At 68.2% G+C, this 57671-nt stretch carries 47 protein-coding genes and 2 pseudogenes (1 of these 49 running past the window's edge); 24 read left to right on the forward strand and 25 right to left on the reverse strand.

Annotated features, from left to right (window positions below; genetic code table 11):
• The first annotated feature begins 498 nt into the window (after nt 1-498).
• From ACGFI9_RS33340 to ACGFI9_RS33350, 3 genes and pseudogenes are all read left to right on the forward strand, one after another.
• Complete coding sequence (locus tag ACGFI9_RS33340; protein ID WP_393184406.1) at nt 499-1098, forward strand: restriction endonuclease; 600 nt, start codon at nt 499-501, stop codon at nt 1096-1098.
• Between the two features lie 275 nt (nt 1099-1373).
• A complete protein-coding gene (locus tag ACGFI9_RS33345; protein WP_030271453.1) occupies nt 1374-1571 on the forward strand; it encodes a hypothetical protein in 198 nt (65 codons plus the stop codon).
• Nucleotides 1572-1625: 54 nt separating this feature from the next.
• Nucleotides 1626-1885 (forward strand): annotated as a pseudogene (locus ACGFI9_RS33350) (hypothetical protein).
• A gap of 194 nt (nt 1886-2079) precedes the next feature.
• On the opposite strand, the gene ACGFI9_RS33355 reads toward ACGFI9_RS33350, so the two are convergent.
• Both ACGFI9_RS33355 and ACGFI9_RS33360 read right to left on the reverse strand, forming a co-directional pair.
• Nucleotides 2080-2688 (reverse strand): hypothetical protein, encoded by a 609-nt coding sequence (locus tag ACGFI9_RS33355; RefSeq protein ID WP_393184408.1) that lies wholly within the window; start codon nt 2686-2688, stop codon nt 2080-2082.
• Nucleotides 2689-3515: 827 nt separating this feature from the next.
• Nucleotides 3516-4349, reverse strand: a complete 834-nt coding sequence (locus ACGFI9_RS33360; protein ID WP_393184410.1) for an SAM-dependent methyltransferase — start codon at nt 4347-4349, stop codon at nt 3516-3518.
• A 185-nt stretch (nt 4350-4534) separates the two neighbouring features.
• Here ACGFI9_RS33360 and ACGFI9_RS33365 point away from each other — a divergent pair, with 185 nt between their 5' ends.
• Nucleotides 4535-5560: a DUF6545 domain-containing protein gene (locus tag ACGFI9_RS33365; RefSeq protein WP_393184412.1), complete on the forward strand. Its 1026-nt coding sequence runs from the start codon at nt 4535-4537 to the stop codon at nt 5558-5560.
• Here ACGFI9_RS33365 and ACGFI9_RS33370 read toward each other — a convergent pair.
• Nucleotides 5498-7618: an EAL domain-containing protein gene (locus ACGFI9_RS33370; RefSeq protein WP_393184414.1), complete on the reverse strand. Its 2121-nt coding sequence runs from the start codon at nt 7616-7618 to the stop codon at nt 5498-5500. The genes ACGFI9_RS33365 and ACGFI9_RS33370 overlap by 63 nt on opposite strands.
• A gap of 822 nt (nt 7619-8440) precedes the next feature.
• Here ACGFI9_RS33370 and ACGFI9_RS33375 point away from each other — a divergent pair.
• The gene (locus ACGFI9_RS33375) at nt 8441-9334 is read left to right on the forward strand and encodes a transposase family protein (RefSeq protein ID WP_393184416.1); all 894 of its coding nucleotides are present in this window, start codon (nt 8441-8443) and stop codon (nt 9332-9334) included.
• A gap of 62 nt (nt 9335-9396) precedes the next feature.
• On the opposite strand, the gene ACGFI9_RS33380 is transcribed toward ACGFI9_RS33375, so the two are convergent.
• Nucleotides 9397-10187 (reverse strand): IS5 family transposase gene (locus ACGFI9_RS33380; RefSeq protein ID WP_393184537.1). Its coding sequence is split into 2 segments (ribosomal slippage): nt 9397-9870 and nt 9873-10187, totalling 789 coding nucleotides; the frame shifts between segments, so codons are not numbered across the junction.
• Between the two features lie 497 nt (nt 10188-10684).
• Nucleotides 10685-11269: an AAA family ATPase gene (locus tag ACGFI9_RS33385; protein WP_393184539.1), complete on the reverse strand. Its 585-nt coding sequence runs from the start codon at nt 11267-11269 to the stop codon at nt 10685-10687.
• Between the two features lie 445 nt (nt 11270-11714).
• On the opposite strand from ACGFI9_RS33385, the gene ACGFI9_RS33390 reads away from it, so the two are divergent.
• The 3 genes from ACGFI9_RS33390 (at nt 11715) to gltX (ending at nt 15495) form a co-directional block, all read left to right on the forward strand.
• Nucleotides 11715-13088, forward strand: coding sequence for a hypothetical protein (locus ACGFI9_RS33390; RefSeq protein WP_393184417.1), 1374 nt, complete (start codon nt 11715-11717; stop codon nt 13086-13088).
• A gap of 7 nt (nt 13089-13095) precedes the next feature.
• Complete coding sequence (locus tag ACGFI9_RS33395) at nt 13096-13977, forward strand: phosphotransferase family protein (RefSeq protein WP_393184542.1); 882 nt, start codon at nt 13096-13098, stop codon at nt 13975-13977.
• 108 nt (nt 13978-14085) lie between these two features.
• A complete protein-coding gene (gene gltX / locus ACGFI9_RS33400; protein WP_393184419.1) occupies nt 14086-15495 on the forward strand; it encodes a glutamate--tRNA ligase in 1410 nt (469 codons plus the stop codon).
• A 9-nt stretch (nt 15496-15504) separates the two neighbouring features.
• Here gltX and ACGFI9_RS33405 read toward each other — a convergent pair whose 3' ends face one another.
• From ACGFI9_RS33405 to ACGFI9_RS33430, 6 genes are read right to left on the reverse strand one after another with little or no spacing between them, the layout of a single operon-like run.
• On the reverse strand, nt 15505-16878 hold the full coding sequence (locus ACGFI9_RS33405) for a hypothetical protein (RefSeq protein ID WP_393184421.1): 1374 nt from the start codon (nt 16876-16878) through the stop codon (nt 15505-15507).
• A complete protein-coding gene (locus ACGFI9_RS33410; protein WP_393184423.1) occupies nt 16868-17569 on the reverse strand; it encodes an FkbM family methyltransferase in 702 nt (233 codons plus the stop codon). The genes ACGFI9_RS33405 and ACGFI9_RS33410 overlap by 11 nt, the downstream gene beginning before the upstream one ends.
• Nucleotides 17569-18300 carry a phytanoyl-CoA dioxygenase family protein gene (locus ACGFI9_RS33415; RefSeq protein ID WP_393184425.1) on the reverse strand — a complete coding sequence of 244 codons (732 nt, stop codon included), beginning with the start codon at nt 18298-18300 and terminating at the stop codon, nt 17569-17571. Before ACGFI9_RS33415 ends, ACGFI9_RS33410 begins: the two co-directional genes overlap by 1 nt.
• Nucleotides 18300-18953, reverse strand: coding sequence for a class I SAM-dependent methyltransferase (locus ACGFI9_RS33420; RefSeq protein WP_393184427.1), 654 nt, complete (start codon nt 18951-18953; stop codon nt 18300-18302). Before ACGFI9_RS33420 ends, ACGFI9_RS33415 begins: the two co-directional genes overlap by 1 nt.
• Nucleotides 18953-20182, reverse strand: a complete 1230-nt coding sequence (locus ACGFI9_RS33425) for a methionine adenosyltransferase (RefSeq protein WP_393184429.1) — start codon at nt 20180-20182, stop codon at nt 18953-18955. The genes ACGFI9_RS33420 and ACGFI9_RS33425 overlap by 1 nt, the downstream gene beginning before the upstream one ends.
• A gap of 20 nt (nt 20183-20202) precedes the next feature.
• Entirely contained in the window at nt 20203-21102 is a 900-nt protein-coding gene (locus tag ACGFI9_RS33430) for a radical SAM protein (protein WP_393184544.1), read from the reverse strand.
• A gap of 309 nt (nt 21103-21411) precedes the next feature.
• Here ACGFI9_RS33430 and ACGFI9_RS33435 point away from each other — a divergent pair, with 309 nt between their 5' ends.
• The 15 genes from ACGFI9_RS33435 (at nt 21412) to ACGFI9_RS33505 (ending at nt 37530) form a co-directional block, all read left to right on the forward strand.
• A complete protein-coding gene (locus ACGFI9_RS33435; RefSeq protein ID WP_393184431.1) occupies nt 21412-22818 on the forward strand; it encodes an APC family permease in 1407 nt (468 codons plus the stop codon).
• The gene (locus ACGFI9_RS33440) at nt 22815-23828 is read left to right on the forward strand and encodes an acetamidase/formamidase family protein (RefSeq protein ID WP_393184432.1); all 1014 of its coding nucleotides are present in this window, start codon (nt 22815-22817) and stop codon (nt 23826-23828) included. The genes ACGFI9_RS33435 and ACGFI9_RS33440 overlap by 4 nt, the downstream gene beginning before the upstream one ends.
• A 12-nt stretch (nt 23829-23840) precedes the next feature.
• Nucleotides 23841-24515, forward strand: a complete 675-nt coding sequence (locus ACGFI9_RS33445) for a GPP34 family phosphoprotein (RefSeq protein ID WP_393184434.1) — start codon at nt 23841-23843, stop codon at nt 24513-24515.
• Nucleotides 24516-24554: 39 nt separating this feature from the next.
• Entirely contained in the window at nt 24555-25193 is a 639-nt protein-coding gene (locus tag ACGFI9_RS33450) for an N-acetyltransferase (RefSeq protein WP_393184435.1), read from the forward strand.
• Between the two features lie 83 nt (nt 25194-25276).
• Entirely contained in the window at nt 25277-26398 is a 1122-nt protein-coding gene (locus ACGFI9_RS33455) for a hypothetical protein (RefSeq protein WP_393184436.1), read from the forward strand.
• A 182-nt stretch (nt 26399-26580) separates the two neighbouring features.
• Entirely contained in the window at nt 26581-27189 is a 609-nt protein-coding gene (locus tag ACGFI9_RS33460) for a LuxR C-terminal-related transcriptional regulator (RefSeq protein WP_393184437.1), read from the forward strand.
• Between the two features lie 383 nt (nt 27190-27572).
• Nucleotides 27573-28097, forward strand: a complete 525-nt coding sequence (locus ACGFI9_RS33465) for a hypothetical protein (RefSeq protein ID WP_393184438.1) — start codon at nt 27573-27575, stop codon at nt 28095-28097.
• Nucleotides 28098-28686: 589 nt separating this feature from the next.
• On the forward strand, nt 28687-29826 hold the full coding sequence (locus ACGFI9_RS33470; RefSeq protein WP_393184439.1) for a DUF932 domain-containing protein: 1140 nt from the start codon (nt 28687-28689) through the stop codon (nt 29824-29826).
• Between the two features lie 200 nt (nt 29827-30026).
• The gene (locus tag ACGFI9_RS33475) at nt 30027-30563 is read left to right on the forward strand and encodes a hypothetical protein (RefSeq protein ID WP_393184441.1); all 537 of its coding nucleotides are present in this window, start codon (nt 30027-30029) and stop codon (nt 30561-30563) included.
• The gene (locus ACGFI9_RS33480) at nt 30479-32416 is read left to right on the forward strand and encodes a ParB N-terminal domain-containing protein (RefSeq protein WP_393184442.1); all 1938 of its coding nucleotides are present in this window, start codon (nt 30479-30481) and stop codon (nt 32414-32416) included. Before ACGFI9_RS33475 ends, ACGFI9_RS33480 begins: the two co-directional genes overlap by 85 nt.
• Nucleotides 32417-32693: 277 nt before the next feature.
• The gene (locus ACGFI9_RS33485) at nt 32694-33113 is read left to right on the forward strand and encodes a hypothetical protein (RefSeq protein WP_393184444.1); all 420 of its coding nucleotides are present in this window, start codon (nt 32694-32696) and stop codon (nt 33111-33113) included.
• Nucleotides 33114-33274: 161 nt separating this feature from the next.
• A complete protein-coding gene (locus ACGFI9_RS33490; RefSeq protein ID WP_393184445.1) occupies nt 33275-34048 on the forward strand; it encodes a hypothetical protein in 774 nt (257 codons plus the stop codon).
• Nucleotides 34049-34556: 508 nt separating this feature from the next.
• Nucleotides 34557-36083, forward strand: coding sequence for a hypothetical protein (locus tag ACGFI9_RS33495; protein ID WP_393184447.1), 1527 nt, complete (start codon nt 34557-34559; stop codon nt 36081-36083).
• A gap of 238 nt (nt 36084-36321) precedes the next feature.
• Nucleotides 36322-36963: a GGDEF domain-containing protein gene (locus ACGFI9_RS33500; protein WP_052744849.1), complete on the forward strand. Its 642-nt coding sequence runs from the start codon at nt 36322-36324 to the stop codon at nt 36961-36963.
• A gap of 198 nt (nt 36964-37161) precedes the next feature.
• Nucleotides 37162-37530: a hypothetical protein gene (locus ACGFI9_RS33505; protein WP_393184448.1), complete on the forward strand. Its 369-nt coding sequence runs from the start codon at nt 37162-37164 to the stop codon at nt 37528-37530.
• A gap of 128 nt (nt 37531-37658) precedes the next feature.
• Here the strand turns inward: ACGFI9_RS33505 and ACGFI9_RS33510 are convergent, their stop codons facing one another.
• Nucleotides 37659-38084 carry a hypothetical protein gene (locus ACGFI9_RS33510; protein ID WP_393184450.1) on the reverse strand — a complete coding sequence of 142 codons (426 nt, stop codon included), beginning with the start codon at nt 38082-38084 and terminating at the stop codon, nt 37659-37661.
• Nucleotides 38085-38318: 234 nt separating this feature from the next.
• Here ACGFI9_RS33510 and mobF point away from each other — a divergent pair, with 234 nt between their 5' ends.
• Nucleotides 38319-42575 (forward strand): MobF family relaxase, encoded by a 4257-nt coding sequence (gene mobF / locus ACGFI9_RS33515; protein WP_393184452.1) that lies wholly within the window; start codon nt 38319-38321, stop codon nt 42573-42575.
• A 204-nt stretch (nt 42576-42779) separates the two neighbouring features.
• Here mobF and ACGFI9_RS33520 read toward each other — a convergent pair whose 3' ends face one another.
• The 13 genes and pseudogenes from ACGFI9_RS33520 to ACGFI9_RS33580 form a co-directional block, all read right to left on the reverse strand.
• Nucleotides 42780-43676 carry an HNH endonuclease gene (locus ACGFI9_RS33520; RefSeq protein WP_393184454.1) on the reverse strand — a complete coding sequence of 299 codons (897 nt, stop codon included), beginning with the start codon at nt 43674-43676 and terminating at the stop codon, nt 42780-42782.
• A 39-nt stretch (nt 43677-43715) separates the two neighbouring features.
• Nucleotides 43716-44681, reverse strand: coding sequence for a hypothetical protein (locus ACGFI9_RS33525; protein ID WP_393184455.1), 966 nt, complete (start codon nt 44679-44681; stop codon nt 43716-43718).
• Between the two features lie 434 nt (nt 44682-45115).
• Entirely contained in the window at nt 45116-49582 is a 4467-nt protein-coding gene (locus ACGFI9_RS33530) for a sacsin N-terminal ATP-binding-like domain-containing protein (RefSeq protein WP_393184457.1), read from the reverse strand.
• A gap of 560 nt (nt 49583-50142) precedes the next feature.
• A pseudogene (locus tag ACGFI9_RS33535) lies at nt 50143-50232 on the reverse strand (IS5/IS1182 family transposase); the annotation flags it as partial.
• Nucleotides 50233-50635: 403 nt separating this feature from the next.
• On the reverse strand, nt 50636-51973 hold the full coding sequence (locus tag ACGFI9_RS33540) for an MFS transporter (protein WP_393184459.1): 1338 nt from the start codon (nt 51971-51973) through the stop codon (nt 50636-50638).
• A gap of 160 nt (nt 51974-52133) precedes the next feature.
• Complete coding sequence (locus tag ACGFI9_RS33545; RefSeq protein ID WP_393184461.1) at nt 52134-52496, reverse strand: MarR family transcriptional regulator; 363 nt, start codon at nt 52494-52496, stop codon at nt 52134-52136.
• Nucleotides 52497-52847: 351 nt separating this feature from the next.
• A complete protein-coding gene (locus ACGFI9_RS33550) occupies nt 52848-53927 on the reverse strand; it encodes a M23 family metallopeptidase (RefSeq protein ID WP_393184463.1) in 1080 nt (359 codons plus the stop codon).
• Complete coding sequence (locus ACGFI9_RS33555) at nt 53924-54373, reverse strand: hypothetical protein (RefSeq protein WP_393184465.1); 450 nt, start codon at nt 54371-54373, stop codon at nt 53924-53926. Before ACGFI9_RS33555 ends, ACGFI9_RS33550 begins: the two co-directional genes overlap by 4 nt.
• A gap of 38 nt (nt 54374-54411) precedes the next feature.
• Nucleotides 54412-54651, reverse strand: a complete 240-nt coding sequence (locus ACGFI9_RS33560) for a hypothetical protein (protein ID WP_393184466.1) — start codon at nt 54649-54651, stop codon at nt 54412-54414.
• Nucleotides 54648-54908: a hypothetical protein gene (locus tag ACGFI9_RS33565; protein WP_393184468.1), complete on the reverse strand. Its 261-nt coding sequence runs from the start codon at nt 54906-54908 to the stop codon at nt 54648-54650. Before ACGFI9_RS33565 ends, ACGFI9_RS33560 begins: the two co-directional genes overlap by 4 nt.
• A complete protein-coding gene (locus tag ACGFI9_RS33570; protein WP_393184470.1) occupies nt 54905-55507 on the reverse strand; it encodes a hypothetical protein in 603 nt (200 codons plus the stop codon). Before ACGFI9_RS33570 ends, ACGFI9_RS33565 begins: the two co-directional genes overlap by 4 nt.
• Complete coding sequence (locus ACGFI9_RS33575; protein ID WP_393184472.1) at nt 55507-57309, reverse strand: type IV secretory system conjugative DNA transfer family protein; 1803 nt, start codon at nt 57307-57309, stop codon at nt 55507-55509. The genes ACGFI9_RS33570 and ACGFI9_RS33575 overlap by 1 nt, the downstream gene beginning before the upstream one ends.
• Before the next feature lie 47 nt (nt 57310-57356).
• Nucleotides 57357-57671: the final stretch of a hypothetical protein gene (locus ACGFI9_RS33580; RefSeq protein ID WP_393184474.1), read on the reverse strand. 1266 nt of this gene lie beyond the right edge of the window; the window shows 315 of its 1581 coding nt (coding positions 1267-1581); the start codon falls outside the window, past its right edge; it ends in the stop codon at nt 57357-57359.

A 57671-nucleotide genomic window follows, 5' to 3' on the forward strand; every position in this document is an offset into this window, starting at 1 on the left:
CCGCACAGCCGACCACTTCCTCGCGTTCGCCGACATCGGCTGCCTGCTCATCTGCTACCGCAGGCTGACCAAGGCCACCAACTGAGACGCGCCCTAAGGGACGTCTCGTCACCCCGGCGGGTGTCTCGCCTGTCGAGCAACCCGTCAGCACAGCGACGCGCCTTGATCAGCAACGGCGACTTCGATGCCCACTGGACCTACCGCCTTGACCAGGAGAAACGGCGCGTCCACGCCACCGCTACGCGGGCAACGTCACCTCGACTTGATCATCTCTCCGGAAGAGCCATCCCGTTGAGTTCGAGTGCGACTTCCAAAGGGGGTGCTCGCGCGTCCGACGCGTGGACATGGGCGGAGTAAACTGTTCTCCGATGTTTAACTATAGCTTGCCGATTAGGATGGCTGAAGGCAGTGAGTGCGAAATCGAGCGGGAAGAGCTATGAACGTCAAGTAATGCTTCACCTTACCGACCGCGACCCGAGAGTCACGTTCGAACTTGACGTGAAACTGCTTGACTCGGAAAAGCGCCACTACCGTCAGGTAGATATCTGGCTGCCTCGAACCCGTGAGATTGTTGAATGCAAGCACCATGCTCGACCGGTCGACGTTGGAGTGGTTGATCGCCTGATCGGAATGGTCGATGACCTGGGGGCCTCTGGTGGAAGAATCTTCAGCCACAGCGGCTTTACGCAAACTGCCCGCAGGAGGGCAGAGAAGGCTGCCATCGAATGCTCGACCTTACTTTTCGACAACCAGCCAACAACCTTCATTAGGAGAAGCGGCGGCGGCCACTACTGGGGCAACTATGTCGACCTTTGCATGGCCGCAACACGAGAATGTGACAGCTATGGTCGCGTGACCTACGATGACGGCTCCGGCTGCGATGCGCCCTTGTGCGTCGGCAGCAGTGTCGACTGGGGCAACAGGCAAATGCATGCGTTCGTCGCTCACATAATTCTCTCTCACCTCCTTGGAGTCCCCCCGAGCGACGTCATGATCCATGACTTTCTTTACGAGTTCGCCGATCGATTCGATGCGGGGATGGAATGGTATCTGTGGGAGCGGGAGATAAGCCACGTGGTCGGTAGCTTCTACGAGTAAGATCAGCAACGGGAAGCTTTTCTCGCGCCCCACTTGGGCGCACGCGTCGTGGCGTAGTCGAAACCCTGCTGCGCTCCTCACCCGAGGGCCCCGGGGGGCCGCGTCCCTCCGATTACGAGCCCGATCCGCCGCTCGAGACCCATGCCGCGCAACTCCGCGCGCAGGGCATTGTCGGCTCCGAACCGGGGGTTCCGCCAGCCAGCGCCTCCTGACCTGCGCCGGTTACCCAAGGAATCGGTCGCCGCTTGCCGGTGGCCTACGTACCGTCGGGTGGCATGAGGGTGCTGCTGCGCGGCGGACCTGGCGACGGCCAGGTGGTGTCTGCCGTCGGGCAGGCTGTCGTGTGGCGGGCCTGCCTGTACGAGGCGACGCCCGACTTCGCCCGGCGACAGGGATGCGATCTGCGGGTCTACCGGCACCGCCCCGACTGCTGCGAGGCGCGCGGCCGGGGTGCCGAGGATCGCTGCGAATGACCCGTTCGCGGGGAGGCCACACAACACCCATTCGAACATGCGTACGATCATGTCGTGGATGAGGTAGCACGGCGATGGTGGAACGGAACGTGGGGTCGCCTCGCGCGCCGTGACGTCTGGCTCATCCGACAGACTCGCTGGAAGGTGGTTGCCCGAGCCGGCGACAGCGAGACGGGCAAGGTGTTGCGCTGGGAGTTCGACTCCCCGGAGGAAGCCCTGGAAATGGTCGACCGCCTCCTGCGCGCACCCTCGCCGGGCACATGGCGCGAGCAGACCGCCGGCCGCCAGCAAGATGGCACTGCGCAGTGGGGTGAGTCGTCCCGGTGACGGGCAGCCGTGTTGGGAAGCGCGCCCAACACCGGGAAGCGCCGGCAGTCGATTGTTGGCGGTCATTGAAACTTCCGGCTCGGCGGACACGACCCTCCCGCTCTTGGACAGCCGAGCGCCGGATGGGCGGACATGTCGTGACGCTGCGTGTTGCTGGCTGGGTGCCTCAGGTTGGGGTTGGTCACTCGGCCGCAGGCAGGTAGCGCACCTGGCCGTCGCTGGGGATCAGGTACCCGATCCTGCGGTGCGTGGGTGGGTTGGCGGCGATCGTGGCGGCGTCAGTCTGACCGGACACCTCGTTGCCGATCAGGCCCAGCCGGAAGTCGACTGCGGTGTACACCCGAGCGCCCAGGTCAGCCAGCCAATCGTCGATCGGCCTGCGCCAGGCTAGGGAGACCGAGCTGCTGCCGGGATCGCCGACCATGTGCTCGTTGGAGCGTGGCTCGGCCCGGCCCAGGGCACCCAGCGGCAGGTAGAAGTCGAGCCAGTCAGGGCCGTTGTCCTCGCGGACGGCCACGACGCCGCAGACCATCGGTGCCCCGTTGGGCAGCCGTACCACGCCGTACAGGTGGCTGGACCGCTCTAGCGACGCCAGGGTGCATGGCACAGCCTGTTGGTCGGACAGCGGGATCCGGTGACTGCCGTAGCAGCCCTCGACTCCGGCGGCCGACCACAGGACGTCCAGCGCGGTCTCTAGCCGTGCGTCGCTGGTGTCGCCGAGTTCGAGCGCCAACTCGTAGAAGCCGCCGTACCAGTTGTCGGCGAGCGTGAAGTCTGCGGACTCGATCACCTGACGATCATCCATCCGTTCCAGCAGTTGGGCGCCCATATTCGCCAGCGAAACCGGTCACCGCGGGTAGTCGCGGTCCACGCATGCCTTCCTGTCCGCCCACCCGGAATTCCCGCTGTCCGCTGTCATCGATCTTGGCAGCTTCCCGCTCGGGCCTCCGCCGCGGCTGAGTTGGACAGCTTCTACGTTGCCAGCCGCGGTGCCCCACCGGCATCCACTCGCGCGAGGTCGTGAACCGCTTGGTACGCGTGCTCCGCGCTCACGATGACCCTGCGGCCGGCACCGGGGACCGGCAGGGCCACGTGGTGACAGCTTCCACACCACGTCCCTGAACGCCGCACCCACATCGCCCGCTCCGTCACCGCCCGCGATCCCTGAGCACGGTGCCGGCGGACAGCCGCGAGCAGCCCAGCGGCACCGCCCACAGCGGCCAAAACCGCCGCTGCGAACATACCCGCAGCAGAGTCCTGCGCGGAGGGCGATGGTGCGGCCAGCAGCCCGTAGCTGATGAAGACCACGATTCCCGCACATGCTGCTGCTACTGCCGCTGGCCGCGACGCCAAACGGGGGGCGCGCAGGGGGCCGTAGTTGCACAGCCAGAAGGCTCGACGACGCTATGGCGCTGCGGCTGCGTACGGCGAGCATTCCCCTGCCAGGGTCATGGTGGACGTACGCGCCACTCGCGCCCCCGTTGCGCGCGCCGCGGGCAGAGCGCGCGTTCCAGCGGAGCCGCAGTGCGGGCAGGTCGCTGCGGTTGCCATAGCCGCCAGTATCGCGAACGCCTACGACATCGGCTCCCGATCTCGCGCCCGTCTTGGTCGCGGCGGTCAGTTGGTGGCCACGGCGCCCCGCATCGGTGAACGGGCCGGCGTCGCGGCGTAGGGGTCCGACTCGCTCAACTCGGGTCGCCATTCGCCGAGCGGCACGAGGCCTGGCGGCATTAGCGTGTAGTCGCCGAATAGCGCGGTGAGCTGCGCGTCGGTGCGGAGGGTGATCTCGGTGGCCGCTTGGGTGCGAAACACACTCTTCGCCGTTGACACGCTCGACTCTTCATATGTGTCCGTAACAGCCGCCGCACTCAGGTGCGAGAGCACCATCGCGCTGCCGGGGACAAGCCGGTCACGGATTGGTGCCACGACTTCATCGATTCGATCGTCGGGCACCTGCTGCAGCACCGCGCAGTAGAGCAGCGCAGTGGGCTGGTAGAGGTCGATCACGCTGGCGAGGTCACCCTCGTGGAGGGCATCGATAACAAGGTCGGGGCGGGTGAAATCGCCTTCGATGGCCCGGCAGCCCGGGATGCCCATCAGAAGCTCGTTGGACGCGACAACCGCGACGGGGTCGATGTCCACGTACAGCACTCTGCTGGTGGGGTCGACCGCCTGGGCGATCTCGTGCACGTTGCCCTGGGTGGGGATGCCGGAGCCGAGGTCGAGGAACTGTCGAATGCCCGCTTCGGCCAGCACTCGGACCGCGCGCCGCAGAAACAGGCGGTTGGACCAGGCGATGTCCGCCGCGTCGGGAACAGCCTGCAAGAGCTGTCGTGCGGCTTCGCGGTCTGCGGGGAAGTTCTGGTCGCCGCCGAGGAGGTAGTCATAGATTCGTGCGACGGTGGCGCGGCCACCGCCGGCGCCGCGCGCATCCTTGTGCGTTTCGACCACTGTTCTCTCCCCGTCCCTGCGCACCTGTGATGCCATGCCGTTAGCGCCGTCCGTTGTGGAGGCGGAGCCTAGTCGAACAGGCTCATCCCGGTGGGCCCTCATGATCAGGGGTCCTGCAGGTAACCCGCTCGGGCGTTACACTCTGACCTTTGGCCCGGCACTGATCGTAGTGTCAGGAGGTGTGGATGCTCTGGGCTCGGGCGCGTCTCGCACGGCGTCTGCGCAAGGCTGGCGTGCCGCCGCCGCCCGCTCCGTACACTGTGGACGCCTGGTGCGAGGCCATCGGGCGTGTTCGGGGCCGGCCCCTACACATACGCGGTGAACGACTGGGAGCCGAGCATCCGCCCGGTCTACTCGTTCGGCTCGACGGAGCCGACTACATCATCATCGACGCGGCGCTGCCCACGCTCGCACGGGCGCAGACGGTTCTGCACGAGGTCGCACATCTGGTCCTCGATCACGACGGCGATGCCCTACACGCAGACGTCGATGCTGCGCTGGAGGCTGAAGCCGAGTTGGCCGCTGACCTGCTGTACCAGCAGATGGCCCAGGCCGCCGGCAGCACCGCCGAACCTTGTACGCGGCAGGTAGCAGCTCTCTCGCGGGTGCCCTTGAGGCTTTGGTCATCGCGGAGATGGACGGACCTTCGTGCGGACTGGCATGTCACCCAGTTGTGGATGACGCTGCGGGCGGGTATGCCTGACGCAAAGATCATCAGCACCAGCACGGGTGAACAGGTCCCAGTAGAGGTAGGTGGTAGACACCACCGCCATCGACGGGTGATCGAGGTCCACGACGCGTTGCGGCTGCTGAGACCGTGGTGCAGTGGGCAGGTTCACGACAGCGCGGAGCGGCGAGCCCTGCGATACCGGCTCGATTCTGCTGCTGTAGCTGCAGTCGCCGAAGCAGCGACGGTAGCGGTCGCGCTGCGTCGGCGCCAGGCCGCGCTGCCGCTCGCTGACGATTCGCCCTTCGTCGCCGCGCCCTTGGACGTGACTGACGTGCGGGCTGAGGCCCGCCGCCTGGCCAGGATGTCTCGCGCTCTGCATGACTCGCCCCTCGTCGCCGCCGAGGTGGACTGCTGGGTGCCGGTGATCGCGTCCGCCGATACCAGCGAGGCGTCTCCCCCTGCGACGTTGGCGCGTGGTCTACCCGTCATGCCGCTGCCAGACAGCGCGACGCGGCCTGGTCGTCCAGCGCGTGCGGTGTAAGCGCACGATCTGCGCCCCGTCGTGCAAGGCCGTCGGCTGCCACAGCGAGGCGTGATTCCGAACCTGACTCGGAAACATCTCGCCCCCGAACAATGGCCCACCGCCAAGTGCGCAGCCGAGCCTCGCCAACTCGTGTCGCTCCTCTTCGACGGTTATCCCGGGCGCGATGACCGCGAGGTCCAGGTCGATGGCGAGGTCGGCTGCCGCGCGGATGACAGCCTGCGCCGGCCGCCAACCGGCGTCGAGTGCGTAGGCCGGGTCGAGCCGGAGGAAGCTCCAAGTGGCGGCGTTGAGCGCCTGAATGCTGCCCTGAATGCCGCCATAGTTGCCCAGCAACAGCCGCACCCCGTACTGCCGAAGCAGGTCGGTCACGTCGCGGCTGGGCAGGCCAGTGGGTTGCGCCAACTCCAGCACCAGAGATGATCCCGCCACAGCGTGGTTGCGCAGGAGCTCACGGAGCCCATCGACGAATCTGGACGTGAGGGCACGTGCGGGCACCGGCACCACCAACGCAGCTTGCGGCAGCGCCTCCCGCCAGGTCGCCGCGGCGGACAGGGACCGCGTGATCACCTTCCGCGCGAGGGCTTCCAGGCCGTCCTGATTCAGGACGAGCTGGTAGATGTACTCGTCGGCGACGAGCACAACATGCCGTGAGTAGAGGATTCGCGGCACGGACTGCATCATCGCAATCCTGCCGGTGGTGAGGTCGACAATCGGCTCGTACGCGATCGACATCCGTGCGTCGACCAGGTCCCGATCCAGGGCACGGCCGTGCGCGGGACCAGTCTGATATGACACCAGCCGGTCTTGCTCCCGGCGGATGGCCCGCCACATCACCTGTTCTGCGGCGTCGAGCAGCTCCGCGACATCGGCGGCGGCGCCAGATGCCATTCCTGCGCTCGCCCGGACGTTGAGCATGCCCTGATCGGTGGTGACCGGGCGGCGTAGTGCCGCAACGGTCCAGCACGCCCGCTGGTACGCGGCGTCCTGCGGCACGTCCCACATGATGAGGGCGAACTCGGCATCGCCGATACGTCCAACGACGGAGCCTGAATCCCCCGGGGCATGGCACAACCTTCCGGCGAGTTCGTTCAGCAGCGTCAGTGCCGCATCCCTGCCGATCTGGTCCGCGAGAAAGTCGTAGTTCTCTAGGCGAACCGCGACCACATGGCACGTCCCGGTGGCGATCTCGGCGACGCGGGACAGCAGCGTTCTGCGATTCAACAGGCCGGTGTCCGGATCCTGGGTGGCTGCCACCTCATGCCTGCGCGCTTCCTGCGCCAGCAGGTCGTACGCGTGCGCGTTGTCCAGACTCGTTGCCAGGGTGGCAGTGAATGTTCGTAGGGTGACACGCTCTCGCGCTGACAGTTCGTCACCGGCCCCGCCGAGATACAACCGCACCACACCGTGCAGCCCGGTCGCGTAGTCCCCGAACTCGGACCGCACTGTTGGCCGCGACTCGACGATGTCGGGAGCATCGGAGGCCGGCCCGTCATACACCACCCGAGCATCGCCAGCGTCGCCACCAGCACGCAGCAGCCGTTTGCCGCCATCGACCTCGATGTCTGCGGCCCGAGCACCGAACAGCCTTACCGCTCCGGCGGCGGCGGTGCGAAGAACGAACTCGAGATCCCGGGCGGACAACGCGTCGCTCAGCACCGCCAGGTCCTCCCAAGCACGCCGCTCCTCGCGGATCCGAAGTCGGTAAGTCAACGCGAGGTGCACGATAAGCATCACCGCCGGCAGTGCCATCAGCGCTCGCAGGTCGAGCCCAGTAACGACCGCAACGATGCCTGCAGTGACGGTTTCTCCGACGGCAACGATCAGGCGGGTCCGCCATAGGTGGCGCAGGACCGCCAGAAAGGGCCTTCTGGTCGCCAATGCGACCGTGGTCATCGTGACCAGCTCTTCCAGAGCCAGCACCGCCACCGCCGCGATAGGGAAAGCGGCCACCTGCCGGAGCAGGTCCGGGCTGCCGAGAGCATGCTCAGTGAAGCCGGGCTGGGCGCCGAAGGCATACATCACCGACCCCGCCGCTGCTGCGGTGACGACGTCCATACTGCTGTTGTGGAGCACTTTGTGTAGGCCGGAGGACCGGGAACGGCTCATTACGAGTCGCGCCACAGTAACCCCGACCGCCGTGCACAGGACGACCCACGGAACCGGCAGAGCCGAGGCACAGACCAGACACGCCGTAGGCGTCAAGGTGATCCGGATCGGAACCCGTTGTGGAACTGGCGCTGAGCAAATCGCGCCGACCGCCATGAGCGCTGCGCCCATCAAGAGGTAGACGGAATAGTAAGGCACCGGCCGCCCCGCGTGTTTAACAGCCCACACAAGGCACGCCAGCGCCGAAACGAAAACGATGGATGTCAACAGGCCCAGCGCCCATTTTCCACGCTGGATCGGCATCAATCAATCCCCCGTGATCATCAGCCCCAGCCCTTCCAAGCAGATCGTCCACAGTAGCAGGTATGCGACGGGTGCTCAGCCCCATTCGACGCCCTTACGCATTGCAGCACCCCCTTTCTCCGCTGTATCGACACCAGTCGGAACGTATGACCGCGCAAGGGTGCCTTTCAACACCAAAGAGTCGTTTTGGTCATCCATTGCGCACTGAGACGCTGCCACGTGACAGAACGTAGGTGAGTCGAAGTAAGGGATTAGCCGTGAGTGCCGAAGGCTTCGGTCAACTCCATTAGGCCCAAAACCCGAGCAACGGAGTGCGATGCAATGGCCGCCACCTGTAACCACCTTCCCGACAGTTACGGTCGCGGGCGCTGGACCCTGACCTGGCGGCTAACGATCTTGTGCGCAATAGGACGGTCGGGGGAGCCCATCCTTGGTAGGTGATGATCTTCGGGTCGGTGGGCGCGTCGCGTGTTCAGCCATCCCGCGTTCACCGGGATCTCTCGCCGTCATCTGCATCTGCTACGAACCGAGCTGCGTGTGGTGTGGCTGGCCGGGAGAGAGGGCCGGCTGTATGCCCGTCGGGGTGGCGACCGGCGGCGGGCGGCTGGAGCCGGCCGGCGTTTGACGCTGCGGTTCACTGATCGGCTTGTCGTCACCCTCGCTCATCTGCGTCTGGGGGTGCCGCACGAGGCCCTGGCGGTGGCGTTCGGGGTGGACCGCTCAACCGTGACTCGAGCGATCGGGCAGGTACGGCCCTTGCTGGCCCGTCGCGGGTTCGCCCGCCCGAGCGGCATCCGGCTGCACACCCTGGCGGACGTGTTCGCCTACGCCGCCGCGGAGGGTGTGACACTGCGGCTGGACGCCACCGAGATCCGGGTCCGCCGACCACGCGTCGGCCGGCCAGGCCGCAAGGCGTTCGTGTCGGGTAAGGCGAAGCAGAACACGATCAAGGCGACCGTGGTGGCCGACGAGTACGGGGCGACCCTGTGGTGCGGCGGACACCGGCCAGGCCGGATGCACGACACCACCGCGATCCGCGTCGAGGGCATCGACGCCCTGCTGGACACCTACCCGCAGGTGAAAGTTCTGGTCGACGCCGGCTACCAAGGACTGGCCAAGGACCACCCCGACCAGGTCACCGCTCCGCCGCTGAAGCTACGCCCTGGCGCACCACCGGCACGTCAGCACGCGTGGGAAGCAGAGCGTAAACACCAGTCCTCACAACGCATCCCGGTCGAGCACGCCATCGCGGAGCTGAAGTGGTGGCGGCAGCTTCAACGCTTCACCGGCCGCCGTGAGCTTCTACCCGAGACCATCGACGCGGTCGCCGGCTTGGTATCCGACCGCATGATCACCTGGTAACCGATCCACATCACGGCAGCCCACAAGCCCTGTAATTGCGCACAAGATCGTAAGAGCGTGTCTCAGGTGGTGAGTTTGAGGTAGCGCTTGTGGCAGGTAAGGGCGGCGGCGAGGGTCAGGAATGCGCAGTACAGGCGGGCAGAGCGTTCGTAGCGGATGGTCAGCCGGCGGTAGCCGGTGAACCAGGCGAACGTCCTTTCGATCACCCATCGGTGTCGCCCGAGTCGGTGTGAGGATTCGATGCCGCGGCGGGCGATGCGGGGGCGGATGCCGCGGGCGCGGAGCATGCGGCGCAGGTGGGGGTAGTCGTAGCCCTTGTCGGCGTGCAGCTTGTCGGGCCGCCGGCGGCGAGGTCCGCGCCGGGAGCGCACGGCGGGGATGGCTTGGATGAGGGATTCCAGGCAGAGGCTGTCGTGGGTGTTCGCTGCGGACACCCCGACGGACAGGGGCAGGCCGTTGCGGTCGGACAGGGCGTGGATCTTGCTGCCGGGCTTGCCGCGGTCGACCGGGCTGGGGCCGGTCAGGTCGCCCCTCTTTTCGCCCGCACCGACGCCGCGTCGGCGGTGGCTCGGGACCAGTCGATAAACGCCTTGGCACCGAGCTGGTCCATAGCGGCCACGTGCAGGCGCCGCCACAGGCCGGCCCGGGTCCAGGCGACGAACCGGCGGTGCGCGGTGGCCTTGGACACCCCGAACCCGGGTGGCAGGTGCCGCCACGCGCAGCCGGTCGTCAGCACGTACACGATCGCGGCGAACACGGCCCGCGCCTCGATCGGCGGCGTACCTCCACCCTGCGGACGTCGAGGCGGCGGCGGGATCAACGGGGCAGCAAGGCCCCACAACTCGTCCGGCATCCACTGCGAGATCAACCGCTCGTCCACAGTAGAAGTGATCTACCACCAAGGTCAGCTGACCGCCACCTGAGACGCCCTCTAACCAGGTGCACCGGAGCCGGAGTAGCGGTTCGTGCGGACGGTGACATGGCCGAACCGGTCGACACGGCCGTCAGCGAGCGCTGCCTGTTCCGGCTCGACTCGCCAGCTGAGCTGCCCGAGATGGTGCGCAAGCACAACGAGTCGGCGGCTTAGCTGCCCGGTAGGGCGGCTCGGCTAGCGGCGAGGGCGCAGATCCGTTCGTCGAGCTGCCTACCCTGCCTGCTGTCGCCGAGTAAGGGCCGGACGTGCCGCCACAATCTCGCTCGCCCCGGTGCGCCGGCCCAGAAGTGCATCCCGAATGGTCCAACCGACGGGCGAGGGGCCGCCGTCGGCCACGATGAGGTCAAAGGGCCGGTGTTCGTAGGACGGCGGCGGTGGTAACCCCACGCCTCAGAACTCCGGCGCCGCACTGGCGCTCATTGGGCTTTCGCAGCGCAGTGGGGGCACCGGTTCGGGCATGGCGTCAAGGGTGGGCTGCCTGCCAGGCCACTGGTCGTGAGGATGGTGGTGACGGTCTGCTCGAACGTGGAGGTCTCGGGGATGATGCGCTCGCCGGGCACGTCGAGCAAGTCCCGAGCGCTGTACCACTCGCGCATCTGCTCGGGTGTGACGTTGATCGGTTCGGCGCGTGTCTGGTGGCGGCGGATGGTCTCCTCGAAGCACACGTCGAGGTAGTAGACGTGCGTCGGGCCGGTGTGCTCGGCGATGAGTTGACGCAGGACGGCCCCGTAGCGGCCGGTGTGCATGATGCCCTCCAGGACCACGTGGTAGCCCAGATCGAGCGCTGTCTTGGCGGTGGCGGCGATGAACGTGGGAGCGACCGGATTGGTGCGGCTACTGTCGTGCTCGCGCAGCATGACCCGGCGCAGGTAGTCTTGCTCGAGCAGCGCGCAGCCGCGGCCGCAGCGGCGGCGGACCTCACGGGCAGCGGTCGTCTTGCCGCTGCCCGAGTTGCCGCGGACGATCACCAGGGTCGGCGACCCCGAGGAGCTGCTCCCGATGCAAGACAGCTCGGTTTCGTCTTCCGCCACGTTCTGGGCATCTCCCGTCTCGTCCAACGGCTGCTACCGCCGGGCCTAACGGCGCGGATCGGGCAGGACACTGCCTGATAGAGGATGCGTCGTCAGGCGTGGCTGGTGGGAGTTTCCTTTGCCGGTCCGACGCGCTGCGCCTTGAGCACGCCGACCCTACGCCTGAGCCTTCCGCGCCGCGCGGGCTCTGCACCGGCCATCCGGTCCTGCTGGCCACTCGGCGAGGGCGGGAGAGCGCTCGGACCTAGACAAATTTCCGGTTGGGTATCGAAAGAAGCCGTACAGGCGACAGCTAACGAGCTGACTCTATGGAGTCTTTAGGCAGCAGGCGGTAGCTTGGTCGGTCTATTGATGTGTCCGTGGCAGATGCTGGCCGCGCTGGGTTCCCGCTCCCTATCGGCTGCTGGAGGTGATCATGGCCGCCCGGATCGATCCGTCATGGTGGACGTCGGGCAAGTGGGAAGGGCGGCCGATCCGGGAGTTTCTGGAGCAGCGCGACGTTGCAGCGGTCTTCCGGTTCCTGCATGCACGCGGCGTCTCCTATGGGACGATCGCTGCTCTCGTAGGCGTCTCTGCCAACCGCGCCGCCGAGATCGCCAAGGGGACGCGGCAGGTTACGGCCTATGAGGTGCTGGAGAGAATTGCGCTCGGCCTCGGTATCCCGAGGGCCGCGATGGGACTCGGCCGCGAGAAAGATCTCGCAGCCGGTACGGGCGGTTCGCTTGCCACCAGACACGAGATGGCGAGTGACCAGCCGGCATCGCTGCAAGCCGAAGAAGAAGCAGCCGCCCGGGCAGTCCCTGCTCTCGCCCGCCTGCGTGCCGAGCTGGATGAGGCACTGTCGTCTTCGAGCGTGTCACCGCGGCACCTAGAGTTGGTCGAGGAATCGGCCAGCGAGCACATGCGGATCTATCCCTCGGCGCCGCCGAGCGTGATGCTGTCGAGACTTGCTACCGAGTGTTCCGAGATTCAGGTTCTGTCGCGTCGTCGGCAGCCGGCAGCGGTCCAAGCTCGTCTGTCGGGCGCTGCGGCCTTGCTGGCGACAATGTGTGCCGACGCCTTGATGCGGCTGGGCGACGCCGGCGAGGCGCGACTGTGGTACCGGACTGCGATCCATGCAGCGGATGACAGCGCGGATACGAGACTTCGGGTGTTGGTGCGTGCTCAAGCAGCGATGCTTCCGTACTACTTCGGCGACCCGCAGCAGACGGTGGCGATGGCGGACACGGCCCTGGCTATCACCACGGCCGCATCACCGTCTGGAGCGTTGGCTGCGGCTGGACGTGCGCGGGCATTCGCCCGTCTCGGTGCTGCTGAGCAGGCGCGAGCGGCAATCGAGCAGGCGCACCGAATGTTCGACCAAGCAGGTGACGACGACAGCGATGCAGCGTTTCGCTTCCCCGCAAAGCGGCTGATGTTCTACCTGTCCGGGGCGATGACGTGGCTCGGTGACACGAAGGAGGCATACCGGGTCCAAGACGAGGCCCTCCGGCTGTACGGTCCCGCTCCGACAGTGCCAATCGATCCTGCTCTGATCATGTTGGACCGCGCCCTGTGCTTGGTCCACGACCTTCGATTCGCCGACGCGGCCGCAGCGGCCCGCGAAGCCATCGCGAACCTGCCCGATCTGCAGCGCACGGAGATCATCTTGACGAAGGCCGTTCAGGTCATCTCGGCCATTCCGCGGCATGCTCACACCAGGGAAGTGACCGAGCTGACGGAGTACGTGCGGTCGTGCCGAGAGCGGAGCCGTACCCTTGCTGCCGGAACTGCTGCGCTCGAAACCTAGGGGCCATATGTTCGTCGAGGCGCGAACACGTCCAGTACTCACCGAGGTGTGTCGGATGCTGGGCCATTCCGACGCTGACGCGCTGCTGCTCCGACACCACACTAACGCTGTGTATGCCGTTGGTGACGTGGTGGTCAAGATCGCGCCGACAGAGTACGGCTTCGACCGTACGCGGGCTGTCGTCGCGGTCGTCGAGTGGCTGTCGGCGAAGGGGTTCCCAACCGTCGGACTGTGCGACCAGGTGCCGCAACCGCTCTTCGTCGACGGACACGCCGTGACGGTATGGCAGCGGTTGGATCCGGCGCTCAGTAACCCAATCACCACCGCCGAACTCGGGCTGCTGCTGCGGGAGCTGCATGGCCTTCCGGCACCGCCAATGGAGTTGCCGGCGCTTCGGCCGATCGAGAGCGTACGGCGATCTGTGGAGAGCGCCGAGATGATTGACGCCCGAGACCGCGACCTGCTGTTGGACCGCCTTGAGGATCTGAGCAAGGCATGGTCGTCGATGGCCTTCCCGTTGGGCGCCAGCCTGATCCAGTCCGACCCGCAAACCCGTAATGCCCTTCGGCGGTTCAACGGCACACCAGTACTGGCTGACTGGGACGGCGTTGCACTCGGACCGAGGGAGTGGGACATCGCCACCGTCGCCGTGCACTGCCGCCGGTTCGGTGGTGGCCGGACGGCCTTTGCTGACTTCACGCGCAACTACGGCTGGAATGCCACCTCTTGGCAGGGCTTCGAACAGCTGTGCCAGCTGCGCGAACTCCAGATGATTGCCACCAATGCGCGCAAGTCCCGGCCAGGCACAGAGGCCGCGGCTGAGGTACATCGGCGACTCGACGGTCTCCGCAGCGAAGGCACCGAGTTGCGCCGGTGGCGCATCCTGTAGCCGCTGCGGCGGTCGCTCACGTTCGTCCAGCCATTACTGCCCGGCTGCAGGTGAACCTGAGCGGGGATATGCGATCAAGCTACTGGCATGTATCGGTACGCTGCGTGCATGGCATCGGCAAACTCGGTAGTTCGCGTTCGATTCGCCCCGTCGCCGACCGGGATGTTCCACGTCGGCAACGCGCGCTCGCTGCTTTACAACTGGGTGCTGGCGAAGCAGTCCGGTGGCGTGATGGTGCTGCGGATCGAGGACACGGACGCCGAACGCAGCCGGCCGGAGTGGGTGCAGGGCATCATCGACGCGATGGCGTGGCTCGGCGTCGGCCCAGACGAGTATGAGGGGCCGCTGTTCCAGTCCGCCTATGTTCAGCACCATCGCGATGCCATCGCCAAGCTCCTCGCGGCAGGCCAGGCCTACTACTGCGACTGTGTGAGAGCCCAGGTGGTGGAGCGCACCGGCAGCGAGCACAAGGGCTACGACGGCTACTGCCGGGACCGCGGCCTGGTCGCCGCCCCGGGCAGCGCGGTGCGATTCCGGACGCCGGACGAGGGCCAGACGGTCGTGCGGGACATGGTGCGCGGCGAGCCCACGTTCGACAACGCGACGATCGAGGACTTCGTCATCGCACGTGGCGACGGCTCGCCAGTGTTCCTGCTGGCGAACGTCGTCGATGACATGGTCATGGGGATCACTCATGTGATCCGGGCAGAGGAGCACCTGCCCAACACCCCGAAGCAGCAGTTGCTGTGGGAGGCGCTCGGGCAGGAGCCGCCGGTGTGGGCGCACGCGCCGATCCTGGTCAACGAGAAGCGGCAGAAGCTGTCCAAGCGCCGGGACCGGGTCGCGTTGGAGGACTTCCGGGCCGAGGGATACCTGGCCGAGGCGATGCGCAACTACCTGATGCTGCTCGGTTGGGCACCCTCCGGTGACCGGGAGATCGTCCCCTGGGACGACATCGTGGCCGAGTTCCGGATGGCCGATGTCAACCCCTCCCCGGCCTTCTTCGACGTGAAGAAGCTGCGGGCCTTCAACGGCGACTACATCCGGGCCCTGAGCACGGAGCAGTTCATCTCGGCCTGTCAGCCATGGCTGCGCGGCGAGTACGCCCCGTGGCGGGCGGAGGACTACGACGAGGTGGTGTTCGCCGACGTCGCGCCGCTGGCGCAGACCCGGGTGGCGGTGCTCAGCGAGATCGTCGCGATGGTCGACTTCCTGTTCCTGTCAGATCCGGCCATTGACGACGCGGCCTGGGCCAAGGCTATGACCGGTGATGCCTTGTCGCTGCTCGGCGAGGCGGCAGTCGCCTTTCAGACGGTGGAATGGCACGCCGAGTCGCTCAAGCGCACGGTCGAGGAGTTGGGAGCGGCGCGGGGGTTGAAGCTGGGCAAGGCGCAGGCGCCGATTCGGGTCGCGGTTACCGGCCGCACGGTGGGGCTGCCCCTCTTCGAGTCGTTAGAGGTGCTCGGCCGGGACCGCACTGTCGGCAGGATCCGGGCCGCCATCGATCGGCTCTCGTAGAGCGAGTGCTCACCTCGGGCCGCTCCGCTGAGTGGGAGCGGCACTGCGGGCACTCGGTGGTGGTTGCAGATCACCGAGTCCCGCGCCGAGCAGTTCGTCGGCCACGCGGAACGCCAGCACTGCTGCCTCCTGCGGTGAAATGTCCGCCGGCAGGTGCTGTCTTCGCAGCCGAATGCGCAGCACGGTTCCCCGCGGTGCAGCAATGATGCCGATCGTGCCGTGCGCCTCTTCGACGGCGCACGGCACGAGGGTGGAGCCGTTCCAGCGGACTCGCCGCATCGCGGCCGTTGCGTGCCTATCGACGACGGCGAGCAAGGTGAGATCGGCCGGGTTGTTCAGGACGTAATGGGACTGCTTCTCCAGCCCTACGGCATCGGCTCCCGGGAGACCTGCTTGGGCGAGAAGCGCGCTCGCGTACACGGCGACTCGCAGCGGCGGCGGAGCGGACTCGAAGGCTGATGTCACCCTTGTGTTGAGGTCGGTGGGCCGGAAGCCGTCTCGGGTGAGGATCCCGTCGACGGAGAACCCCCCACGGTAGTCCAGGCGGTCGCGCAGCGCCTCGCCGATTGACCGGGTCAACTTGAGCAGCGAGGGCTGTTCGAGTTCGGGCATCGGCGCTGTGCCGGCGCAAAGGAAGGCGCCGTCGGCAGGCCGACGTGGCACGAGGATCTCCAACGGGGTGAAGGCCATGGTCGACCCCACGAGGACCACGCCGTGTAGGCGGCAGGGGGCGCCTGCGAGCATGGGCATGACCCGCACTCGCCGTCGCCGTACCGTGTCGTCTTCCCGTCTGGGGGAGTCGGCGCTCGACCAACGGATGTTTTCGCCGCCCGCGGAGGGTTCCTCACCGTGCTGCTGGGCGGCGTAGACGAGATCGGACCCGCGGGGGGAAAGCTCTCGCCAGAGCGCTGTCGGTTCGTCGTACACCGCCGACTCGGCGCGTGCTAGACCGATGGAGTCCCACAGCACGTCCACCACGCTCTTGTGCTCGAAGAAGCTCCAGCTCGGGTGCTTACCGCCGAGGCGCGGCCGGCCACCGGTTACCGGCGGGTTGAGCGGGTCAGTGATGAGGAGGACTGCTTGCCGGCCGGGATCGAATTGGTCAACGAGAGTACTCAGGGGCGAGTCGGTCGCCAGGGTAGCGAGCAGTGCGTGCCGGTCTGCGAGTAGCTGAGCAGCGGTCCGGTTGCCCGAGGGGCTCAGCAAAGCGGCGAGGCTGTCGTCGAAGGCCAGGACCAGGACGTCGTCCGTCTGCGCGGCAGCAAGAAGGTGGCGCCAATGGGGCGCGTCGGCGCCGTGGGAGCAGAACACGACCGTCTTCTCGCCGGCCACCTTGGGTCGCATCGCGCGGCCGATCGCATCGAGGAGATCTTCATCCCGCATGGCGCCACCGTCGCTGGCTCTCGGCATCCAACCCGCGAAGGATCAGATTGGCTGGAGTTCGGTGTAGGGCCTCAAAGCGGTGCGGCCCGAGGGCCCGAAGGATGTGGTCTTCGCTGCGGGTTAGGTGGTTGTTGTCGTACTCGATGATGACGATCCCTGGGCGGTGACGGTCGGGATCGAAGGACGACCAGACATCCAGTTCCGTACCTTCGACATCAATGCTCAGCAGGTCGATCCGGTCGATCCCGACCTCGGCGAGCAGGTCTTCGAGGCGACGGCAGTCGACCGTGGTGATGGTGTAGCCGTGACCTCGGTCACCGAGGCCAGACCACGAGGGCTTTGGGTCGTACATGCTGAAGGTCTGCTCACCGGACGCGCTTGAGACGGCGCAGTAGTGGATGGCGCATTCGCGATTGCCCAGAGGCGCCTGATTCCGCGGATCAGGGTCGACGCAGAGCCCCGTCCATCCCAGCGTCTCGAAGTAGAGGCTGTTACTTCCGCGGATCCCGTCGCCCGCCCCGACATCGACGAAGACTCCGTCCGCGGGAATGACGAGGTGTTCGACAAGCCAGCGATCCTCACCCCACTGCCCGAAGTACGGGTACGGCTGCGTGTAGGGCTGACCGACCACCTCGCCGGATAGCTGTCTTCTCCCGAGGACCGCCCGATCCTGCGGTTCCGACCCGGCCATCACGCGCTGCTGGCCGTGTAGCCGAGAACGAGCAGCCGGCGTGGTTTGCCGGTGCTGTTCGGGCCGCTGGCGTGAACGAGCGCGGCATCCCATGCCAGCAGCGTTCCCGCAGCTGCCTCGAGAGTCACCGCCTGTTTCTCGGGCGCATCCTCGTCCACGACGACCGGTCCCTGGTTCCGCGTCGGCTCGTGTCGTATGGGGCGCTCATGGCTGCCCGGCCACACCCGCAGGGCACCGGCGGCTGCCGGGCAGTCGTCGAGGCACAGGGCTACCGTGACCACACGTCCGAACCCTCGCGCGGTGAAGTACGCGGCGTCGGAGTGCTTGCGGACGTCCTCGCCGAGAACCGGCAGGTCGGCCCACCTGGCCTCATCGGTTAGCGCTGTCTTGTAGGTGACCTTGTCCTCCATCAGCACGGCGTCGACGCCGAGAATCGCCGAGGCGAGACTGCGGAGGGCGTCACTCAATGTCGCCTCCGTGAAAGCGGCCGCGAGATCCAGCACCGGCTTGATCTTGAAGACGTACGGCCGTCCGTCCGGCAGGCGCCACCAGGTGAGGCGGGGATGCGCGGCTCGCGCGGCGAGGGTGCCATCTACTACCTGCTGAAACGCCAGATCGGCGGCGGCGCGGAGGCGCGCCAGCATGTCATGATCGACAAATTCGTCAATCACAAGGTAGCCGTCTCGCTGGAAACGAGATCGCGTGAAGCTGCTGATCGAGAGCGACTGCATCAACGATGTCCCTTCTGCGCGAGCGGAACGAGGAAGTCCCCCGTCGGCTTGGTCCAGCCGGCGGGTAGTTGGCCCGGGGGCACGGTGAACCTGGTGGTGCTCCAGCCGGGGAAGTGCTCGTCCAGCACACGCGCGCGTGCCTCAGACAACTCAATACCGCTGTGGAAGAAGCTGAACCGACCGCTGGGCCGCAACGCCGGTAACGCGACGTGCTCGACAAAGGCGGCGAAGTCGGCGTCAGCGTGGCCGTCGGGGGGCCATGTGTCGTACATGATCGCGTCGACGCTGCCAGGGGCAAGGTCGAGCACCTGCCAGGGGTCGACGACAACGCTGACGGGACACGGCAGTTGCGCGGTGATCCTCGGCGCGACGAGGTCGACGACCGCCGGATGCGGTTCGACGGCTGCGTAGCTCGCCGGTCGCAACGGCGCGAGCTGTTGGGCGAACACGCCGAGGCCGAGACCGACCTCCAACACGTCGGCCCTGGGTCGGTCTCCGATCAGCCTGTAGGCGTGCTCGGCCATCAACTCGGACTCGGCGAAGAACATCACGTACGTATCCCCAAGCCGGAGCCCGTCCTGGTCGATAATGGCTGGGCGGCAGCGCAGCTGGTGGAGGTGATGAAGGTGGATCTCATCCAGCAGGGGCGCCATCAGGACTGCCTCGCCTCGCGGAAGCGGCTTACCGGATCGGTCGTCAAGAACCGCTCGTAGTAGCTCGTGGCAGTCTTGACCGCTTCCCGAGCCAGTGCGTCGCCAGCGGTGCCAACCGGTGCCTCGGATCGGATGAGAACGTACGCCGGTTCGTCGAGCTGATCGCCGTTGCGTGCGGCGATGACGACTTCCGCGTAGATGCCGAGTTCGGTCAGAATGCGTCGGGCGAGGTCGTCGGCCACCGCCGTGTAGATCTTGCCGACATGGTGAAGGGGATTCTTGCCCGCGGGTGCTTCACCGCTGCACGGTCGGAGCGGCTCGATCGCCCCGTTGTACCGGTTGCCCCGGCCGACTGCGCCGCAGTCGCCCTTGCCCAGGGACGTGCCGAAAGGAGCGAGATAGCCGCGGCCCGGCACGTCCTTGGTGTTCAGCGATAGCCGTCCCAGGGACAACGCGGCTGGTGCCTCGTCGAGGAACCGTTTGAGTTCCCCCGCGATCTCATCGTGGATCGCGTCGAGCGCCGTCCGGTACGCCGACCAACTCTCGGTGCTCCCCGGGTGAAATGGCACGGCGGCCGTCACCTCGACCTCGCTGCCGTTCCTGACCACCATGACCTTGACGTCGGTGCCGGTCATGTATCGACTGCGGAAAGCGGCGCTGGTCAACAGCGTTTCCAGCCATACCGCGGCCTTTGCCGCGAGGCCCTGGGCGCTCGTGCCGGCGCACAGAACGGTGTCGTTGGCGACCGACTCACTCACGAGGACCTGGCTGATGGCAGCGGCCGTACGAGGCTGATAGAACTGCGTGTCGTGGTCCACAGCGGTGCCGGCGGTGTTGTTGACGTGCAACCGCAGGTGATCAAGGACTGCCCGGTCGTCCAGCACGTCCGCGAGCACGGCTCGAACCGTGTCCTCGAACAGCTCGGCAATAGGCACCTCGGTGCCGTCGATCCGATCCGTGAGCTTGCCGAACAGGTAGCAGTCGACCGGCTTGCGAATGTCGTAGCCGCCAAAGCGGACATCAGCAGCCGCTCCCACCAGCGTCACCTTGTCCACCCAATGGTTCGGCACCGCGCCAAACCGCTTACGGCAAGTCGTGGAGTAGCGACGGGAGAAGCTGTCGGCCACGAGGTCCGCGAGGCTGTCGGGGTGCCCGATGCCCTTGCGCTCCGCTGCATCGAATGGCGCGCGGTCGGGATGGTCCGCTCCGAGACTGGTGATGATTCGCATTGCGCTTCCTCCTCTCCTATTCATGGACGCGCGGCGGTGACGGAGGCCGCAGGCTGCGGCGGGTCGACGAGGTACGCCATGCACTGCGACAGAACGAGGACACGTCTCGCGGGACAGGGCTCCGGTACGGCGGCCGGTTGGAAGGTGCCGTCGTAGAGGTTTCCGTAGCTCGTCGGCACCGACGCACATCGCCGTACCTCGCCGGTCACCGTCACCTTGAAGGAGGTCGTGCCTGCGGTGCAGGGCTGGCCGCGGAAGGCAAGCATCCCGTCGAGGTACGGCCGGTTGAAGTGGTACTCGCCGGAGTTCGCCAGGATCAGCTGCCGTTCCGCGTCGGTGTACGACTCTGGGTACCGGCGGCCTTCGTAGACGCCCTTGAACACCTTGGCGCGCAACGGCTCCACGCCCAACGCGGCCAGCGCGGCGAGGTCCTCACGAAGTCTGGGCAGCAGCGGCGGGAACAGCACATACAGCGCCACCACATCGAACCCGCCACCGCGCAGGATCCGGAACGACTCGGCGTACTCAGCCAGCGGCAACCCTAGCCGCTCACGTTCCGGTACGTGCAGGGCGGCGACGATCTTGGCCACGCGCGAGGGGTCCACCTCGGCGGCGAATCGGGCGACCAGCTCAGGCGATGCCAGGTTGGTGTTGATGCTGATCCAGTTACGGCGGGTCAGCCCGGCGCAGAGCTCCACGAAACCGGGGAAAAGGAACGGTTCCCCGCCCGACATGTGCACGAGACATGTGTGGTTGAGGTCCTCGAACCGCTCGACGACCAGCGCAGGATCCGGTTCGTTCAGGTGCTTCTTGTTCAGCACATAGCGAATCTGCGGATGGCAGTACTCGCAGAAGAAGTTGCAGCGGTTCGTCAGGTGCCAGTCGAACTCCCACTCCCACGGCGCTGGGTCAGACGTCATCGCTGAGACGCGCAAGGTCCACCTCCCCAAGGCAAACCGACGAAACTATTTCGACGGTGACCGATATCCACCTTCACGCCGGCGATGCGGCTTGGACAGCTCACCGTGGGGTGCCACGGTGAGCCCCCACCATGGGCTGTGCTGACCGTCCTGATCACGCAATCGTCTATGCCCAGCCGGCCTGCTCTGGGGCAGGCCGGGCGGCCAAGTCGGCCGAAGGCAGTCCCTACGTAGGCGGCATGGAGTTCCGAGACGCGTTCCCGGTATCGCGAGTTCGCTCCGGGCTCGCCTTGAACAGGAGGCTTGTGGATGTACGAGCAGTATGAATTAGCCCAATACGGATATCAGCAGGAGCTGAGCCGGCAGCTGCGGTTCCGGGACCTGGTGGCCTATGGGCTCGTGTACATGGTGCCGATCGCCCCGATGGCGATCTTCGGCAGCGTGTACGCAGGGTCGGGCGGGATGGTCGCTCTGGCGTACGTGATCGGTGTGGTGGCGCTGGTGTTCACCGCGTTCTCGTACGCCCAGATGGTCCGGGCGTTCCCCATGTCGGGCAGCGTCTACAACTACGCAGGCCGGGGCATCAGCCCACCGGTCGGCTTCCTCGCCGGCTGGGTGATCCTCCTCGACTACGTCCTGGTGCCGGGGCTGTTGTATCTGGTGGCGTCGGTGGCGATGCACGCCACAGTGCCTGCCGTGCCGGTGTGGGCGTGGCTGCTGGGCTTCGTCGCCGTCAACACGATCGTCAACTCGGTTGGCATCCGCATGACCGCAGTCGTTACTCGGGTGATGTTGGTCGGCGAGTTGATCGTCCTGGCGATCTTCCTCGTCGTCGCTGGCTGGGCGATCGCCTCGGGGAAGGGACGGTTCAGTTGGGAGGCGTTCTATAACTCGGGCACCTTCACGTCGTCGGTGGTGGCGGGGGCGGTGTCGATCGCCGTGCTGTCCTTCCTGGGTTTCGACGGCATCAGCATGCTGGCTGAGGAGGCCAAGGGCGGGGCTCGGCAGATTGGCCGGGCCATGGCTGCGGTGCTCGTGCTGGCGGGAGTGTTGTTCATCGCGCAGACATGGCTGGCCGCGATGCTCGTCCCCAACCCGTCGGGGCTGCTGGCCGACGGGGATCCGAACGGCACCGCGTTCTACGACGCCGCCCAGATCGCCGGCGGGAGCTGGCTGGCGACGTTGTGCGCGGTGGCCACCGCGATCGCGTGGGGCCTGCCGAACTCGATGGTCGCCCAGGTCGCCACCTCCCGGCTGCTGTACGCGATGGCCCGGGACCGGCAGCTCCCCGCGTTTCTGGCGAAGGTGTCGATCCGCCGCAGCGTGCCGATCAACGCCACTCTGCTCACCGGCGCCGTGTCCCTCGCCCTCGGCCTGTACATGGCCACCCGGTCCGACGGAATCACGCTGCTGTCGTCGCTGATCAACTTCGGGGCGATGGTCGCCTTCCTCGTCCTGCACGTCTCCGTGGTCGTGCACCACCTCATCCGCAGCCGCAGCCGCAACTGGTGGGCGCACCTGGTCATGCCGGCGATCGGGTTCACGATCCTCGCCTACGTGGTGGTCAACGCCAACATCGCCGCCCAGCGCCTCGGCCTGGCGTGGCTCGCCCTCGGCGTGATCGTCCTCGCCGGCCTGTACCTGTCGGGTCGGCGGCCGGTGCTGTCCGGGCTGGCGCCCGCCGCGCCGCAGCGGCGTGACGTGGAGCGGGTGTGACCGCCATGGAGAAGATCGCCTACCGTCCGGCGCGGGACGAGCTGGCCTACACCTTCGGCGGGCGGATGCCGGTCGCCCACCTGCGCTCCGGCGACGTGCTGGAAGTCTCCACCGAGGATTGCTTCGGCGGCCTCGTGCGGGGGCCGGCGAATCTGCCGTCGCAGGTGTGCCGCATGCCCTACCTCAACCCGGTGTCGGGGCCGTTCTTCGTCGAGGACGCCGAGCCCGGCGACACCCTCGCCATCCACCTCGCCTCCATCACACCGGCGCGTGACTGGGGTGTGTCATCGACATTTCCGCACTTCGGCGCCCTCACATCCACCTCCCACACGGCCACCCTGCAGCCACCCCTCGAAGAGCGGGTGTGGGTGTACGACATCGACCAGCAGACCGGCACGGTGCGGTTCCACGCCACCGAAACCGACCACACCGTGGACCTGCCCCTGGAGGCGATGATCGGCACCATCGGGGTCGCCCCCGGCGGGTTCGAAGCCCGCTCCACGATCGTTCCCGACACTCACGGCGGGAACCTCGACACCCCGCAACTCCGGGCCGGGACCACCCTCTACCTCGGGGTGAACGTGCATGGGGCGATGCTCGCCCTTGGCGACGGCCACGCCCGCCAGGGCGAAGGCGAGGCCTGCGGGGTCGGCATCGAGATCGCCACCACCACAACCCTCACCGTCGAGGTCATCAAAGGCGTGCCGACGGTGTGGCCGCGACTGGAAACCGACACGGCGATCATGGCGATCGGATGCGCCCGCCCGCTCGAGGACGCATACCGGATCGCCCACCACGACCTCGTCGGCTGGGTGGGATCCCTGACCGGCCTGGAGACCCTCGACGCCTACCAGCTGGTGTCGCAGGCGGGGCGGGCGCCGATCGGCAACGTGTGCGACCCCAACTACACCGTCCTCGCCGCGGTCGACAAGACCCTGCTCCCCACGTCCGAGCCAGCCTACGGCGGCGTGCACGCCCGGTTGCGGCAGCTCGCCGCCGGGCTCCGGTAGAGGGCGGGGCTGATGACTATCCCCCGCTTGCCGCTGCGCGACGAGCTGTTCCTGCTCGGCCACGACGACGACACTGGCCAGCCACACATTCACCGGCAGGCCTTGGCGTTCGGGCTGGCTGGCGCGGTCCTGATCGACCTGTTCCTCGCCGGGCGGATCGTTCTCGACCCGAACGACGACCGCCAGGCCGGCGACCGGTGGCTACGCCTGCATACCGACCAGCCGGTCGGCGACCTGATCGCCGACACCGCCATCGCCTCCATCCGCTACGGACGCGCCGCACCACCCGTGCGGGTCTTCCTGCGCGGCTTTGCCGACGACCTCTACGAGCGCACCCGCGCTGGACTCGTCGCCGCCGGGATCCTCCGGCAGGTCACTCGCCGACGCCTCGGCGGCCTCGCCCGCACGGATACTTACCTCGCCACCGAGACCAAATGGGCCGTCGTCGCCCGCGCCCGCCTGCGGTACCTCGCGCAAGGCCGGGAGCAGCCCGACAACCACACCGCCGCGCTCGCCGGCCTCGTCGCCACCCTCGGCCTGACCACCCACCTCTACCTCAACGACGACAGCGCTGCCGTGACGGAGCACCTGAAAGCCATTGCCGGCCAGCACCACCGGTCGGTGCGCGACATCACCACCGCCCTCGACGCGGCTGTCGGTGACCTCGCCACTGCCACGTACCGCTGAACCGAGACCACAAGGACATCAAATCCGATGGAGACCGTTGTGCATATCCGCACTGCCCGCTGGGCGGACAAGGACCGGATCGCCGCGCTGATCGCCGACGCCCTGCACCCCAGCCCCCTCGCTGCGTGGCTGGCACCCGATCCCGCGAAGCGGCGCCAGGTGCTGGTCGATGTCGTCGGAATCTGGGTGGAGCACGCGATGTTCTACGGCGACATCCACGTCACCGACGACCTGACCGCCGCCGCCGTCGGCTTCCACCGCTACCGTCCGATCCCACCACCGACCAGCTACGCGACCCGGCTCGCGGACGCCGCCGGCACCCACACCGACCGGTTCGCCGTCCTCAACGCACTCATCGCCGGCAGGCAGCCCACCGAGCCGCACTACCACCTCGCCTTTCTCGCCGTCACCCCGGCCCGTCAACGAACCGGCCTAGGCGCCGCGCTGCTGGCCCACCACCGCAGCCTCATCAGCCGCATCGATCTGCCGTCCTGGACCACCGCGCTGGCAGGCGGGGAGCACCTGCTCGCCCGCTGCGGCTACACACCCCGACCGGAAATCAGCCTGCCCGACGGCCCGACCCTGCACCCGATGCGCCGCGACGCACGCCGCAGCAGCAGCATGCCGGTCAACGCCAGCCGTCCGGTCGACAACCGCTGGCAGGACTCACATGTGTAGCCCGACGCCCCTCGCCATCGAACCGATCCGGCCGACAACAACCACCGCCAGCTGACCACTACCCCAAACGAAATCGCGCAGCCATGGCCTTTCCCAGCAGATACCCGCCAGACGTCATCGACGCCGTCGTCCAGCGTGTCGCGGACGCCCGCGCCGTAAGGGCCTACGGCGCGGTCACCACCGTCGCCCGGCAGATGAACCTCGACCCGCGCCTCGTCCAGAAATGGGTCACCAAAGCCACCACCCCAACCCCACACCGGGCGGGCAGCCTCGCAGCCAACGCCGCCGACCCGTGGGAGACGTACTTGCCGGCAAAGCTGTTGCACTGCCGGTTCTGCCACCAACCCATGACCCAGACCGAGCCACACGATTCCATGCAGGGCTATCAGTGCCAGCGGACCTGCCGACCGCGGCCAATCGACGCCGCGGCCATCGCCGCAACGGTTGGCCGGGCGATCCTGCGATACGCGCCCCGCATCATCCAATCGACCGGCGCGCCGACACCACCACACCTCGCCGCAATCCACGCCCACCGCGTTCTCGCCCGCGTCACCGTCGGCGCCACCCCCACCAGCATCACCCTCACCTGGCGCGCCACCCCGATGCTCGAGTCCAATCGGCTCGACACCGAACGCGTACAGCGTGTCGCCGCCGCCAGAAACCTGACCCTCAGCGACCCACTGCGCGCCCGGCAACTTCTGCACGACAGCCTCGCCGGCGTGGACCCCGCCACCGCGCCCGCTCACCCGCTGCACGCCGAGGCCGCCATCCTCCTAGCCGAACTGCAACTCCGCCTCGGCCACCCCGCAGATGCCATCACCTGGGCCGCCTACGCCCAGCACAGCACCGTCCGCCTCCACGGGCCCACCCACCCGCGCAGCATCCGCGCCCTCTACCTCCACGCCGCCGCCCACGTGCGCGCCGGACATCACCAGCGCGCCTACCACCTCTACCGAGAGCTCGCTGAACATATCGCCACCACTGCTGGCCCTCACGCCCACCTGACCCTCGCCACCCACGCCACCACCGCCCTCGTCCTCCACTCCCTCGGCCACTGCCAAGCTGCCCGCACCCTGCTCGCCGACACCATCACCACCCACCGGCGCGAACACCCCGGCCATCCCGCCACCGCCCGCATGACCCGGCACCTATCCCGCATCTGGCGCGACTGCGCCGCCGCAGGCCACCAGCACCAGGACACGTGACCAGTCGCCTCGTTCTCGACGGGGGATCCGCACCGTGACCACACCCAGCAAGACCGATGCACCCACTGACGCAGCCCAACCGGACATGAGCGGATGGCCCTGCCCTACCGAAACAGCGGTGACACCTGGGTGCTGATCTCTGCCCGCCATCGGTACGTCCGTCCGACTAGGGGGAACATTCCGTGCGTACGGTGAACCCTCCGGCACCCCGCATCCTTGTCGGTCTGGTCTCCGCCGACGTCATCTGCCGCGCCGGAGTGATCAGCCAACTGCGACCCCGCCCGGAGGTGCTGCTCCTCGTCGCCGACTGCGTTGACGAGCCGGCCCTGCGGGCCTTGCGCGCGCTGGGCATCCAGCAAGCCCCGGCGATGGTGCTGGTGGTGACCAACATTGACGACGCCGGGCTCATCGCTGCCGTCGAACACGGCGTCGCAGGGATCGTTCGCCGGTCTGAGGCCAGCCCGGACCGTCTCGTTTCGGTGATCCGTGCCGCCGCAGCCGGGGAAGGCAGCGTCCCACCAGATCTGCTCGGCCGGCTCCTCAAACAGGTCGGGGCGCTGCAACGAGACGTGCTCGCGCCGCGCGGGCTGGGCTTCACCGGACTACGTGACCGCGAGATCGAGGTGTTGCGCCTGCTCGCGGACGGCTTCGATACCGCCGAGATCGCCGCGAAGCTTTCCTACTCTGAGCGGACGATCAAGAGCGTCCTGCACGACGTGACCAGCGGCTACCACCTGCGCAACCGCTGCCACGCCGTCGCCTACGCGCTCCGCAACAGCTTCATCGAGTGACGCGATGACGCGGGCGGAATTCCCAGGCGCATCTGGCGGTACGGCTCGCCCGCCGCTGAGCTGCTCGATCGTTGGTGTCCCTACCACCACCCACCGCCACGTACCACGTCCTGCTCTGCCACCAGAGGCGGCAGTGGGCGGTGCCGGAACCAGCGAAATCCTGCTCTGTGCCTACGGCACCAGCCCGTCGATCTCCTCGGCGACCGAGAGTCAGACTGCTACCATCTGCACCGCTTCGGCCACACGTCCGGCGCTTAGCGATGGGCTTGTGGGTGGGGTTGTTGGTTGGATCACGCGGCCGGGGGGTTGCCGCTTCGTCCGTTCGCGGACGATGTTCCCCCGGCCGTTCCAACCGCTGGCCACCGATGCAGGCAGGGGTAGGCATGGAAATCCGGAACATTGGTGGCCGGCCACACACGGACATAGCCGGCGCAGCCGAGCTGACCGGACGGTCCGAACAGACGGTGCGGCTCAAGACGTCACCGAAGCAGCGCGCCCAAGGGTCAGGCTGGCCCGCGTCGGTCAAGCAGGACAAGAAGGCGTGGCTTCCCATCGACGAGCTGAAGCACGTCCGGGATGTCCTCCTACCGCAGATCGTGGAATCCTCCCGAGCGCGGGTCCATCATGTCGACCTCAACGGCGACCCCGAGGAGCTGATCTCCGCCACCGAGTTCCGGGAGATTCTCACCATCACGCAGGGCGGGTGGGACAAGTACGTCGGAATGAGCAAGGCCGCGTGGGACCGCGGCGAGGACGGCTACCTTCCCATGCCTGACCGCGAAGAACCCGCACCAGTACAGGGATCTACTCGTTACTGGAAACGCAGACGCGTGCAGGAATGGATCAACACCCGGAGCGGGAAGGTGCTCAGCGCCACGCCGCCCGATTTGCCAACCAGTGACTCCTAATGCAGCCGCTGCCTGAAGCGAATTTGCCGTAAGGCAAGACGACTGCTTCCGGATGTAGACCCATTCGCACCACTCGACGCCCGCTAGCCCGCCCGGTCCGGCAGCCGTCTCGCCGCTTGGGCTGAATCGACCTTCGGTCGATGGCCTCCAGCCGGGTCAGCGTCCCGCCGCTGAACCGCGGCGCCTCGCCGGCGAGGCAGGCTCCGGGAAGGGGAAGGCAGCGCCGATCCTTCCCGGCGACCTGACCCCACAGGGCCAACCATGTGTGGCTGTGGGCGTCAAGCCACACCCCAGGCTTGACGCCCACAGCCACACATGGTCGATCAAAGATCAGGCCACCGGGAAGGCTCTCTGACGAGAATTACATAACCGGCTGCGCCGCCTAATTCATCATTCAACACCGCAGAAAACATCAGTAAATCACGTGTCATTAATACCGACGGGTCACTCACTGACCACGCGGGGGACTTCACGCATTCGACAATCCCAAGTGGACTCAGTCGTGCTCGTCATGTATCATTAAATACCTGAGGGAGGGGACGGCAACCCCCGCCCTCGCAGCCAACACCCCAACCGAAAGGGATCAACGGTGAGCAACGCGCTCGACACCATCCCCCTGGCCGCCCGGCACGCGACGCTGCCGGACCTGCACCGCATCCTCGACCTCCAGCAGGCGCACAAGCTCGACATCGTCGCTGGCACGGCGATGCTGCGAGCCGAGGCCGGACACCTGCGCATCACCGGCGCGGAACCCATCCTCAGCGAATCGGGTGTCACCCCCTCCGACGGGCTCTACCGGCCCACCGAACTGGGCGACGCGGGACTCGGCGAAAAGCTCGGCATCCCCACCAGCTACCTGCGCAAGACCCGCGCGCAGGCACTGCACCTCTACGACGCCAACATCAACGGCTGGCTCGACCTCAGCCAGGGCAAGCGCTATCTCGCCCGCTGCCTGTCCGACGGCAACGGTGGCGGCATCCTGCGCGCCTTCCTTAGCGACGGATACAAGATCATCGACAACCTCGACGTGCTGATGGCCGTCCTGTCCGGCATCCGCGAGTCGGGCATGAGCGTCAAATTGGATTGCGACCTGAGCGAGCGCCGGATGGTCGTCCGGGTGCACTCCGAGGCCATCAAGAGCCTCGCCCGCAACCTGCTGCGCAACTACCGCAGCCCCTTCACCGGAGCCACCGGCGCGGACAACCCAACCGTCTTCGCCGGTCTCGTCTTCACGAACAGCGAGACAGGCTCTGGCGCGTTCACTGTCACTCCCCGCATCGTCGTGCAGGTCTGCGACAACGGCCTCACCATCACCAAAGACGCCCTGCGAGCGGTGCACCTCGGCGCGAAGATGGACGAGGGCACCATCCGGTGGAGCAACGACACCCACCAGGCGAACCTCAACCTGATCGGTAAGCAGACCCGCGACGCCGTGCGCCGATTCCTCGACGTCCGCTACGTGCAGCGCAAGATCGAAGAGATCGAGGAGAAGGCCGGCCGCCGGATCCCCGACCCCGACCACACCATCCGGGTCGTCGCCCAGCGGCTGCGGTTCACCGAGGACGAGCAGCGGCTCATCCTGAACCACTTCATCGACGGCGGCGACCGCACGGCCGGAGGCATCATGCACGCCGTCACCAGCGCCGCAAAGACCCTCACCGACCCCGACGCCGCGTACGAGATGGAGGGCGTCGGCATCCGGGCGATGGAAATCGCGGCCACGCTCTGACCCGACCTCCCGGGTGCCGCTGGCGCAACCCGCCAGCGGCACCCGGACCCAGCGCCCAGCCGCACGGCTGACCGCGTCGACGCGCATCGAGCACGCCGACGCGGGCTACCGCTCCCGCACCGCACGGCCACAACAACCCGGCCTCAGCCCGCCCACGGCCGTGCGCTGGAAACCCACCGCTGCGCACCTTGGGAGAAGCAATGCCCCTGTTCATCGGGTTGCCCCACGGCGTGTCCCTGCCCCGCAACCTTGCCGAGCCCGACGCCCGACACCTCGTCTCCGTGCTCGCCCGCACCTACCAATGGACCGGACCGCTGTTCGGCCGGGCAGAAGTCGAGGCGTACCTACGCGCCCAGGCCGACGACCCCGGCAGCCTCCACGACCCAGCCCTGAACACGGAGGACTGGCGCCGCGTCCAGAACACCGCCGCATGGAAGAACCTCGCGGCAACAGCCCGCCGCGCCGTCACCACCGCCGACGTGATCGGCCAGGCACTACGCCAGGCCGGCCTGTACTGCGCCCAATGTGACTCCCCCATCGCCGGTCCCTCGACCGCCAATTGGGGGCTTTGCCCCACCTGCCTCAACGCCGCCGACATCAGCGACCTGCAAACCCGCCCCTGCCCAGCCGGCGACGGCGCAAGCCCACACCGGTGGAACAGCACCACCTGCACCGAATGCGCCATGCCCGCACCAGCCGCCCGCACCAGCCTCACCGCCCTCGCCACAGCCGCCTAGCCCGCCGCGCGACGTTCCTCCATTCATTGGCAACTCCGCAGCGACCCGACACGGATACGCCAGCGCCGCTGAACGCAGCGGCCCCAAAACCACTGGTCAGGACCGGACGGCAACCCGGGCCTGACCGGCCAACCAACAAACCCACAACCGAAGGGAGCACACCGGTGCTCACGATCACCGCAACCGAAGCGCAGCCCAGCGCGGAGACCGACCAGCCCAACCCGGACGCACTGCCCGACCCGTCGAACACCCCCACCGACCGGGCGGAGGCAGCCGACACCGAGCACACCGTCGCCAAGCCCGCCCTGCCCGGCGACTACGACCTGCTGCCCATCAAGCAGATCAAGCCCAACCCCGACAACGTCCGCGACGACGCCAAAGCCCTGCCCGGCATCGTGGAGAACCTGCAAGAGGACGGCGTTCGCGGACTGCTCGCCCCGGTCATCGTCACGCCGCTGGACGACGACACGTATCTGATCATCGACGGCGAGCAGCGGTACTGGTCCGCCGTCGAAGCCGAGCAGGAATACATCCCGGCCATCGTCCGGGACGACCTGGCCGGCAACCGCGAGCAGATCATCAGCATGTTGCGGCAGGTCCACCGCAAGGACCCCACCGCCGCGCAGGTGTCCCGAGGCATCCAGCAGCTCGCCCTTGACGGCATGAGCGACGAGGAGATCGCCCGCAGCACCGGCTACCACCCCGAACAGGTCAAGGCCGGCCGCTGCGTCGCCGCCCTGGGCAAGCACACGGCCGAGCGCACCCACGCACTCGGGCTGGACTTCACCCAGGCCGCCGCCCTCGCCGAGTTCACCGACGAACCCGACACCATCGAAACGCTGTTGCAGGAAGCCGAAGACGCCGGACCGTTCGCGTTCGCCCGAGCCGTCGAACAGGCCCGCTCCGCCCGTAACGCCCGCGAAGCCGAAGCCGCGCGCCGCGCCGAGCTGACCGCCGCCGGGGTGACCCTGCTCGACTGCCACCCCACCTACAACGACCCAAAAATCAAGGACATCACCGACCTCCGCGACGCCGAAGGCCAGCCCATCAATGCCGAGGACCACAGCGCCTGCTCCGGCCACGCCGTCCTGCTATGCCTGGCCTACGACCACCGCCTCACCGAACGCACCTACTGCACCGACTGGCGCAAGCACGGGCACACCCAATACAGCTACGGCACGAACGTCGCCCGCAGCAGCCCCATGACTGAAGAGCAGAAGGCCGAGCGGCGGCGCGTCATCGAGAACAACAAGCTGATGGAAGCCGCGAACACCGTCCGCCGCGAGTGGCTGACCAACCTGCTCGCCGCCAAGACCCCACCCAAGGGCACCAACAAGCTCATCGCAGAAATGCTGGCCGACTCCGCCTACATCCTGTCCACCTGGATCAACGGCGGCCGCAAGATGCTGGACGACCTCCTCTCGCCCGGCAAGACCAAGCGAGCCGGCACCAGCCGCGTCCCCGCCCGCGTCAGCGACGCCCGCTACACGGTCATCTCACTGGCCGCCATCGCCGCCGCGAACGAAAGCGCCATCACCCGCAGCTCCTGGCGTGCCCCGGACCCGGCCGTCGCGAAGTGGTTGCAGTGGTGCATCACCAACGGCTTCCAGGTCGGCAAGGTCGAACAGCTCATCATCGACGGCGTCGCCAACCGCACCACGAACCGGCGAACGGCCCCCGCCGTAGCCACGAACACGGAGCCAGACGACCCGCAGCCTGCCCGCACCGAGGACGAACCCGAGCAGGCAGAGAGCGAGGGCCACGGCGTTGACGCGGCAACCGCCGCTGCTGCTGACACCGCAGACACCGACGGGGAGGCGGACCCCGACACCGCGTACAACCTCGCCGCCTAGCCGCTGCCGGTCGGGGGCCACAACCGGCCCCCGACCGGCACCACCCAAGACCGATTTTGTCCCGAGCCCGTCGTGCTCCAGGCCGTTGCTCCCGCGGCCACCGGACGGGCCGGAACACGTCCGCGTCCCATCAGGTCCGCAGCCGGCCCGCCCTGCCAGCTCCGCGTGCGCCACAATCCGCGCTCAGCCCACACACCCGATGCGGGTATAGTAATGACCTTTATCCGGAGACGGCGAACCTCCGGAGGCCCACCACACCAACCCACGGGATTCGACCATGCCAAACCGGCCGCTCAGCCAGAACGCGACCACCACACCAGTACGGCACCCACCTGGCCAAGCCCCGCTCGACGGACAGCGGGATATCGCGCGGCTGCTCGGAGGCGATGGCCGCTGGCGCCTCTTCCGGGACAACAATCCCCACGGCCTCCGGCTCGACACCTACAGCGACAGGTGGACTCTCACCCGCGAGTTCCACGTCCACATCAACGGCACCGACGGTGAACGATGGGACATGATCACCGAACCATCGCCCGTCTGCGTCGGAGGATGGGACGCCCAGCGCTGCGAGTACGTGGCGCGCAGGCTGCCGACCGGGCACGTGATCGCCAGGGGCGACACGCAATACGGGGTCCTGGCGCGCGCCGCACGACGGTGCCTTCCCAATGCCCGGCACCACCCACCGCAGGGCCAGTGACCACAGCGCCCCAGCGCCCTTGGGGCGACTGCTCGGCGGAGGCCGGGGGGTTAGTTTGGCGAACTCCCCCCGGCCGCCTGGCATCCGACGCCACACGGGCCCCAACGAACCCTTACGCCGGAGCGTGCCGCTCATCGTACGGCAGCCCCCAGCCAGCGACCGTGAAGCAGACCATGAGAAGCGTCCTCAACCGCCATCCGCCGACCATTCGGCTCGCCAACCAGTGCGTACGGCATCATCACTCCATGTCCACGCGCTCCCCACACGGCCACGATGTCGTGAACCGGATCGAAGCAGCGGCGATGCTCGGCATCTCCGTAAGCCACCTCGACCGGCTCTACCGCGAGCGCGACAGCAACGGCTTCCCCGAGCGCGCCGCCGATGGCCGCACATGGCACCGCCAGGACATCGCCGACTACGAACTGCCACGCGAACAGGCCACGCGCAGCGCGCGCGACAGCGTCGACCGCTCCGGGGACCCGGACGAGTTGGTCGACACCGCGACGGCGGCTCGCATCCTCGGCTACCGCGACCGAAGCGCCCTCGCCGGAAACAACCCCGTGTGGCTGCGGCTGCAGCAACAGGTGGATGACGAATCCTTGACCCCATCCGGCCGCAAACGCAGACGGTGGAAGCGTCGCACCGTGTGGGAGATCGCGGAAAACCGCATCGGCAAGGGAGGCGCGACGCGCACCGGACGGCCGGCCGGCACTCCCCACGGCCACCCCGACCGCTCCGGCAACCCGGACGAACTGGTGGGCAAAGCGGAAGCCGCCCGAGTGCTCGGCTACAGCACCGCCAACGCCCTACCCAGTCGCGTGCTGGAGCGCGCCGATGAGCAGACAGCAGGCCCAAAGGGGCGCTACCGCCGCAAGTGGAGGCGCGAAACGCTGTGGGCCATCCTGGACGAGCAGGGCACACCATCCCACCCCTGATCTGCTCAGCTAGCCCTCGGCGTAGGGCTGCCGCCGACCCCGACCGATCACCGTACTTCCGCTCACGAGACGCCCGGCCCTGGCGGGCCGGGTAAACCGGAAGCGGCCTCCGGCCGCACTGCCCAAACCCCCTTCACCGGTGGGGGACGCAACAGGCTAGCGACGTGCTCGCTCCGGTCAAGTCCGGGCGCGGCTCGGAAACATCATGCACACCCCGCATGATCTTTCCTCGAAACCCCGCGCCCGGACTTGACCTCCACTGCGCGCGCCGCGGGTCGAGTGAACTCGCCCCCCACCGCCAAAGGAAGTGGGGGACGCGCCGTGTCCGTACACGGCAGCGTGATCGGCTTAGCCGCCGGCAAACCACCGTCAAGATCATCGAAATTTCTCGACCATCCAGGCCGAATCGGATAGATCCACACCACCGGAAAAGGTATAGTAATGATTGTTCGGAGGGGACGGCGAACCCCCACCGCACACCACACAAACCCCAACCCAAAGGAGACACATGAACTCCCACGACATCGGCACTCCGCCGATCGTCGAGGGCTACGGCTGCACGACGTGCGGCGTACCCCTCACCGTGATCACCACCCCGGCCGGCGGACGGACGTTCCTTCATCCCCGCCACAGCAACCACGACCACGAACCCAACCCGGTGCCGCTCGGACAGCTCCCGCACGTCGAAATGACGTGCGACTTTTGCTCCGCGCCTCGCCCGGTGGCGTCGTTCACCTTCGCAAAACTCGAAATCGCCATGACGACCGCAGCCGACGTCAGCGGCATGGCGATGCACAACCTCGGCGGCAGTTGGGCAGCGTGCGAGGGATGCGCGCGCCTGGTCGAGCAACGCGACCCTGAAGGGCTGACCGCTCGCGCCGTCAAACGCGCCCGCCGCCGTGGCCTGTCGGACGACGCGCAGAGCTTCTTCCGACCCCTGCACCAAGCCCTCTTCGCCGCCACTCCCAGCACACCGGCACGACAACCGCTCCCCTACAGGGCGAACAACCGCAGTCGCCCTCCCGCGCAGGACGCCGCTCCCGCCCTCGAGGTACGGTCGCTGCGCCCGCAGATGCTGCCGAAGGTGCGGGATCGGCTCGTGCGCTTCTGGCGCACGTCCGGCGGCTCGCATCTCCTGCGCCTGCTCGACAGCGGCGAGACGTACAAGGTCCCCGGACACCTGTTCCCCGGCGCACCAGTCGACGCCCCCGCCGCGATCGTCGACGCCCACAACCCCGAAGCACTGCGCCAGTACACCGCCCTAATGGCAAACCACGCGGAAAACGGACGCGTGTTCTGGATCGACCCCGATTTCACCGCCCTCGCCGCGCACGCGGCGCGCGATCTTCCTGACGTGCGCGTCGAGCAGGTCGAGATGCCGGCATCTGACGGCCTGGTCGTCTGGCACACGCCGATCTATCGGCCGGTAGAGCCGCAGACCGGCGTAGCAGTGCCTATCGTCGCGGCGCAGTGGGGACCGATCCCCGGTGGCGTCTGGATCACCTTCTACACCCCCGCCGAAACCCTCCTACAGGGTCAGCAGCCCACCGAGTTGGAATTGCAGGGGCTGCGCGAGCGCATCGGCTGGCTCGCCCCGGTCAGTAGCGGCGCTGGGCTGCGCTTCGGTCAGCCGTACGCACCCAACAGCGAACAGACGCGCGTGATGCTGTGCTCGCTGATCGCCACGTGGATCCTGTCGACGCAGCCCGACGCCGAGGTCACCGAGGAACCAGCCGACAAGGCGACGCGCAAGGCATACCAGCGCGCCAACCGACCTGCGCCAACGGTGCGGCTGGTACGGCTGCGACGCAAGCAGCAGGCCCGCCAGGACAGCCCCGATGGCACGACCACGCGCGTCTACACCCGCCGATGGTGGGTCGCCGGATTCTTCCGGCAGCAGCCCTACGGCCCCGGCCGCGCACTGCGCCGCCGAACCTACGTCCGTCCTCACATCAAGGGACCGGCCGACGCCCCGCTCATCCTGACCGATCAGGTTCACGTGCTCGGCGACGCCCGCAGGCGACACCAGCCGTAGAGACGTAACAGGGGAGCCGGCCGCGCCGGCTCCCCTGTTACCCGTCGATGGCAACACCCCGACAAATGAAAGCGTGATCGGCGTAGCCGCCGGCACATCAAATCATTGAGGTTTCTCGACGGTGCGGGGCGAATTGGATAGACCGACACCATCAGATTAGGTATAGTAATGATTGTTCGGAGGGGACGGCGAACCCCCACCGCGCACCACACAAACCCCAACCCCAGGGAGCACCCGAATGCACACGGCGTGGCAAACGATCCTGCTCGCAATTACCACCGCCAACCTCGTCGCACTCCTGCTACAAAACCGACGACTTCGCACCGCCCTCGCCACCGCCCGCCACGAGGCCGACCACGACCCGCTGACCGGCCTGCCCAACCGCCGCGCGTTGCTGCGCCACCTGAACGCGCTCCTGGCCGACCGCGCCCGGCCCGTCAGCGTCGCCCTGCTCGACCTCAACGACTTCAAAGCGATCAACGACCAGCACGGGCACGCCGCAGGCGACAGCCTGCTCATCCACGTCGCGGACACCCTCACCGCACTCGACCTACCCGCCGCCTACATCGGCCGAATGAGCGGCGACGAGTTCTTGATCGTCACCGACGGCGGCGAACGCACCAGCCGCGAGAACGCCACCGCCGCAGCCGATGCCCTCGACCGCAGCACGCTCGCGATCTTCGGTGAGCCCGTCAACTGCCGCGCAAGCGTTGGCCTCGCGATAGCCGACCACGGCACCCGTACGGCCTCCGACCTGCTAACTCGGGCTGACGCTGCTATGTACGACGCCAAGCGCCACGGCGCAGCCGTCCAGGTGTGGCACCACACCACCGCAACCACCGCCACCAAGGCAGCCACCTCACGCCGCCGCTACCGCTAACGCCCCGGCGCGGCCCGGGTCACCCCACCCGGGCCGCCCCTCCCCCTCGCACCACGCGCGCCATCCGGGCGGAACGGCGAACACCGCCGCCCCACACGAACGCCAACACGAGGAGCCCCTATGTCTGCCCTCACGGCACCCACGGCATTGATCCCGGCGGCAACGCCCGCCGTCCGCCGCGCCGGTCAAATCCTGGCCATGCTTGACGACGCCCGCCGCCGCATGGCGCACGTCATCAGCCACCTCGACTTGTGCGACCACCGCCCCGCGTGGCCCACCAAGCCGGTCCACGACCTGACCACCGCTGTGCAACTGCGCGCCGCAACCGTCGCACTCATCAAGTACGCCCGCCGGCACCACTGCGAGGACTGCAACCCCGGACGAATGCGCGCCACCCTGCGACTGGCCGCGATGCTGCTCGACCTCTGGCAGCACGGCAAGCACTACGTGCAGCGCCCCAACCTGTACCCGATCACGCTCGCCCACAGCGCGCACCGACTGTTCAGCGACTGCGCCGGATGGACCACCACCGGCGACCCCGGACGCCTGCTCGGCCAGCACCCCTGACCCCGCGCCCACCCGGCCGCACGCAGCGGCCGGGCTGCACACTCGGGACGTCGTCGGCGCGCATCGAGCACGCCGCCGCCGGCTGCCGCTCCCGACTCTCACCCCACGTCCCACAGCGCATCCGCGGGTCAGCCGCCGTCCGCCAGGCCGGCGGCTGACCCGACATCACCCATCACGCCCCCGCGCGATACGACCTCCGGCGCAGGCGGCCGGCCACGACGCGGCACCACCGACCCCAATTGCGTGATGCGCTCGCGCACCGCCTTACCGTCCACCGTCCGGCGCAGCGCCCGGACCCTGCTCACGTCCACACCGGCCAGCTCTGCGGCCAACCCGTCGTCACGGAGAATCGTCGCCAGGACCACCACCGACAGTTCGTGTGCCGCCGTTGCGTCCCGCATCTCCCCGTCTACCTTTGCCAGCAACTCGCGCCGCCGCTCGGCAGCATCCGCAAGCGCCGAGGCAGACTGCTCGACAGCCCGCACCGCACGCCGCTCGACCTCCTGCCGCGCCCGAAGCGCACGGACTGCATCATTCCCCGTTCGACTCGCCATATCCCGACCGTAGCGGCTTCCCGATCCCACCAACACATCCCGAGCCCGCCCGTTTGTCTATTCGTTCGATCCTGGCCGCAATTTCAGGAATCACCTCAGACCTTCACTCCGACCGACCACATGGCCTTCTACCTGCAAGAACAGCCGCCCTGACGATTCTCGCTCCCTTAAAGGCGACACACCCTCTTGCATTCTCCGCCACCCACCTTCTAGTTGATGTTCTACGGTTTTCCCATGTTGTCCATCACGCGAATCTCACCCGGCAGCGGATATCGCTATCTGATGGAGCAGGTCGCGGCCGGCCGACATGACATGCGCGCCCCGACCGCCGGGGGCCCGGCCCCGTACTACATGGACCCGACGGCGCGAGGTGAGAGCCCCGGCTGGTGGGCAGGCGCCGGCGCCGCAGTGCTCGGAATGAGCGGCTGGGTCACCGAGAGCCAGATGCGGTTCCTCGTCGGCCAGGGACGCCATCCGCGCGCCGGCTACCAGCTCGGACAGCGATGGCGCACCTACGCGCCGCAGACCGACGCTTACCGTGCCGCAGCCGCGCAGCGAGCGCTGTCACGTCTGCCCGACGACGCCACGGTCGAACAGCGGGACAAGGCGTGGTACGACGCGATGACCGCCCCGGAGCGCCGCGCGGTGTCCGCGTTCGACGTCACCGTGTCCCCGGTCAAGTCCGTGTCGCTGCTGTGGGCCTTCGGTGACGACGACGTCAAACGCGACGTCATGGCCGCCCATCACGCCGGGGTACGGGTCGTGCTCGAGCACCTGCAACGGCACGGCGCCTACGCCCGCGCCGGCGCCGGGGGCGTCCGCCAACTCGACACCGCCGGCCTGGCGGCCATGGTCTTCGACCACCGCCTCAGCCGCGAACGTGACCCCCAACTCCACGCGCACATCGTGGTCTCCGCCAAAGTTCAAGCCCACAGCCACGACGCGAAACCCCAGTGGCTCGCCCTCGACGGCCGAGCCCTCTACCGCGCCGCGATCGGCGCCCGCGTCGCCTACGAACGCGCCGTCGAAGCCGAGCTACGCCAGCGCCGCGGCATCACCTTCGCCTCACGGCCCGACACCGGCATCCGTGAAATCGTCGGCATCAGCGACGACTCCCTGCGCCACTGGGCCAAACGCCGCGCCGCCATCACCGAGGAGATCCACCGCAGCGCGTCCCCGCTTCAACGGATGACACCGCGACGGTGGCGCACTCGAGCCCAGGACGCCACCCTGCGCACGCGCCGCCCGCACAAAGGCGCCGAGTCGACCCACGAGGCCGTACGCCGTTGGCTCGCCGAAGACCGCAAGATGGGCCTCGACACCCGAGGGCAGATCCACCGTCTTCTCGCCGGTCACGCGCACGATGACACCGCCGCCATCGCCATGCGGGTGCTGCGCCGGGCCCGCCGTCTCGCAGCCGACCCCGCCGCCCTGGACGAAGCCACGCTACGGGACGCCGCCGCCCAGCTTCGCGTCCCCCGCGCGCACCGCACGCGCGTCATCGACGCAGCCGTCCGCGCCGACGACCGATTGGCGGTCGCCCGCGCCGTGCACACACTCAGCCGCCAACGCGCCGTCTTCAGCCGCGACCACCTCGAACTCGCCATCGGCCAGGTCCTCGACATCACACCCGGGCACTCGCCCGCCGCGGACTGGCAACGCGTGCAGAGCCTCGCCGCGCGCGCCGTCGCCGAGCGGGCCGCCGGCCTGCGTGTCCTGACTCCCCCAGCGCTCGTGCAGTGGGGCCCGAGCCTGCAACGTGCTAGCGACCAGCACAGCGAATACACCCGCCACCGGGACCTGCACCTGACCACCCACGCCGTCCTCGCCGCCGAGCACCAGGTCATCGCCTACGCCCGTCAACGCGGTGCACGGCCCGCACCCGCCGAGCTCGTCAACGCCGCCATCGAGCAGTTGGACCTGTCCGGCGAGAAAGCCGACGCGCTGCGGTTCCTCATCGGCGATGACCGGCGCATCACCGGCGTCATCGGCCCCGCCGGCACCGGCAAGACGCACCTTCAGCGGGCCGTCGCCGCCGCCGCCCACACCGCAGGCATACCGGTGCTCGGTCTCACCGTCGGCCAGGTCGCCGCCAACCTGCTCGCCGACGCCACCCGCCAGCCTGACGGGACCACCCTGCGCGCCGAGAACATCGCGCGGTGGCTGCACGCCCACCATCGCCCCCCGCTCGACAGCAACACCCGCGACTGGCAGTTCGCACCCGGGCAATGGGTCATCGTCGACGAGGCATCCCAGGTCTCCAGCCACGACCTTGCCCGCATCACCGCCCAGCTCGACCAGGTACGCGGCAAGCTCATCCTCGTCGGCGACCCCAACCAGACATCCGCCGTCGGACCCGGTGGGCTGCTCCGCTACCTCGCCACCCTGGGCGTCACCACTTCCCTGTCGCACGTACACCGCTTCACCCACGCCTGGGAAGGCCCTGCCTCGCTACGGCTCCGCCACGGCGACCCCACCGTCCTAAACGAGTACGACCGGCACGGGCGCCTCGTCGGCGGTCACCGCCGCCACCTCGTCAACCAGATGCTCACCCGATGGCTCGCCGACATCACCGCCGGCCGCCGCAGCATGATGCTCGTCGACACCACCGAAGAGGCCAGCGACATCGCCCACCACGCCCGCAACCTGCTCATCACCGCAGGCCACGTGCAGCCCGGCCGCGCCGTCCGCCTGCAGGACGGCAACCTCGCCGGCGTGGGCGACACCATCGTCACCCGCCGCAACGACCGGCGCATCGCCGCCGGCCCCGACTACGTCACCAACCGCGACCAATGGCGCATCAACGCCATCACTCGCGACGGGCAACTCCACGTCACCAACACCACCACCAGCACAGCCGCCGTCCTGCCCGCCGCCTACACCGCCCGGCACACCCATCTCGCGTACGCCCAAACCGTCGACTCGGTTCAAGGACAGACCGTCCACACCGCCCGCGCGCTCATCGACGACAACACCTCACTCGCCCGCGTCTACGTCATGCTCACCCGCGGCCGAACGCTCAACGAGGCGTATGTCGTCACCGACGACGACCCCCGCGACGGCACCCCACCCGCCCCGCCCACCGCCCGCGTCGCCGTGCTCGCCGACATCATGCGCCGCAACGCGCCCGAGCGCTCCGCCACCGAAACCGAACAGCAGCTCTGGGCCGACGCCGACGCCCTGCACACCTGGACGCCCATCTACGACGACCTCACCGCCCGCGCCCGCATCCCCGAATACCTCGCCATCGTCCGCCAACTCAGCGGCCCCACCCTCGCCGACCAGCTCGCCCACGACCTCGCCCTACCGGCGCTCATCAGCCGACTCACCACCTACGCCGCCGCCGGACACGAACCCCGCGACGTCCTCCGCCGCGTCATCCGCGTACGCGAACTCGACACCGCAGACGAAATCGCCGCCGTCCTCAGCTGGCGCATCGACCGCCTCATGCAACGAGCCACCGCCGACCCCGCCGTCGCCGAACACCCAGAACACTGGCGCACCCACACCGACCGCCTCCCGGCCGACCTCACCGGCGACATCGGTGACGCGCTTCGCCAGGTCGCCGCCATCTGCGATCGCCGAGCCGAAGCACTCGCGCACCTCGCCGCACAGACCCGGCCCGCCTGGAGCCTCGCCCTCGGCGACATCCCCACCGACGACACCGGCCGCCAACAATGGCTCACCCGCGCCGAGGTCATCGCCGCCTACCGCGACACCTACCAACTCACCAGCGACCACCCCATCGGGCCCGAACCCCGCACCAGCGACATCGCCCGCTGGAACGCCTGGCACCGGGCCCGACTCGTCCTCGGCGCCGCCACCCTCGCCGGCAAGCTCACCACCGCACCCGAGGCCGAACTCACCCGCCTCATCACGGCGCAGCACGCTGCCGACAACGCCGCACCGGCCTACGTCGCCGACGAGCTGCGCACCACCTACCGGGCTCTCACCGACGCCACACACCAACGCCACGACCTCGTCCAGCTGCTCAGCACCGCCGACGCCACGCACCGCCAAACCGTGCTGCGCGCGCAACGGTTGCAACCCCGCTGGTGGCACCGCGGCCCCTCACGTACCCGACGCCTCACCGCACAACGCAACCTGCACACCCATGCCGCCGCAGCGGCTGACCAGGTCGGCAGCCTTCAGCAGAAGCTGGCCAGCCTCGACCACCAGATGGCCGAGCACAGCCGACGCGCCACCGTCCTCGACGGTCAGCACGCGGCATGGAAACGCTGGTACGACAGCGCCCTACCGACGCGCTACGCCGGCCTCGCCGCCGCCGCCGAACAGGTCCGCCGCGCCGCCAGCCGCAACGCGGCCCACGCCGAGGCCGTCGCCGCCACCACCGCCCGCGTCCACGCGGTGAACGACACTCGCCCAACGCCTCACGCCACACCCGTCCCCGAGCACCTGCGCCAACACGCGCACGACGCACACCAGCGCATCACCACCCATCTCGACAGCAGCGAAACGGAGATCGATTGATGACCCCACCGCCCTCGTCGACAAGTCACGGCGGCAACCGCGCCACCCGGCCTGACGCATACCCGTGTCCGGCGTCATCATCGACTAGGACGAGCTAGCACCGGCTCTCGCCGCCGCAAGCGCAGCCGCACGTGGCCAGCCTTTCCGCTCGTCTCTGCTTGCGTGCCCGCGGCCGGCCGGCCGACCAAACCGGCCGCGGTCGAGCTAACCCGGCCGGTTCCGTCGACCCTGTCGCGGCGGCTCGGGACGGATGGACGCCACTGTGCCTTTCACCGAAGCTCCGACCTGGAGCCGATGGGCTAGGCGTCCGGCTGGCGCCGGCACCGCCTCGCCGCCTGTTGACGACAGAGAGACGAACACGCGGCCCGCGAGGAGGACCCCCAGAATCGGCACGGTTTCCTGCTGAACCTCGGCCAGCACAACGGACTCCTCGGTGATCGGATCTCCCCAATGCCGCAGCACGGTCAACCCGCGCGCAATCGCGCTCACCGGCACGTCGGCCCTGCGCTTGGCGTTGCGCACCGCCAGGAGCTCGGCCCGAACGCGGTCCGCTGGTTCGCCTTCGGGTATACCGGCCTTGATGCATACGGCGAGATACATCGACTTGAGAAGTGCGAGACGCAACCGATTCTCGTCGGGTGGTGAAACCTCCAAGGTGACGTCCCCGGCCGCCAGGATCTCACTGACGGCGGGGTCGCTGGGTCCCTCGGGAAAGAGAACAAACTCCCCGTTCGGTGTCCATCGCATCAGTAGCCGGCTTGTCTGCCGCTTGCCTCGAACCGCGTCCGACTGGAACGACGGCATCGTCAGAGCTCCGTCGAACCAATCGACCAGGTCGGCTTCCACGAGGCTTCCGAACCCGTGGTTGCATCGGTCGCAGGTCCGGGTCATCTTCGTGCCGCCGAGCCGTTGCGGCGGCACGTGCTCCTCGGTGGTCGCCGGGTCACCGCAGATCGGGCAGCGGTCGAAGAAGCGCGGGCGCAACACCTCGATCGGCCTGAGCGGTGCCGTCTTCGTCGGCCCTGGCGGTTCATTCCTGAAGTCGAGAGGGACGTCACCCGTCCGGTCCACGGACATCGCCTCTGGTGGCCGCTTACGCATCAGGGCACCCCTTCTTCGACCAGGCAGCGCGCGCGGGCATCACAGAGCCGAGGTGATCGCTGCCGTGATCTGATCGAGGCCCTGCTGCGCCAGCTCGCGCACCTCCTCATTCGCTGCCTCGGCGGCGATCGGGAACAGGAAGCCCTTGACGGCCGTCGCCAGCCGGCGCAGCTTCCCCGGCTCGGGCTGGTCCTGCTGGACCTCGGCGAGCACCTCATTCGCGGCGTCCTCGATGTCCTGCTGCTCCTGTGGGTTAAGCCCGTACGCGGGGAGCTGTTTGAGGATGGCGGCGACCGCTTCCGCGAGCGGCTGGAACTCCGGCGCCACCTGCTGAGTGATCTCCTGGTGCTGCGCCACGTCGCGGTTGCCCCACGCCCACTGCCCGCCCTGGGTGTTCCCGTGAAAAACGGGCCCGTGGTTGATCGTCGGACCGTATCCGCGTTGGTCGCGCAGGTACTCCGCCACGTTGCTCTCCCAGTCCGTTACGCAGTCGATCCCGTCTGTGGTGATCTCGGCTCGCACCGGTCCGCGGAGCTGAGCGACTCTGACGCCTTTGATCAGCCGCTTGTCGGACAGGTACTCGGCCGCGTGCTGGATCTCCACGTCGGAGAACCGGGTGCCCTCCCACAGCGAGTCGTCGTCTTGCCCGAACTTGCCGGTGATCGGCATGTGTACCTGTGCAATTTGTTGCCGGTAGAACCAGCTCAGCAAGGCCGACCGGCACGCACGTGCCCGCAATGCCGGGTCCGCCCGCCGGCGGCGGCGCTCCCGGACATTGGCGATGCCGTACGCGGTGAGAACGGCGCACGGGTTACCCATGCCCGTGCCCTGATCACTCAGGAGCCCTTCGTCACGGCAGTACCAGAGCAGCGTGAACGCTCCGTCAAGGTCCAGGCCGACGCTCTCGGCGAACTCCATGATGGGTACGCTCTCGGTGGAGACGCCGTTTGCCTTGTCGTAGACCCAATCCATGAGCTGGTCCCGGAATGCGACAGCCTCGGCCATAGCTGATCTTCCTTACGTTCGATGAGGGCCGCGGGAAATGGTACGGCCCACCACCGACAAAACCGGCGCAGATCGCTCGTACGGGTGTACGCAGACGCACTCGGGCCATGGCGACGTGCGCGAGGCTCGACCGAGTGGGCGCGAAGACGGCCAGGCCGTTCGCTCACATGATGGCGGCGTCCGGCAGCGGGCAGCGGCGCGAGTGCCCATCCGGCCAACACACGCTTGTCGGGGATTACCCAACGCTCGACACCGGCCGGTCGGCGGCACCGGTGATGAAATCCGAACGGCTGGCGCACTCGATCCGCGGCATGAGAGTGAGCGAGATCAGGGCATTTGCCTACGACTCGCGCTTAAGTCCGATACGGCCGCGATCACGCCGCGATGAAGAAGCTGCGGTTGTTCGCGGTCCTCAGTGCTCTCTCACCCGCCTGTCACGACTCGAACGTGAAGCGCAGCGCCTTGGCGTCGCGGATGCCTCCCAGATTGACGGAGCCCTGCGGGAGCACGCTGAGGTGGTTGAGCGGATCCGTGATGATCCGGACCTCCGGGTCCTTGCCGCCTTGCTCGACGTTCCCGACCACGACGAGGAAGAACTGCTGGGTCTCCTGGGCACGGCGGAACTCGGAGCTGGTCAGCGAGATGGTCTCGGGGATCTGCCCGGCGTAGACCTTGAGCTCGAAGAAGTTCTCCAAATCGTCGATCGCGTCGGCGCCGACGTTGCGCTGGTGTCGGATGTCGACAATCTGTTCCTCGTCGCCGCCGAGTACGCGCCGTACCAGCGTCAGCCCGACAGATTCGCGCTCTAGCTCGGTGTAGTTCTTGGTACCTCGTCCGCCGTCCACCGAGGGCTTTTTTGGGTTCGAGGTGTCGGGGTCGCGAGGCTTACCGGACGAAGTCGTCGACTTCTTGCCAGTGGGTTCACCGTTTCCGGCGGGCGTCCCACCGATGATCTCGCCGTCCTCGTTCTTCAGTTTCAGGCTGTCGGGGTCGACCAACTGCCTGGTCGTTTTCGGCTTGGCCTCGGTGGCCTTGGTCGCGGTAGCTGCCTTGCTGCGCTTGGTGTCCGAAGTGCCCTTGCCCTTCGAGCGTCGGTTCTTGCCCTGCTCGGCCAACTCCCGCAGGAGCTCCTCACTGCGCTCGTCGCGTTCCTTCTTGCGCTCGGCGTCCAACCGCGCCGCCGTCGTGAATTCTTCCTCGCGGTGCCCTTCGAGGGCGACCGACCAGGCGGCTACCCAGTCGTGGGCGATTCGGCGGGCGTCGCCGTCGAATACGGATGCGATGGCGTAGGCACCCGAACTCGGGGAGCCAATCGCCCCTTCGTCAGTGACGTAGAATACGGCGGCGGATAGGTCGAGCCAGGTGTCAAGCTCGACGGTTTCATCGAGGCCGTAGGTTGGCTCGACCAACCGGACCCGGAGGCGAGGCGACTGCTTGATGCTAACTGCCGCCAGCTCGCCCCACGAGACGCGCAGGCTCTGCTCAGCCTTGGGATCGCTCAGTGCAAGGTCGGCCTTCAGGTTGGCGACAGCGCGGGAGAAGACCTTCGTGAGTTCAGCGTTGTAGGTCGCATCGTCCGGGTCGAGCACCTGCCCGTGGGGAGCGTCGAGTCGTGTCAGCTTGTATGCGCCAACCAGCGGATCGAGCTGGGTCAGCGACCCGCCGGGGCTCCAGATCGGCACTCGACCCTTGAGCACCTGTGCGATCAGAGCGTTGCGCGTCGCGTAGACCGGTCGCTTTCGCTCCCACCGATCGCCGACCCAGACAGCCGCATTCCTGAGCTTGGCCAGTTCGCTCTCAGGCGCTCCGACTAGCAACCGGAGCGCTTCGAGCATGATCAGCTTTTCGTCCGGCTTCAGCGACTTCTTGCGCGCGAGTTCGCCGAGTACGTTCCGCGCGTCTTGGGCGGTTGGTCGTTGGATGGCAAGCAGCGCCCAGAGCGCGTCAGTGCCCGAGACCGAAGGCACGAAGTCGCGCATGTCGCCGAAGATCGGCGGGCCAGCAAGCACCACGCTCGGTCGGCGCCAGCCGCCCCGGGTTGCGATAAGGCCGTCGCCGCGACCGAAGGCGTTCCGGGCCATGCTTGCCGGGTGCCCGCCCAGTCGCTGGCTGCGGACCTGGGCAGCGAGCGCCTGGTAGAGCGGGGCCGCGAGGTCCTCTGCCGTCTTGGGCGTCGAGTTGGTCTCGGCGCGTACTTCCTCGAGCTTCTGGATCAGTTCGGTCACCGTCGGGTCGCCCGCGACGCCGATGCAAGCGAGAATTTCGCGGTAGGCCTCGTTGTCGAGGGCCGGGCTCAGGTACCGGTCCGGGTCGTCGCCGTAGAGTGCCATGGTCGCCGAGCTCTTGATTCGGAGCTGGTCGGGCGCCGTCGCCTTGCCCTTCTCGGACGGCAACCACGCGATTGAGGCGGCGCTGCTGATCCACCAGGCATCGACCGTGCCCGTGTGCACCCAACCGTAGTGGGCCGTGGCCGCTGTGACGCTCGCATGTTTGCTCAGACGATCCCAGGCCCGCGCGAGGGTGCCGAGCACAGCGCCCGCTCGCCGGCGCCGTTGGCCTGGGTCCTTCTCCTTCGCAATGCTTTCCAGGACCGCATCGAGATCCGGCGCGATCCAGTCCCCAAGGGTGTAGGTTGCCTGCAGCTGCCACAGAGCCTCGCGACGGCGCGCCGGTGATCCGGTAGCCGAGGCAGGTACGCCGGGGCTGTAGTTCGAATACCGTGGTTGGTTGGCCGGGTGGCTCTTGATGCGTGGCGCTACCTCGGCACCAAGCAGGCGGAACAAGCGCTGGGCGCCGATGCCGTCACGGCCGCCGTCGGTCCGGATCTTGTCCGAGTAGCGCCGGTCGATCCAGATCAGGCCCGGCGTCTTCCCGGCAGCCACGAACCAGGTGTTGACCTCGCGCTCGATAAAGTAGGCATCGCACGGACGGGCATGGGCACCCTGCCGCTGACCATTCGCGTCGTGCACGACAGCATCGACCTTGACCGCCCGGCCAATGCCAGCGCCGAGCGCTGGGCGCTCGGCCTCTGGGATCGCTTCGAGTGCACGACGAAGCCCGTCGACCTGCGCATCGGTCAGGGGACGTTCCAGCGTGGTTCCCGCCTTGCCAGCCACGGACAGGACGAGCAGCGCGTCCGCACTCGTCGCCGACGACCGCAGCCACTTCCTCTCCTGAAGCCAGTCGCGGATCACGGTCCAGTGCGGCCGACCCATGAACGCCGGGTGTAGCCGTGCCCCGATTCCCAGCAGCTCCCAGGCCGCGTCGGGATCCGCCGGAAGCAGGACCGCCAGGCCCTTGCGACTCGATGGTGGCACGCGGACGCCGCTGTCAAGCACCAGACAGGCTCGTGAATCGAGGGCGGTGCCAAGGCCCGCTTCGACCGCGACTGCCAACAGATCGGCGACGAACTGCGGCGATCGCTGGTCGTCATCCAGCAGGGCGCTCGCGTCCTCAACGCTCACCTGGGTCGGCGTAGGGGCTCCTTCGGCACGAAGGTCGTCAAGTACCTCGCGCCAGCGGCCGTCGCTCGATCGCGCCGACTGGGCCAGCACGCCTGGCTGTCCCGACACCAAGCGGACGTCCTCGGAGGAGAGGACCGGAGTGAGTTCGGCCGCCTCGTAGGCGAGTTCGTCCAGCTGGTACGTGGTCCCTGCGTGGTTGAGAGCCAGGGCTGCGGCGAACTCGACGCGAGCCCGGCGTAGTAGATGCTCTTTGAGGCTGGCCCGGAGCCGACCGGTGGTCCGCTCATCTGCCTCGAACTCGGCCGTCGTAGGGACGGTCGCCCAGCCCTGCGCCGGCGCCAACTGGAAGACGTCGAGCGCCGCGTCGCGCCAAAGATCGCTGAGCAGTGGTACGAGTGCCAGGTTCCAGTCGGTGTCGGCGATATCCCGACGAGAAGGCTGGGGATCGAACTGCGCGAGAAGGCGGAAGGGCAGGCCGACCGGCCGAACTGGCAAGCCGACGTGGATGTGCCCGGTGTCGCCTTCGAACAAGGCGAACGCGAACGCCAGCGGTGTACGAGCGCCATGCGCCTTTCCCACCCGCTCCACCTCAGCAGGCGAGGCGGCACTGCGGCTGTAGACCAGCCACTGACGGCCGTCGGCGGCCGTGACTCGGCGTCGAGACGTGCGGCCACCGGGAAGCTCCAGTGCGTCCTCAGGGCCGCACTCAAGCTGCAGTCGGACGATCTCGCGCCCCGACTCGTCGACCAGCCGGACCATCGAGAGGTGGCGGAGGAAGACCAAACCTGCGTCATCCCAGTGCCTGAGCCACTTCGCGGCGTCGTCGCTGTCGACAACGCCAGGGGTGAAGGGGATGGCAAACGTCGTCGGCGAACTGTCGGCCTGCGGCCAGGCGATGTGCTCGTTCAGCGGCCGGATTGTGTCGGAACTGAACCGCACGCGGAAGTGGCCTTGGTAGACCTCGAGGACGTTCGAGAGCGAGTGGAGCGTCTTGAGCCCGATGCCGAAGCGGCCGAGCTTCTCTTCGTCGGCGGCCTTGAGACTGAGCCACGGGATGGCCAAAGCCCAGACGTCATGCAGGGTGAGCGGGGCACCGTTGTGCGAGAACAGCAGCCGTGACCCGAAGCTGTCGACAGCGATAGTGGCCTCGGTTGCGCCGAGGTCGTCCGCGTTCTGAATGAGCTCAGCCAGCCCCTGAAGGCGGTCATCGCTGAGGTAGGCGGCACTGTCGCCCGCCCGCTTCAGGGCGGACCGGATCGACTTCGGCAGGCTGTGTAGGCGCTCGACCAGCGCGATGACGCCCGCGTCGGCCGCCGCCTCGTCCTCGGGTAGGAGGGCGACCGTGCGCGGCGTCTCAGGGTCATGATCGGCAACGAGGTGGGCGACCTCGGACGCTTCGTGGACAGCGAAGATGCGCGGAATCAGCCCACTCGCCATATCCGCTCCCATTCACGTTGATCCAGCGCTGCCTCCTATCCTCTCGCACTGCACCGACAAGAAGATGGGCCTTACGGGTACGGATGACCATCATGAAGCCATGATCCAATCGCCTCGATCGACAACCTCGCCAAGCGCATAACGGGCGAGACCGCACCGACCTGGCGAGGAATCCGCTAGGAAATAAAGGGCAATCTACCCACATCAAAGCCCTCTGATTCCAGCCCGTCCAATCATTAGTTCCGAAACCGCAGGTCAGGGCCACCATATTGACGCAATCGAAAACTTGGCCATCATGGAGCGTCGGCTGCTCGCGTCTGGGGCGAGCACACCCAGAGAAAGATCATATTGTGGCGAAGGGTCACAAGTGTCCGAATTGTGGCAAGAATACGCTTCAGCCGTACACCACCAACCAATTGAGGTGCACCAAATGCGCTACGACGGTGAAGAAGAACCAGTTCTCCTGAACTACGAGCACCTGCTCCGCTAGCTCATCGACATGCACTTCTACTGTCGTTGGCGTAGAGGCTCGCCTTGAATAAGTCGCGCAGCTCGACCTACGCCGGTCTGCCGATGGGCCTGCGGTCGAGCTGGGCTTTCCACCAAGCCTTCAGTTTCGACTCGATCAAGGCCCATCGAGCGTCGGACAGGTCGCTTGCCCCTGCTGCCCAAGCACACCGAAGGCATCCACTCCAAGCCCAGGCGCCTGGTCAGCCGCCAGATCCTCACCGGGATCGAGCCTGGCCTGTTCGCCCAGCCCCGCCCGCGTCCCTGCATCAACCCCAGGAGCAGCGAGCCTTACCCAAGGCCAATCCCGTAACGGACACGAGCCCATAACGTCCTCTGAGTCAGGCATGACCCCGCCGCACACTCCGACCCACAGCGGACGCATGGCTGACGCATACTTTCGGCAGATCCATGCACTGGAAGGCGTCGTCCGATGAGTGCACGAGCAGTCCTCCCAGCCCAGTAGACAAATCGCGTTGAAGGCTCGAAGTCAGTCAGGCGTAGGGTCAGACCGGGCTAGGAGGGCTTTCTCGTACACCTTCACCGTCAGGAGTTCAATCGCCAGGCCGCTACGGCGGCTGCGGCGGGCAGCAGTGCAGTGATGGCCAGCGCGGCGGCCGGTCCATATGGCTGCCACAGGGCTGCGCAGAGTGCAGTGCCGCCACCACCGCCTACGAAGGTGGCCAGGGTTATCAGTCCGATCGCTCCGCCGCGGCAAGGTGGCGGTGCGTGTCTGGTGGCTTCTGTGGTGAGCAGCATCTGCGCGATCGCCGAAGCGGCGAACGCGGCCGTGGCGGCTGCCGCGACGCCAATTGGACCGGGGTCGACGGCGGCGTAGCACAGCGTGCCCGCGAACAGCAGGCTCGCCGCCGACAGGACGTACTGGGCAGGCAGGCGGCGGGCGGCGGCTGCGGCGCATCGGGCCAGCGCGGCACCAACGGCGGCGCCGGGCAACAGGAGCAGCCCGATGTGCGTGGTGCCGTAGCCAAGCTTCGTCATCAGGTGGGGTGCCGCGTAGAGGATGGCGAACAGGCCGGCGTAGATGCCGGCACCGGTGAGCGCCGCGCGCCGAAACCATGCGGCCGACAGGACGCCGTCGAGGACGAACCCGCCGGGGTAGCGTCGGCTGCGGATAGCGAGGATGAGCGCGGTGGCGGCGGTGGCGGCAGCCGTCGCCGTGATGGTGACCGGGCTGGTGTGTTGGGCCGCGGTTTGGGCGGTCAGGAGGAGCCCGGCGGCGACGACCGCAAGCAGTGCCGCTCCGGGCCAGTCCAGCGGCTCCCGGTGCCGGCGTGGGGTGGTCAGGGGCCAGCAGAGTGGGATTGCGGCAATGGACAGCACCGGCAGGGCGAGTGCCACCCGCCACGACCAGGCCACCGTCACTGCTCCGGCCAGCGGCGCGGTGGCACTAAATGCGGCTAGGCAGGCGCCGAACCGGGCCAATGCCGTCGGGCGTTGCGATGCCGGCAGGTGGGCGGCCGTCGCAAGTGCGGTCGCTTTTACCGCGCCGGAGCCCACCGCCAGGAGGATTCGACCGGTTACGACGGCGGCCAGGTTGGGGGCGACCGCGCATGCCAGCGCTCCGGTGGTGAGCAGTGTGACGGCGATCAGGAGGACCGGGCGTCTGCCCCACAGATCGGTGATGCGTCCGGCGCTGACCGCACCGACGCCGATTCCCACGGCGTACGCGGTGAGGATCCACGCGAGCGCTGGACCGCTGGCGTGAAGATGCTGAGCGGCGGCCGGGAGCGCGACGGCGGCGGCGCTGACGCCGTAGACGGCGGGCCCGTACAGGACGCCCAGCCGCCACCCGGGTCCGGGTGCGATGGGCACTTCGTTACGGGGAACGACCTCCTCGGCCGGCATGGTCGTCGGCCGTGTCATCGGATCCCCACCTGCGCCGCTGTTCGAGGGGCACGGACGTCGCCGAGAGGGGCGCGGTGATCAATCCCCGGGGCGGCGGCCCGCATGGCGGCCGCAGGGCTGGGGGCTCGACGGAGCCGTGTCAGCACGACGACGATCCCAGGAGCAGGGATGCTGCCGGTCATCGGGCCTCCCCACCATGAGTGGTGTCGTCTGGGCGGGAGCGGGTGGCCACCACGCGCAGCACGTGGGCGATGTTGTCTCTTGGTGGCATTCCTGGGCCGGCGAACAGCTCCGCCTGCCGCGCGTGCACGAGGCGTTGCAGCTCCCGTGCAAGGTCCAGGCCGGCCTGCGTGGGTCTGACGACGACGCGCCGGCGGTCACGCTCGTGTAGCTGGCGGCGCACAAGGTCCCGGTCGACGAGCATGCTGAGCGTGTTGGTGAGGGTGGCCTTGGCGATGCCCACCTCCACGGCGATGGCGCGGGGCTCGACCACCCGGCGGGCACAGATGAGCACCAGCACGTCGTAGCTGGTCCAGGTCATGCCCGCCTCCCGCAACACCGTGCGTTCGAGATGCGCGCGGACGCTGTTCGCGGTGCGGCACAGCTGCGCCACTGCATCCGGGCGCGGCGGCGGGGCCGGTCGAGAGTTGACGGGTGGGCGGTAAATCCCTGCGATCTGCCGCCGGGTTGAGGCGCTCATCGTGGCCTCCGCAGGTGTCGCGGTCGGCGCAGGGTGTGCCGGTTGCGATGTTGGCCCTTGCGGCCGGCGCGGTCGGCCGGTGGCGGCGGTTCAGGTGTGGACAGGCATGGATGCTGGTTCTGGTCGGTGCGCATGTTTCACCCCCGTGATTTGTGCGCTGTCGGATGTGGTGTCGTGGTGCCAGGTCGGGCCTCACCTGCTCTCGTCGAACGGGGCGCCGCGCTCGCGCATGAACGGCACCGGGTTGGTGGAGTTGGCGTTGCTGAGGTCGCAGCGCGATCCGTCGCAGACCGCCTGGTGGGTTTCGAAGTGCAGGTGCGGGCCGGAGGAATGGCCGCTGGTGCCGACCAGTCCGATCGGCTGGCCCGCTTGCACGGTTTCGCCAACGCGTACGTCGGGGCGGCGAACCATGTGGCAATACCGCGTGCCGTAGCCGCCGGCGTGCACCAGGTCCACGTACCAGCCGCATCCGCGGGTGCTCGGGCTGCCGTCGATGTCGCAGTTGCCGGTGCCGGGGTCGCAGCCGGACCACACCACCTCGCCGGCGCTGGCCGCGCGGATGACGGTGTTGCGGGCGGCGATCAGGTCCACGCCAGCGTGCAGCCGTCCGGCGCGCGGCCCGTAGCCACTACCCACGGCGGCCTGCACGGGCAGGGCCCATCCCGACGCGGCCACGTTCGGGGCGCTGCCGCACACGGCGAGGCTGGCCCCGGGCAGGTCGCTGATCGTGGCGACGCCGGTCACGGCTGCTACGACCTGCTCGGCGTCCTGCTCGTATTCGCCGTACTTGTCGGGGAACGCCGAGACCTGGACCCGTTGCGCGGCGACGGTCAGTGGCAGCTGCTGCCAGTTGGGGATGCGCAGCAGCTTGTCGTAGAACTTCTCGGCGGCGTAGACCGGGTCGAGGATCTGCGCCGGGGTGCCCCATCCCTGGCTGGGCCGCTGCTGGAACAGGCCAACGGAGTCGCGGTCGCCGCCGCGCAGGTTGCGCAGGCTCGACTCGACCATGGCTGTGGCCACCGCGATGACCCAGCCTCGGGCCGGTATCCCCCGCTGCTGGCCGACGGTGACGATCGTGGCCGCGTTGGTGACCTGCTCGCTGTTCCACCGGCCGACCCCGCCGCGCGTGCCCGCGCTACTCGGGGTTTGTCCAGCAGCGGGGGCGCAGGCTGCGGCCGGCGCTTCGGTGAGCACCGCTGCCAGCGGCAGACCACACACCAGGAGCAGCGCTGCCACCACGGCGACGCCGATGCCGGCCCGCTGCCCGTTCATCGCGAAGTGTCCTTCGGCATGCCGAGTGTGGCCACCAGCCAGCGTTGGTCGTCGCGTACGCACACCACGCGCAGCACGCCCGCATCCGTGCCGACGTCGACCTCCGCCCGCTCCGGGGTGGCTGCGACGACGCGGCCGGGTGCGGTGATCCGGGTGGCGGGCACGTTGGCCGGGTCAACGGTGTCGAGCAGGTCCGCATAGCCGGGCACGGCGTAGGGGCGCACGTCGGCGCGCCACTGGACGGCCGGCAGGTCCGGGCGTGCCCACCGGGCGACGAACCGTGTCGCCGTGGCCGCAGCTGCGGAGTCTGCGGCGGTGGATCGGGTGGGCAGGACACCGTCCGGGTCCGCAAGCATGTCGGCCGGCGGTGTCACCGCCCGAAGACTGCTTGCCTGCGGGGCGGGAGCTCCGGTCGTACGGCTGGTGCATCCGGCCGCCAGCAGCATCGCAAGCACCATGAGTGTGGCTCGGCAGCGAGTGCGGGTCATGCCTGCTCCGGGGGTTCGTGGGGCGGCGGGTCCTGGGCTGACGGGGCGCCGAGCGCGGCGTTGACGCGCTGCCCGAGCAAACGCAACTGGTGGTGGACGTCGACCAGCGCCACACGTCGCTGGGCGGTCGGATGCCTGCTGGCGGTGTCAACGAGGGCACCAATGTGGTCGCGCAACTGGGTGAGGTTGGCGCTGATCGCCGCGAGGGGAGCGTCGAACGAGGTGCTGGCAGTCACTCGTCGACGTCGCGGGTGTAGTCGCCGTCGAGGTGCCCGTCGCTGGCCCAGTCCAGCTCCGTGTCGCGGCGCGTCTGCTCGTCGATGTCCGTCCATTGCTGCCTTTCTTCTCGCTGGTCGTCTCGCCAGGTGTCGCGTGTCTCATGGATGCCGGCGATGAAGTCGTCGAGGGTGTCGACCCCGACGCGCAGTCCGGTAAGGGCGGCCTCGAACCGTTGCCAGTCCCAGACGCTGGTGATCTCGGCTGGGTGTGTCATGTCTTGCCCCCTGTCTCCTGGGCCGCCGCCGCGGGCGTCGGCCGTGCGCTGATGTCCTCGCTGACGGCCCGGTGGGCGATGTCGGGCCAGGGCTGCGACCAGACGGTGTCCGGGCTGCGGGGGGTGTGCTGGCCGTGCCGGCATCGGGTGGTGTCCCACTGCTGCCAGCGGGTGCGTGCGCGGTGCAGCGCCTCGTGCCACCGCAGAGGCGCCTCGGGGTCCGCCTTGGCGGAGTAGGCGTGGTGCCACGACACGACCAGGGCGGTCAGCTCCTCTACCAGGGCCGGATGCGCCGGCCAGCACGCGCCGAGGTCCTGCGCCAGCCCGTACCGGTCGGACAGCCACCGGGTCCAGGCGATCAGCCACGCCCACAGCTCACGGGCGTCATCGCGGTGAAGGTCCCGCCAGCAGTGCCGCGCCGGCACGAACCCGGTCGGGCCATCAAGAGCATCAACACGGTCGGACAGCGCCGCGTGGGCCTCGGCAAGCTGTTCCACCGCGCCGCGCAGCGTGTCGATCAGCCCGGCCAGCTCGGCGGTCGCGCGCTCCTGCGGCGACGCCTGCTCTGGAATGTCGAACAGGAAGGTCCGATCTGGCATCAGCGTGCCTCCCGAAGTCGGGCGGTGAAGGCGTCCTGCGCCGTGTGAAACCGGTCGGCGTCAGGGCGCTCCCACCACGCGGGTTGCACCACCTCGACCGGTGGCATGTTGCCCAGCAGCACCAGGGCGTGCCCGGTCGGCAGTGTGCGCAGCTCGGCGAGGTCGACCAGTTGTTCTCGGCGGGTGTTCTCCTGCACGCTGGCCCGGCCGCCGCCCCAGGATGCCGCCGAGGACAACTCCTGCACCTGCCCGAGCAGCGACTGGGCGTCCTTGAGGGCGTTGACGTCCTGGGTGCCGCCCATCACGAAGCGGGCGTTCGCGCCGTCACGTAGGGCTTGGCCGCCGTCGCGGCCCCACCGTTCTTCCAGTTGATGGGTGTTCTGGCAGGCGATCGACAGGGCGATGCCGGCGCCTCCGCCCTCGGATGCCAAGGCGGGCAGCGACGGCAGCGGCGCAATGTTGGTGATCTCGTCACCGATCAGGTACAGGCAGGGCTCGACTCGCCCGCCTGGTGCGAGGAACGACCGTTGCAGGGTGCGGTAGATGATGTCCTCGGCGATGGCGGCGAACAGGGGCGCGATCAGCGCCTGCCCGCTGCGGGTGCCGACCAGGTAGAGGGTGCCGGACTCGTCGAGCCACTGCTCGGGATCGAACTGCTGCCCGCGCGGCGGTGAGCACGCGTGCAGGATGCGGGGGTTACTGAACGCGTCGAGCGCGCCGAACACCACCGACTGGATGGCGTCGCGGCTGCGGCCCGTGGTTTCCCGGTGGAAAGCGAGCCGGTCGGCCCACACCGTCTGCCCGTGGTGGCGCAGAATCCGCTCAGCGCGCGGGTCGGAGGGGTTGGCCGCCCAGCTCGCAACCTCGGTCATCGTGGCGCGCTCGTCCAGGGCGGCGGCGTGCAGCAGACCGCGGATGATCGACGCCGCCTGATCCTGAAAGTATTGGCCGTTGTCGACGTTCTCCTTGAGGCCGGCGCCGGCGGCAAAGCCTTTGGCGCGCAGCGCCGCGATGTCCGGATCCTCTGCACCATCGATGGGTGACCAGCGCAGTCGCGGCACCCCCGGCACCTGGCCCTGTGGCTCGAAGATCCACGCCGGGCCGACCTCGGCGCGCAGGTCGTAGGTGACCGATGCGACGTCGAGGCGGGTGGAGGTAGAGATGACCGCGCCGCGGGCGTCGGCGACTCTCGGGATGATGTAGCGGCTCGTCTTGTTGGCGAACCGGGCCGCCCCGGCCAGCAGTTCGGTGTACTCGTTGGCCAGGTACAGCGGCTCACCCGTCAGGGCATGGTGGCCGAGCAGCCGGGCCACCTCCAGTGGGTCCGCGCGGCGCCGCTGCTTCACCGTGACGGTTTCGGGTGGGTCGGTGTCGCGGATGGTCAGGCCCGGCCGCAGCACGTCGACGCGGCGCAGCACCGCCTCGACCGTCACCACTCGGTCGAGGTCCTTGCGGCCGGCGAAGCCGCGCCGGCGTACCCACCGCCGCGCCACCCGCATCGTCACCGCTGCGATGCTGACGACAGTGGCGCTGAGCAGGACGACCCACAGCCCGTACAGCAGAGGCGCTGGCGGCAGCGTGTCACGGGCGGCGGGCGGCCACGCCCGCGCCGGGTCGCCCGGGTTGGTGATGAGCCGTGCGGCGATGCCCGGAGCGTCGGCGGGTGGGCTGTCCGGCCAGGCCGCGTGGGTGAGCAGCCCGCCGGCCTGCCCGGCGAGCCACAGCGTGACGGTGCCCGACAGCACCAGCAGCGCCGCGATGCCCGCAAGCGCCAGTCGGGCCAGGATATCGGCGCGGGCCATCCCCCTGCTGGGTAGTCGGTGTCCCGGGGACATGAGTGAGCCGGCCATCACCGCACCTGCCTCACCACGGCCTGCTCCCCCGGCGACGGCGCCCTCTCCGGCTCAGGCTCGGGGGTTTGCCGCATCCGGCTGTCGGTGTCGACCATGCGCCGTTCGATCGAGGAGAGCTGGTGCTTGACGACGTAGGAGCGCAGCCCGACCTTCCACAGCCCGACGCCGCGGCGCAGGTGCAGCAGGAGGTTGGTCTCCACGTCCGTGGTGCCCAGGAACTCGCGTGCCGCCTCCAGGGAGCCGGGGGCCTGTCGGTAGGACACCCGCACGCCGGTGTCCTCGATCAGCCCTCGGGCGATGCGGACTTGCTC

The organism is Micromonospora sp. NPDC048930 (assembly GCF_043197935.1).
Taxonomy (GTDB): domain Bacteria; phylum Actinomycetota; class Actinomycetes; order Mycobacteriales; family Micromonosporaceae; genus Micromonospora.

Bases quoted from the DNA above. Each gene is read 5' to 3' on its own strand.
- ACGFI9_RS33575 (WP_393184472.1), bottom strand. From the start codon at position 57,309: ATGGCCCGCGCCGATATCCTGGCCCGACTGGCGCTTGCGGGCATCGCG.
- ACGFI9_RS33365 (WP_393184412.1), top strand. From the start codon at position 4,535: ATGCTCTGGGCTCGGGCGCGTCTCGCACGGCGTCTGCGCAAGGCTGGC.
- ACGFI9_RS33520 (WP_393184454.1), bottom strand. From the start codon at position 43,676: ATGCGTAAGCGGCCACCAGAGGCGATGTCCGTGGACCGGACGGGTGAC.
- gltX (WP_393184419.1), top strand. From the start codon at position 14,086: ATGGCATCGGCAAACTCGGTAGTTCGCGTTCGATTCGCCCCGTCGCCG.
- ACGFI9_RS33570 (WP_393184470.1), bottom strand. From the start codon at position 55,507: ATGCCAGATCGGACCTTCCTGTTCGACATTCCAGAGCAGGCGTCGCCG.
- ACGFI9_RS33540 (WP_393184459.1), bottom strand. From the start codon at position 51,973: ATGACACGGCCGACGACCATGCCGGCCGAGGAGGTCGTTCCCCGTAAC.
- ACGFI9_RS33345 (WP_030271453.1), top strand. From the start codon at position 1,374: ATGAGGGTGCTGCTGCGCGGCGGACCTGGCGACGGCCAGGTGGTGTCT.
- ACGFI9_RS33390 (WP_393184417.1), top strand. From the start codon at position 11,715: ATGGCCGCCCGGATCGATCCGTCATGGTGGACGTCGGGCAAGTGGGAA.
- ACGFI9_RS33500 (WP_052744849.1), top strand. From the start codon at position 36,322: ATGCACACGGCGTGGCAAACGATCCTGCTCGCAATTACCACCGCCAAC.
- ACGFI9_RS33485 (WP_393184444.1), top strand. From the start codon at position 32,694: ATGCCAAACCGGCCGCTCAGCCAGAACGCGACCACCACACCAGTACGG.
- ACGFI9_RS33555 (WP_393184465.1), bottom strand. From the start codon at position 54,373: ATGCTGCTGGCGGCCGGATGCACCAGCCGTACGACCGGAGCTCCCGCC.
- ACGFI9_RS33455 (WP_393184436.1), top strand. From the start codon at position 25,277: ATGGCCTTTCCCAGCAGATACCCGCCAGACGTCATCGACGCCGTCGTC.
- ACGFI9_RS33415 (WP_393184425.1), bottom strand. From the start codon at position 18,300: ATGCAGTCGCTCTCGATCAGCAGCTTCACGCGATCTCGTTTCCAGCGA.
- ACGFI9_RS33430 (WP_393184544.1), bottom strand. From the start codon at position 21,102: ATGACGTCTGACCCAGCGCCGTGGGAGTGGGAGTTCGACTGGCACCTG.
- mobF (WP_393184452.1), top strand. From the start codon at position 38,319: ATGTTGTCCATCACGCGAATCTCACCCGGCAGCGGATATCGCTATCTG.
- ACGFI9_RS33405 (WP_393184421.1), bottom strand. From the start codon at position 16,878: ATGCGGGATGAAGATCTCCTCGATGCGATCGGCCGCGCGATGCGACCC.
- ACGFI9_RS33565 (WP_393184468.1), bottom strand. From the start codon at position 54,908: ATGACACACCCAGCCGAGATCACCAGCGTCTGGGACTGGCAACGGTTC.
- ACGFI9_RS33395 (WP_393184542.1), top strand. From the start codon at position 13,096: ATGTTCGTCGAGGCGCGAACACGTCCAGTACTCACCGAGGTGTGTCGG.
- ACGFI9_RS33510 (WP_393184450.1), bottom strand. From the start codon at position 38,084: ATGGCGAGTCGAACGGGGAATGATGCAGTCCGTGCGCTTCGGGCGCGG.
- ACGFI9_RS33410 (WP_393184423.1), bottom strand. From the start codon at position 17,569: ATGGCCGGGTCGGAACCGCAGGATCGGGCGGTCCTCGGGAGAAGACAG.
- ACGFI9_RS33530 (WP_393184457.1), bottom strand. From the start codon at position 49,582: ATGGCGAGTGGGCTGATTCCGCGCATCTTCGCTGTCCACGAAGCGTCC.
- ACGFI9_RS33445 (WP_393184434.1), top strand. From the start codon at position 23,841: ATGACTATCCCCCGCTTGCCGCTGCGCGACGAGCTGTTCCTGCTCGGC.
- ACGFI9_RS33435 (WP_393184431.1), top strand. From the start codon at position 21,412: ATGTACGAGCAGTATGAATTAGCCCAATACGGATATCAGCAGGAGCTG.
- ACGFI9_RS33420 (WP_393184427.1), bottom strand. From the start codon at position 18,953: ATGGCGCCCCTGCTGGATGAGATCCACCTTCATCACCTCCACCAGCTG.
- ACGFI9_RS33495 (WP_393184447.1), top strand. From the start codon at position 34,557: ATGAACTCCCACGACATCGGCACTCCGCCGATCGTCGAGGGCTACGGC.
- ACGFI9_RS33465 (WP_393184438.1), top strand. From the start codon at position 27,573: ATGGAAATCCGGAACATTGGTGGCCGGCCACACACGGACATAGCCGGC.
- ACGFI9_RS33550 (WP_393184463.1), bottom strand. From the start codon at position 53,927: ATGAACGGGCAGCGGGCCGGCATCGGCGTCGCCGTGGTGGCAGCGCTG.
- ACGFI9_RS33525 (WP_393184455.1), bottom strand. From the start codon at position 44,681: ATGGCCGAGGCTGTCGCATTCCGGGACCAGCTCATGGATTGGGTCTAC.
- ACGFI9_RS33505 (WP_393184448.1), top strand. From the start codon at position 37,162: ATGCTTGACGACGCCCGCCGCCGCATGGCGCACGTCATCAGCCACCTC.
- ACGFI9_RS33370 (WP_393184414.1), bottom strand. From the start codon at position 7,618: ATGGACGTCGTCACCGCAGCAGCGGCGGGGTCGGTGATGTATGCCTTC.
- ACGFI9_RS33425 (WP_393184429.1), bottom strand. From the start codon at position 20,182: ATGCGAATCATCACCAGTCTCGGAGCGGACCATCCCGACCGCGCGCCA.
- ACGFI9_RS33545 (WP_393184461.1), bottom strand. From the start codon at position 52,496: ATGACCTGGACCAGCTACGACGTGCTGGTGCTCATCTGTGCCCGCCGG.
- ACGFI9_RS33475 (WP_393184441.1), top strand. From the start codon at position 30,027: ATGCCCCTGTTCATCGGGTTGCCCCACGGCGTGTCCCTGCCCCGCAAC.